Annotated in this window: 48 protein-coding genes (1 of these 48 running past the window's edge); 20 read left to right on the top strand and 28 right to left on the bottom strand. The window is 61.8% G+C overall.

What is annotated here, in order from left to right; all coding sequences use genetic code 11:
• A protein-coding gene (locus tag HX869_RS05255) for a LysR family transcriptional regulator (RefSeq protein WP_003213443.1) crosses the window boundary here: on the bottom strand, positions 1-77 show its 5' end (the start). It extends 898 nt beyond the left edge of the window; only the first 77 of its 975 coding nucleotides appear in the window; the start codon lies at positions 75-77; its stop codon lies off the left edge, out of view.
• A 194-nt stretch (positions 78-271) separates the two neighbouring features.
• Between HX869_RS05255 and HX869_RS05250 the strand changes: the two genes are divergently transcribed.
• Together HX869_RS05250 and oadA are read left to right on the top strand one after the other, a co-directional pair.
• Positions 272-1,687 carry an acetyl-CoA carboxylase biotin carboxylase subunit gene (locus HX869_RS05250; RefSeq protein WP_003213442.1) on the top strand — a complete coding sequence of 472 codons (1,416 nt, stop codon included), beginning with the start codon at positions 272-274 and terminating at the stop codon, positions 1,685-1,687.
• An 11-nt stretch (positions 1,688-1,698) separates the two neighbouring features.
• On the top strand, positions 1,699-3,507 hold the full coding sequence (gene oadA / locus HX869_RS05245; protein ID WP_102370189.1) for a sodium-extruding oxaloacetate decarboxylase subunit alpha: 1,809 nt from the start codon (positions 1,699-1,701) through the stop codon (positions 3,505-3,507).
• A 69-nt stretch (positions 3,508-3,576) separates the two neighbouring features.
• Here oadA and HX869_RS05240 read toward each other — a convergent pair whose 3' ends face one another.
• The 5 genes from HX869_RS05240 to HX869_RS05220 all read right to left on the bottom strand — a co-directional run bounded on the left by HX869_RS05240 (position 3,577) and on the right by HX869_RS05220 (position 10,137).
• Entirely contained in the window at positions 3,577-4,905 is a 1,329-nt protein-coding gene (locus HX869_RS05240; protein ID WP_178902831.1) for an autotransporter domain-containing protein, read from the bottom strand.
• 111 nt (positions 4,906-5,016) lie between these two features.
• The gene (locus HX869_RS05235) at positions 5,017-7,989 is read right to left on the bottom strand and encodes an autotransporter domain-containing protein (RefSeq protein WP_178902830.1); all 2,973 of its coding nucleotides are present in this window, start codon (positions 7,987-7,989) and stop codon (positions 5,017-5,019) included.
• Between the two features lie 384 nt (positions 7,990-8,373).
• Positions 8,374-9,045, bottom strand: coding sequence for a GNAT family N-acetyltransferase (locus HX869_RS05230; protein ID WP_102370186.1), 672 nt, complete (start codon positions 9,043-9,045; stop codon positions 8,374-8,376).
• Between the two features lie 13 nt (positions 9,046-9,058).
• Positions 9,059-9,505, bottom strand: coding sequence for a GNAT family N-acetyltransferase (locus HX869_RS05225; protein WP_003213433.1), 447 nt, complete (start codon positions 9,503-9,505; stop codon positions 9,059-9,061).
• On the bottom strand, positions 9,502-10,137 hold the full coding sequence (locus HX869_RS05220; protein WP_177020310.1) for an FMN-binding negative transcriptional regulator: 636 nt from the start codon (positions 10,135-10,137) through the stop codon (positions 9,502-9,504). Before HX869_RS05220 ends, HX869_RS05225 begins: the two co-directional genes overlap by 4 nt.
• Positions 10,138-10,227: 90 nt before the next feature.
• On the opposite strand from HX869_RS05220, the gene HX869_RS05215 reads away from it, so the two are divergent.
• On the top strand, positions 10,228-11,790 hold the full coding sequence (locus HX869_RS05215) for a PLP-dependent aminotransferase family protein (RefSeq protein WP_178902829.1): 1,563 nt from the start codon (positions 10,228-10,230) through the stop codon (positions 11,788-11,790).
• 21 nt (positions 11,791-11,811) lie between these two features.
• Here the strand turns inward: HX869_RS05215 and HX869_RS05210 are convergent, their stop codons facing one another.
• The 6 genes from HX869_RS05210 to aspA form a co-directional block, all read right to left on the bottom strand.
• Positions 11,812-12,903: a polyamine ABC transporter substrate-binding protein gene (locus tag HX869_RS05210; protein WP_102604044.1), complete on the bottom strand. Its 1,092-nt coding sequence runs from the start codon at positions 12,901-12,903 to the stop codon at positions 11,812-11,814.
• Complete coding sequence (locus HX869_RS05205; protein ID WP_008439485.1) at positions 12,900-13,934, bottom strand: histone deacetylase family protein; 1,035 nt, start codon at positions 13,932-13,934, stop codon at positions 12,900-12,902. The genes HX869_RS05210 and HX869_RS05205 overlap by 4 nt, the downstream gene beginning before the upstream one ends.
• Positions 13,935-14,088: 154 nt before the next feature.
• Positions 14,089-15,081: an AraC family transcriptional regulator gene (locus HX869_RS05200; RefSeq protein WP_177116570.1), complete on the bottom strand. Its 993-nt coding sequence runs from the start codon at positions 15,079-15,081 to the stop codon at positions 14,089-14,091.
• Positions 15,082-15,131: 50 nt separating this feature from the next.
• Complete coding sequence (locus tag HX869_RS05195; RefSeq protein WP_178902828.1) at positions 15,132-16,109, bottom strand: asparaginase; 978 nt, start codon at positions 16,107-16,109, stop codon at positions 15,132-15,134.
• 77 nt (positions 16,110-16,186) lie between these two features.
• On the bottom strand, positions 16,187-17,638 hold the full coding sequence (locus tag HX869_RS05190; protein ID WP_003213417.1) for a sodium:alanine symporter family protein: 1,452 nt from the start codon (positions 17,636-17,638) through the stop codon (positions 16,187-16,189).
• A gap of 392 nt (positions 17,639-18,030) precedes the next feature.
• Positions 18,031-19,455 carry an aspartate ammonia-lyase gene (gene aspA, locus HX869_RS05185; RefSeq protein WP_003213415.1) on the bottom strand — a complete coding sequence of 475 codons (1,425 nt, stop codon included), beginning with the start codon at positions 19,453-19,455 and terminating at the stop codon, positions 18,031-18,033.
• 181 nt (positions 19,456-19,636) lie between these two features.
• On the opposite strand from aspA, the gene HX869_RS05180 reads away from it, so the two are divergent.
• From HX869_RS05180 to HX869_RS05160, 5 genes are all read left to right on the top strand, one after another.
• Positions 19,637-20,545 (top strand): LysR substrate-binding domain-containing protein, encoded by a 909-nt coding sequence (locus HX869_RS05180; RefSeq protein WP_003213413.1) that lies wholly within the window; start codon positions 19,637-19,639, stop codon positions 20,543-20,545.
• A 332-nt stretch (positions 20,546-20,877) separates the two neighbouring features.
• Entirely contained in the window at positions 20,878-21,369 is a 492-nt protein-coding gene (purE, locus tag HX869_RS05175; protein WP_003213411.1) for a 5-(carboxyamino)imidazole ribonucleotide mutase, read from the top strand.
• Between the two features lie 12 nt (positions 21,370-21,381).
• Positions 21,382-22,467 (top strand): 5-(carboxyamino)imidazole ribonucleotide synthase, encoded by a 1,086-nt coding sequence (locus HX869_RS05170; protein ID WP_178902827.1) that lies wholly within the window; start codon positions 21,382-21,384, stop codon positions 22,465-22,467.
• A 103-nt stretch (positions 22,468-22,570) separates the two neighbouring features.
• Entirely contained in the window at positions 22,571-22,816 is a 246-nt protein-coding gene (locus HX869_RS05165; protein WP_003213408.1) for a GlsB/YeaQ/YmgE family stress response membrane protein, read from the top strand.
• Positions 22,817-22,894: 78 nt separating this feature from the next.
• A complete protein-coding gene (locus tag HX869_RS05160; protein ID WP_023659290.1) occupies positions 22,895-23,428 on the top strand; it encodes a DUF3299 domain-containing protein in 534 nt (177 codons plus the stop codon).
• A gap of 120 nt (positions 23,429-23,548) precedes the next feature.
• Here HX869_RS05160 and HX869_RS05155 read toward each other — a convergent pair whose 3' ends face one another.
• Entirely contained in the window at positions 23,549-24,448 is a 900-nt protein-coding gene (locus HX869_RS05155) for a D-hexose-6-phosphate mutarotase (RefSeq protein ID WP_178902826.1), read from the bottom strand.
• Between the two features lie 58 nt (positions 24,449-24,506).
• Positions 24,507-24,911, bottom strand: coding sequence for an acyl-CoA thioesterase (locus HX869_RS05150; RefSeq protein ID WP_003176975.1), 405 nt, complete (start codon positions 24,909-24,911; stop codon positions 24,507-24,509).
• Between the two features lie 457 nt (positions 24,912-25,368).
• On the opposite strand from HX869_RS05150, the gene HX869_RS05145 reads away from it, so the two are divergent.
• From HX869_RS05145 to HX869_RS05110, 8 genes are all read left to right on the top strand, one after another.
• The gene (locus HX869_RS05145) at positions 25,369-26,658 is read left to right on the top strand and encodes an MFS transporter (protein ID WP_003213403.1); all 1,290 of its coding nucleotides are present in this window, start codon (positions 25,369-25,371) and stop codon (positions 26,656-26,658) included.
• Positions 26,659-26,987: 329 nt separating this feature from the next.
• Complete coding sequence (locus tag HX869_RS05140; protein ID WP_003213401.1) at positions 26,988-27,977, top strand: phosphate ABC transporter substrate-binding protein PstS; 990 nt, start codon at positions 26,988-26,990, stop codon at positions 27,975-27,977.
• Between the two features lie 430 nt (positions 27,978-28,407).
• Positions 28,408-30,441: an ABC transporter permease subunit gene (locus HX869_RS05135; RefSeq protein ID WP_372865130.1), complete on the top strand. Its 2,034-nt coding sequence runs from the start codon at positions 28,408-28,410 to the stop codon at positions 30,439-30,441.
• 15 nt (positions 30,442-30,456) lie between these two features.
• Positions 30,457-32,127 (top strand): phosphate ABC transporter permease PstA, encoded by a 1,671-nt coding sequence (gene pstA, locus HX869_RS05130; RefSeq protein WP_008439475.1) that lies wholly within the window; start codon positions 30,457-30,459, stop codon positions 32,125-32,127.
• Positions 32,128-32,266: 139 nt separating this feature from the next.
• Positions 32,267-33,100, top strand: coding sequence for a phosphate ABC transporter ATP-binding protein PstB (gene pstB / locus HX869_RS05125; protein ID WP_003213395.1), 834 nt, complete (start codon positions 32,267-32,269; stop codon positions 33,098-33,100).
• Positions 33,101-33,172: 72 nt separating this feature from the next.
• Entirely contained in the window at positions 33,173-33,934 is a 762-nt protein-coding gene (gene phoU, locus HX869_RS05120) for a phosphate signaling complex protein PhoU (protein WP_003213392.1), read from the top strand.
• Positions 33,935-34,058: 124 nt separating this feature from the next.
• The gene (locus HX869_RS05115; protein ID WP_003213389.1) at positions 34,059-34,958 is read left to right on the top strand and encodes a response regulator; all 900 of its coding nucleotides are present in this window, start codon (positions 34,059-34,061) and stop codon (positions 34,956-34,958) included.
• 236 nt (positions 34,959-35,194) lie between these two features.
• Positions 35,195-35,845: a M23 family metallopeptidase gene (locus HX869_RS05110; RefSeq protein WP_008439474.1), complete on the top strand. Its 651-nt coding sequence runs from the start codon at positions 35,195-35,197 to the stop codon at positions 35,843-35,845.
• A gap of 117 nt (positions 35,846-35,962) precedes the next feature.
• On the opposite strand, the gene HX869_RS05105 is transcribed toward HX869_RS05110, so the two are convergent.
• From HX869_RS05105 to phoB, 3 genes are all read right to left on the bottom strand, one after another.
• Entirely contained in the window at positions 35,963-37,303 is a 1,341-nt protein-coding gene (locus HX869_RS05105; RefSeq protein WP_003213385.1) for a hemolysin family protein, read from the bottom strand.
• Between the two features lie 124 nt (positions 37,304-37,427).
• The gene (phoR, locus tag HX869_RS05100) at positions 37,428-38,750 is read right to left on the bottom strand and encodes a phosphate regulon sensor histidine kinase PhoR (protein WP_008439473.1); all 1,323 of its coding nucleotides are present in this window, start codon (positions 38,748-38,750) and stop codon (positions 37,428-37,430) included.
• 43 nt (positions 38,751-38,793) lie between these two features.
• Positions 38,794-39,483 carry a phosphate regulon transcriptional regulator PhoB gene (gene phoB / locus HX869_RS05095; RefSeq protein ID WP_003195617.1) on the bottom strand — a complete coding sequence of 230 codons (690 nt, stop codon included), beginning with the start codon at positions 39,481-39,483 and terminating at the stop codon, positions 38,794-38,796.
• A gap of 152 nt (positions 39,484-39,635) precedes the next feature.
• On the opposite strand from phoB, the gene HX869_RS05090 reads away from it, so the two are divergent.
• Positions 39,636-40,016 carry a hypothetical protein gene (locus HX869_RS05090; RefSeq protein ID WP_003213380.1) on the top strand — a complete coding sequence of 127 codons (381 nt, stop codon included), beginning with the start codon at positions 39,636-39,638 and terminating at the stop codon, positions 40,014-40,016.
• Positions 40,017-40,049: 33 nt separating this feature from the next.
• Here the strand turns inward: HX869_RS05090 and ubiA are convergent, their stop codons facing one another.
• Together ubiA and HX869_RS05080 are read right to left on the bottom strand one after the other, a co-directional pair.
• A complete protein-coding gene (ubiA, locus tag HX869_RS05085) occupies positions 40,050-40,940 on the bottom strand; it encodes a 4-hydroxybenzoate octaprenyltransferase (protein ID WP_003213378.1) in 891 nt (296 codons plus the stop codon).
• Entirely contained in the window at positions 40,940-41,503 is a 564-nt protein-coding gene (locus HX869_RS05080; protein WP_178902824.1) for a chorismate lyase, read from the bottom strand. Before HX869_RS05080 ends, ubiA begins: the two co-directional genes overlap by 1 nt.
• A 195-nt stretch (positions 41,504-41,698) precedes the next feature.
• Between HX869_RS05080 and HX869_RS05075 the strand changes: the two genes are divergently transcribed.
• The 3 genes from HX869_RS05075 to HX869_RS05065 all read left to right on the top strand — a co-directional run bounded on the left by HX869_RS05075 (position 41,699) and on the right by HX869_RS05065 (position 43,530).
• Complete coding sequence (locus tag HX869_RS05075) at positions 41,699-41,866, top strand: rubredoxin (protein ID WP_003213373.1); 168 nt, start codon at positions 41,699-41,701, stop codon at positions 41,864-41,866.
• 48 nt (positions 41,867-41,914) lie between these two features.
• Positions 41,915-43,063, top strand: a complete 1,149-nt coding sequence (locus HX869_RS05070; protein WP_178902823.1) for an NAD(P)/FAD-dependent oxidoreductase — start codon at positions 41,915-41,917, stop codon at positions 43,061-43,063.
• Positions 43,064-43,254: 191 nt separating this feature from the next.
• Positions 43,255-43,530 (top strand): HU family DNA-binding protein, encoded by a 276-nt coding sequence (locus tag HX869_RS05065; protein WP_003213368.1) that lies wholly within the window; start codon positions 43,255-43,257, stop codon positions 43,528-43,530.
• A gap of 117 nt (positions 43,531-43,647) precedes the next feature.
• On the opposite strand, the gene HX869_RS05060 is transcribed toward HX869_RS05065, so the two are convergent.
• The 9 genes from HX869_RS05060 to HX869_RS05020 all read right to left on the bottom strand — a co-directional run bounded on the left by HX869_RS05060 (position 43,648) and on the right by HX869_RS05020 (position 57,535).
• Positions 43,648-44,055 carry a hypothetical protein gene (locus tag HX869_RS05060; RefSeq protein ID WP_003213360.1) on the bottom strand — a complete coding sequence of 136 codons (408 nt, stop codon included), beginning with the start codon at positions 44,053-44,055 and terminating at the stop codon, positions 43,648-43,650.
• Between the two features lie 15 nt (positions 44,056-44,070).
• A complete protein-coding gene (locus HX869_RS05055; RefSeq protein WP_178902822.1) occupies positions 44,071-48,378 on the bottom strand; it encodes an RHS repeat-associated core domain-containing protein in 4,308 nt (1,435 codons plus the stop codon).
• Between the two features lie 12 nt (positions 48,379-48,390).
• Positions 48,391-48,825, bottom strand: coding sequence for a DcrB-related protein (locus HX869_RS05050; protein WP_003213356.1), 435 nt, complete (start codon positions 48,823-48,825; stop codon positions 48,391-48,393).
• A gap of 15 nt (positions 48,826-48,840) precedes the next feature.
• Positions 48,841-50,781 (bottom strand): type VI secretion system Vgr family protein, encoded by a 1,941-nt coding sequence (locus tag HX869_RS05045; protein ID WP_087693723.1) that lies wholly within the window; start codon positions 50,779-50,781, stop codon positions 48,841-48,843.
• A gap of 158 nt (positions 50,782-50,939) precedes the next feature.
• A complete protein-coding gene (gene tssH / locus HX869_RS05040) occupies positions 50,940-53,597 on the bottom strand; it encodes a type VI secretion system ATPase TssH (RefSeq protein ID WP_177041019.1) in 2,658 nt (885 codons plus the stop codon).
• Complete coding sequence (tssG, locus tag HX869_RS05035; protein ID WP_177020303.1) at positions 53,590-54,633, bottom strand: type VI secretion system baseplate subunit TssG; 1,044 nt, start codon at positions 54,631-54,633, stop codon at positions 53,590-53,592. Before tssG ends, tssH begins: the two co-directional genes overlap by 8 nt.
• Positions 54,597-56,456 (bottom strand): type VI secretion system baseplate subunit TssF, encoded by a 1,860-nt coding sequence (gene tssF, locus HX869_RS05030; protein ID WP_063033828.1) that lies wholly within the window; start codon positions 56,454-56,456, stop codon positions 54,597-54,599. The genes tssG and tssF overlap by 37 nt, the downstream gene beginning before the upstream one ends.
• A complete protein-coding gene (gene tssE, locus HX869_RS05025) occupies positions 56,453-56,968 on the bottom strand; it encodes a type VI secretion system baseplate subunit TssE (RefSeq protein ID WP_178902821.1) in 516 nt (171 codons plus the stop codon). Before tssE ends, tssF begins: the two co-directional genes overlap by 4 nt.
• Before the next feature lie 78 nt (positions 56,969-57,046).
• A complete protein-coding gene (locus HX869_RS05020; protein ID WP_003213345.1) occupies positions 57,047-57,535 on the bottom strand; it encodes a type VI secretion system tube protein Hcp in 489 nt (162 codons plus the stop codon).
• Between the last annotated feature and the right edge of the window lie 136 nt (positions 57,536-57,671).

The following is a 57,671-nucleotide window of genomic DNA, read 5'->3' as shown; positions in this document are numbered from 1 at the left end:
CTGTAGGAACGCAAATCACAGACTTCATTGAAAATCTGCAATTGACGCAATGTCATACGCATCAATGACTTACGCATTGTTCAAACACTCCTGCCGACCCTTGATGGGACGACTATAAGTCTTTGCTTATACACAACCCAATAATTATTGATTTTTGTTAATCCCTGCAGGGGCATAGTGTGTGTCACGCGACTGCCATGAAATATTTGGTCACGCGCCGACCCGCTTCCAGGGTCGAAGTAGGTAGCAATCGGCTCAAGGGAATTTCCAAGTGATAAAAAAGATCCTGATCGCCAACCGTGGTGAGATTGCCGTACGTATCGTGCGTGCCTGCGCCGAGATGGGCATTCGTTCGGTCGCGGTCTATTCCGATGCCGATCGCCATGCCCTGCATGTAAAGCGTGCAGATGAAGCCCACAGCATCGGTGCCGAGCCATTGGCCGGTTACCTGAACCCGCGCAAGCTGGTGAACCTGGCGGTGGAAACCGGTTGCGACGCGCTGCACCCCGGCTACGGCTTCCTCTCGGAAAACGCCGAGCTGGCAGACATTTGCGCCGAACGTGGGATCAAGTTCATCGGCCCATCGGCCGAAGTGATTCGCCGCATGGGCGACAAGACCGAAGCCCGCCGCAGCATGATCAAGGCCGGCGTACCGGTGACCCCGGGCACCGAAGGCAACGTTGCCGACATCGCTGAAGCCCTCACCGAAGGCGACCGCATTGGTTACCCGGTGATGCTCAAGGCCACCTCCGGTGGTGGCGGTCGCGGTATCCGTCGCTGCAACAGCCGTGAAGAACTCGAACAAGCCTTCCCCCGGGTAATTTCCGAAGCCACCAAGGCCTTCGGTTCGGCGGAAGTGTTCCTGGAAAAATGCATCGTCAATCCCAAGCACATCGAGGCGCAGATCCTCGGTGACAGCTTCGGCAATGTGGTGCACCTGTTCGAGCGCGATTGCTCGATCCAGCGCCGTAACCAGAAGCTGATTGAGATCGCCCCTAGCCCCCAGCTGACCCCTGAACAGCGTGCCTACATCGGCGACCTGTCGGTGCGCGCGGCCAAGGCCGTGGGCTACGAGAACGCCGGCACCGTGGAGTTCCTGCTCGCCGAGGGCGAGGTGTACTTCATGGAGATGAACACCCGGGTGCAGGTGGAACACACCATTACCGAAGAAATCACCGGCATCGACATTGTGCGTGAGCAGATCCGCATTGCGTCGGGCCTGCCGCTGTCGGTCAAGCAGGAAGACATTCAGCACCGGGGTTTTGCGTTGCAGTTCCGCATCAACGCCGAAGACCCGAAGAACAACTTCCTGCCCAGCTTCGGCAAGATCACCCGTTACTACGCACCCGGCGGTCCCGGCGTGCGTACCGACACGGCGATCTACACCGGCTACACCATCCCGCCGTTCTACGACTCGATGTGCCTGAAGCTGGTGGTGTGGGCGTTGACCTGGGAAGAAGCCATGGACCGCGGCCTGCGCGCCCTGGACGACATGCGCCTGCAAGGCGTGAAGACCACCGCCGCCTATTACCAGGAAATCCTGCGCAACCCGGAATTCCGCAGCGGCCAGTTCAACACCAGTTTTGTGGAAAGCCACCCTGAGCTGACCAACTACTCGATCAAGCGCAAACCCGAAGAGCTGGCCCTGGCCATCGCCGCCGCCATCGCCGCCCACGCAGGCCTGTGAGGAATATAAGAATGAGCAAGAAGATCTTCGTAACCGACACCATCCTGCGCGACGCCCACCAATCGTTGCTGGCAACCCGCATGCGCACCGACGACATGCTGCCGATCTGCGACAAGCTCGACAAAGTCGGCTACTGGTCCCTGGAAGTCTGGGGCGGCGCGACCTTCGACGCCTGCGTACGCTTCCTGAAAGAAGACCCGTGGGAGCGCCTGCGCAAACTGCGCGCGGCGTTGCCCAACACGCGCCTGCAAATGCTGCTGCGTGGCCAGAACCTGTTGGGCTACCGCCACTACAGCGACGACGTGGTCAAAGCCTTCGTCGCCAAGGCCGCCGTCAACGGCATCGACGTGTTCCGCATCTTCGACGCGATGAACGACGTACGTAACCTGCGAGTGGCCATCGAAGCGGTAAAAGCCGCCGGCAAACATGCCCAGGGCACCATCGCCTACACCACCAGCCCGGTGCACACCATCGAGGCGTTCGTGGCCCAGGCCAAGCAAATGGAAGCCATGGGTTGCGACTCGGTGGCGATCAAGGACATGGCCGGCCTGCTGACGCCATACGCCACCGGCGAGCTGGTCAAGGCGCTGAAGGCCGAGCAGAGCCTGCCGATCTTCATCCACTCCCACGACACTGCGGGCCTGGCTTCGATGTGCCAGCTCAAGGCCATCGAAAACGGTGCCGACCATATCGACACCGCCATTTCCAGCTTCGCCTGGGGCACCAGCCACCCGGGTACCGAGTCGATGGTCGCGGCCCTCAAAGGTAGCGAATTCGACACCGGCCTCAGCCTGGAACTGCTGCAGGAAATCGGTTTGTACTTCTACGCTGTGCGCAAGAAGTACCACCAGTTCGAAAGCGAATTCACCGCCGTCGACACCCGCGTGCAAGTCAACCAGGTACCGGGCGGGATGATTTCCAACCTGGCCAACCAGCTGAAAGAGCAGGGCGCGCTGAACCGCATGAGCGAAGTGCTGGCCGAAATCCCGCGGGTTCGTGAAGACCTTGGCTTCCCGCCGCTGGTCACCCCGACTTCGCAGATCGTCGGTACCCAGGCGTTCTTCAACGTGCTGGCCGGCGAGCGCTACAAGACCATCACCAACGAAGTGAAGCTGTACCTGCAAGGCGGCTACGGCAAGGCGCCGGGCACCGTGAATGAAAAACTGCGGCGCCAGGCCATCGGCAGCGAAGAGGTGATCGACCATCGCCCGGCAGACCTGCTGAAGCCGGAAATGACCAAGTTGCGCGGCGAAATCGGCGCGTTGGCCAAGTCCGAAGAAGACGTACTGACCTACGCGATGTTCCCGGACATCGGGCGCAAATTCCTTGAAGAGCGCGACGCTGGCACCTTGAGCCCTGAAGTGCTGTTGCCGATTCCTGAAGCCGGCGGCGTGGCCCGTGCCGGTGGTGAAGGTGTGCCGACCGAGTTCGTGATCGACGTGCACGGCGAAAGCTATCGCGTGGACATCACCGGGGTGGGCGTCAAGGCCGAAGGCAAGCGCCACTTCTACCTGTCCATCGACGGCATGCCGGAAGAAGTGGTGTTCGAGCCGCTCAACGAGTTTGTCAGCAGTGGCGGCAGCAAGCGCAAGCACGCCACCGCGCCAGGCCATGTCAGCACGGCGATGCCGGGCAACATCGTCGACGTGCTGGTCAAGGAAGGCGACGTGGTGAAGGCCGGCCAGGCTGTGTTGATCACTGAAGCGATGAAGATGGAGACCGAAGTACAGGCGTCGATCGCCGGCAAGGTCACCGCCGTACACGTGGCCAAGGGCGACCGGGTCAACCCGGGTGAAATCCTGATTGAAATCGAAGGCTGATCAACAGCCTTCGAAACTACCGCTTAAACCTCGGGGGGGCATGTGCCCCCTTTTTTTTGCCCGCAATAATCAGAACGCCAGGGTCCACTGGCCCAGCAAACCCTGGTTACGGCTGTGGGTGCCGACCTCGGCGGTATAGGCCAGGCCCACGGTGTGCCGGGTCGACAGCGCCAGGTCCACCCCGGTGTGCAGCGCCAGGCTGTCGCGGTCCAGGGAGGTGCCTTCGATGGTGAAGTCACTGTTGAAGCCCGGCTGTTTTACCCACGCGGAGGACTGGCGCACGGTGCTGCTCACGTCACCGTAGAGGTGCTTCCAGCCTGTGCTCAGGTGCGGCTTGAGGGCCATCTGGTTGTCCAGCGTAAAGGCACTGGCCAGGCGCAAGCCGAAGTTGCTGCTGAGGTTTTCCTGGGTCTGGGCGCCGACATTCAGCGCTGTAAAGCCGCCTTTTTCCTTGTAGCGGTCGCGGTGATAGCGCTGGTAGCCGATCCCCGCATAGGGTTCGACGCTGAAACTGCCCTTGTCCAGTTGATAGCCCAGCTCGGCGAAAGCGTTCTGGCTTTGGGCGTTGTATTTGCCTTTGGACTGCTCGCGGCGCTCAACGAAATCAAAGTCTACGGTGCGTTGGGTTTGGCCGGCATGGCTGCTGTAGATCGCCCCCAGGCGCAGTGCAAGGGGGCCGTCCTGACGCACGGCGTAACCGCCAAGGTGCCAGCTGTCCAGTTCGCCCTTGAAGCGTTTGGCGTTCAGGTCGCTGGCGGACTTGGCGCCCATCACACCCACCCGCCAGGCATCGTCCACTGCCCAGTCGCCGCCCAGCATCAGGCCTTGGGTGTGTTGCTGCAGGCCCACGCTACCGTGCTGTCCTTCAAGCTTCCCAGCGTTGCCCAGGGCCTGGAACCATACGTGGCCATTGCCTTCGGCATCCGTAAGGTTGCGTTCGTCGCCTGCCCTGCGCATGACTGAAAGCAGGCTGCTGTTGAGCTGTTTCATGCTGTCTTGAGTGGCGGCGCCAAGGTTGGCGTTCTGGCTGCCTGCCAGTTGCTCCAGAACTGCACCCACACGGCCCGGCGCCAGCCTGCCAAGCTCCCGGGCGATATTGTCCAGTTCGTACTCTTGCCACTCATTGAGTTCGCCCGACTTGATGAGGGTATCCACGGCAGAGTCCAGTACGCGGGCAACCTGCTGGCCGTTACGGGTGGTGGCGTGGTCGGTAAAGTTAAAGTCGGGAGTGGGCTTGGGTGGCTTGGGGCGCTGGTGGCCTTGCTGGCCGGCCTCTGGCGCCGGGATGAACCACTCGCTGTCTGGATTGATGTCCCCTCGCGCCTGGACGAATTGAGCGTTGGTGGCACCCAGCGCGAAGGTGATGGCGAGTGCGAGTTGTTTCTGAAGGAGTGGCATGCAGGTCCGACCTCTTGATGTATGAGGTCGGGAAATCTAGCGGGGTAAAGGGCGGATAAATGTCAGGCCATCCACCCTTTGCCTGCCAGAGATGTCTCTAGTGGGCCGCGATTAAAAACTCATCTGCCATTGCCCGATCAGCCCGTGATTGCGGCTGTTACTGCCTATTTCGCCGCTGTAGCCCACGCCGAGGGTATGGCGTGCCGACAGGCCTATATCCAGCCCGGCTTCCAGCAACAGGCTGTCGCGGTCCAGGGCGCTGCCTTCGACGTTGAACGCGGTGCCGCCCATCAGGAAGGCCTGGCGGGTGCTGCTGTCCACGTCGCCGTAGGTATGTTTCCAGCCGGCGCTGACCCGCGGTGTGAGACTGATGCCGTTGTCCAGCTGGCTCAAGTGCGCCAGGCGCAGGCCGAAGGTGCTGCTGAAATTGTCCTGGGTTTGCCCGTCGACATGCAGGGCGGCGGCGCCGCCTTTTTCGTTGTAGCTGTCGCGGTGGTAGCGCTGGTAGCCGAGGTTGGCGAACGGCTCGGCGCTCAGGCGCCCGCTGCCCATGGCATAACCCAGTTCGGCGAAGGCTTGTTGGCTGTTGGCGTCGTAGTCACCTTTGGGCCGATCGTTGAAACCGTCAAAGGCCACCGTACGTTTACTGTCTCCCTGGTGCCCGCTGTACGCAGCACCCAGGCGCAAGGCCAGCGGTCCGCTCTGGCGCATGGCGTAGACGCCGGCGTGCCAGCTGTCGACGCTGCCGTCGACGCCGGTGGTGTCCAGGTCGGTCTTCGAATAACCGCCCAGCACGCCCACGCGCCAGTCCGAATCGAGCGCCCAATCGGCCCCCAGCACGCTGCCTTTGGTGCGCTGGGTCAGGCCATTGCTGCCGTGGTCGCCGTCGAGCTTGCCGTAGCTGCCGATACCTTGCAGCCACAGGCGGCCCCGGGCATTGGGATCGTTGAGGTTGCGGGCTTCGGCGGGTACGCCGGTGGCGGCCAGTACGGGGGTGTCTTTTTGATCAAGGCCCACCAGCAGTCCGGCACCGCCGCCCAGTTGGTGCATGGCGTTCAACATGCTGTTGCCGACCTGGGCGCTGGCGCCGAGGGTGGCACTGGTCAGGTTGGCGGTGCTGCTGCCGGCCAATTGCTCGATGGCGGCACCGGCGCTGCTGTTGGTGGTGTTGAGCAAGGCGTTGTACAACGCGTTGTTCTTGCCCAGGCTCGCCAGGGCGTTGGCGGCGCGGGTGCCGTTGCCGGTGTTGGCGAACTGATTGAACGCCACGTCATTGCGGGAATAGGTCAGGCCGACCTGGGTAGGGCTGTAATCCAGGGTGGGGGTGAGGAAGGCATAGTCGCTGGTGACCTTGCCGAACGTGCCATTGATGCTGCCGGCCTGCAGTACCGTGTAGTGGCTCTGCCACGGGTAGGTGCCGGTGCCGGGATTGACCGCCAGGGTCGCGCCATTCAGGTACGCGGTGCCGCCGACCTGGACCGGTGCGCTGCTGCCGTCGGCATTCACGCCATAGGCCAGGGTCGAGCCGCTGGTCATCGTCAGGTCGCGGGTGATGCTGGCGGTGCCGAGGGCGGTGTTGGTCTGCAAGGTGCCTTTGACCAACAGGCTGCCGACACTGCCGCCACCGGCATAAATACCGCCTTCATCGACGGTCAGGTTGCCAGCGATCCCACCCTGGTTGATCAGCTTGGCGCCGCTGAAAATCTCGCCGCCGTCGCTGAAGTCGCCGCTGCCGGTGAGGGTCCAGGTGCCTTGCTTCACGTCCAGCCATTCGAAGTTGCGGCTGTCGCCAAAACTGCCGCCGGCGACGTCGTCCATGATCACGCGGTCATATCCGGTGCCGCCATCCACCACGCCGACAAAGCGGCTGCCGCCGAGCAGGGCCAGCGTGTCATCGCCGCCGCCCAAATCCAGGGCGAGGCCGTTGCTGCCGCTGATCACGCCAGCGTTGACCACCGCGTCGGCAAACTCGCCGACGAACTTCACGCCGAAGCCGTTCAGGCCCTGAATGGTGCCATGGTTGATCAGGGTGGTTGCAGCGAGTCCCGGGCCGTCGCTGCCGTCGTCCACCAGCACCGCGTTGTTGGCACCGCTTACCAATGCACCCGCGCCGTTGAACACGTAGCCACCGCCGAGGGCGATGCCTTCGCTGCCGTTGGCAAAGCCGTTCTTGTCGACACCGCCGGCGCCGACGCCCTGGATGATGCCGTAGTTTTCAATGTGGGCGATCTTGTCGATGTCCACGCCGTCACCATCGCCGTCCGGCTGCAGTCCGGAAAATGCGCCGGTAATAGTGCCATGGTTGATCACCGTGCCATCGCCGTCGGAACCAAAGCCCGAGCCGTTGCGGCCGATTACCGTGCCGTAGTTGGTCAGCGTGGCGCCCAGGTCGGTGGTGATGCCGTGGCGGCCGCCGGAGATGAGGCCGTAGTTGGTGACGGTCACGCCAGTAGCGGAGTCGATGTCGACGCCGTCGAATTTGTCATCGCGCGAGTGGGTGTCGCCGGTGGAAATCTCGCCGTAGTTGGTGATCGTAGCGTTGCCGCCGGTCTTCATGCCGTCGCTGGCGTCACCGCGAATCAGCCCGCCCTGGCGGTTGATGATAGTGGTGGTGACGTTGGAGCTGCGGATCGCATCCAGGTCCAGCCCTTGGCCGGTGGCGGAGCGAATGGTGCCGTTGTTGTCGATCAACAGGCTGCCGCTGGCGAAGTTGCTGTCGATGCGCAGCGCGTCGTTGGCGCCCTGGATCACGCCACCGGCGCGGTTGTAGATGCTGTAGTTGCGCGCGGCGGTGAGATCGCCGCTGCTGTCGATGGCCCGGCCACCCGTGGAGGTAATGCTGCCGGCGTTGTCGATCACCACGCCATTGTCGCGGGTGCCGTCCTTCAGGGTCACGGCCACTTTGCTGGTGGTGATGCTGCCGGGTGCCGAGATCGTCAGCGAGTCACTGCCGCCCAGGGTTTGCCCGGTGGTGGTCGGTGTGTCGATCTGCAATGTCTTGGGTGGGGTCGGGGCTGCGTCAGCAAAGCCGCTGCCCACCAGCAGGCCGAGGGTGAGTACGAGGCGCTGGGGTGACGGAGGCATGGCAGACGTCCTTATTTTTGGAAAAGAGTCGACCTGTATAGCGGAGGTTTTTTACAGAATGATGGCGGGGAGGTTACTGAGGTGGTGCGTCGTTTGGGGGGAGGTCACCATGCTGAACCAAATGTCGATGTGCACGTGCGTACTCTGGTGTATATCGAACACGGCGAGGGCAATCAGACGCTCAAGTCGTTGAATGCGGCGCTCAGGCCGTTTGGGTTGAAGATGGGCGGGGTTGGCTGAGCACAAGGCTCGGATACGCTGAAGATACAATGTGGGAGCCGGGCTTGCCCGCGATGACGGTGGGTCAGTTAATACATTTGTAACTGATACACCGCTTTCGTGAGCAAGCCCGCTCCCACATTTGTCAGGGGGGGGCAGGGTGGATTAGGTACGGCATTCCACCAGCGTTTTCAACTGTCCCGAACCGGTCTGGTTGGCATCTGACAGCCACCGCTCAAACCCCGCCCCAATCGCCGGCCATTCCCCATCCAGGATCGAATACCACGCCGTATCCCGGTTCCGGCCCTTGACCACGGTGTGCTGGCGAAACACCCCTTCAAAACTGAAACCCAAACGCTCGGCGGCGTTTTTGGAGCGGGCGTTGGCGTTGTTGCACTTCCACTCCAGGCGACGATTGCCCAACTCGAACGAGTGCCTGGCCAGCAGGTACACCGCCTCGGTGCTTTTCGGAGAGCGTTGCATCGGGGCGCCGAAGGTCACGTGGCCGATTTCAATGCGGCCTTGCTCGGGCACGATGGACATCAGGCTGAGGATGCCTTGCACCTCGCCGCTGGCCTTGTCGATCACACTGAAGAAGTACGGGTCGCTGTGGGACGCGTGGTTGTTCAGCCAGGCGTCGAAGGCGGCGCGCTCGGGGAATGGGCCGTAAGGCAAATAGTCCCACAGCTTCGGATCCGCGCCGGGGCCTTGCAGGGCGTTGAACAGGTCATCGCCGTGGCGGGCCGGGTCGAGTTTTTCCAGGCGCACGAAGCGCCCTTCGATAAGGGTGACGGTGGGCGCCGGGACACCTTTCCAGTCGGCCAATGATGTCGTCATGCTGTGCTTCTCCTTAAAGACCTTTGCGAAACTGGATAAAACCGGGGCGTTCGGCGATGCGTTCGTACAGCTGGATGGCGGTGGCGTTGGTCTCGTGGGTCAGCCAGTGGACCTTGCAGCAACCGTCGGCCTTGGCGGTGGCGTAGACGAATTCGATCAGCTTTCGGCCGACGCCGGTGCCGCGCTGGGCCGGATCTACCAGCAAATCCTGCAGGTAGCAGGAGTTCTCGATGCTCCAGTTGGAACGGTGGTAGATGAAATTGACCATGCCTACGGCCTTGCCGTCCTGCCAGGCCAGGGCCGAGTGGGTCGGCTCATTGGCGTCGATCAAGCGTTGCCAGGTGTTCTGGCTGACGGCGTCGGGCAGTTCGGTGTTGTAGAAGCGCAGGTAGGCTTGCCACAGGGGCAACCAAGCGGCGTGGTCGGCGGCGCTGACCTGGCGGATTTCGATCTGGCTCATGATGGCTCCTTGGGAATAAAGCGGGCGAGGGTCTGGTCGCGTACGTCGGTGCTGGCAGCCAGGCCGTCGCGAACACCGGCGATGTCCGCCGGGCTGCGGTTCTGGCTGAGTTTGCGTTTGCCTTCCAGGCGCTGGATCGGCAGGGCAAAGCCGACAATGGCCTTGAGCATGCCGTCGATGTAGTCGGCCGGGGCGTCGCTGACTTTCCAGGGTTGGGCGCGATTGCCTTCATGGCGGTCGGTGAGGGCGCTGACCAGTTCGAGCAGGCGCTCGGCGTCGGTGAACACTTCGCCGGTGCCGTAGGCGTGTACCGCGATGTAATTCCAGGTCGGCACCACTTTGCCGTGTTCGGCCTTGGCCGGGTAGAACGACGGACTGACGTAGGCCTCGGCGCCGGCAAAAATCACCAGGGCCTCGCCGCCATTTTGCAGGTCCTGCCATTGGCGATTGGCCTTGGCCATGTGCCCGTAAAGGGTGCCGTTGGGCCCTTCATCCGGGTTGAGCAGCAGCGGCAAATGGCTGGCTTGCAGGCCTTGTTCGCCCAAGGTCACCAGTTGCGCCAGGCGCGTGTGCTGGATCAGTTGCTGGATTTCGGGCAAGTCATCGAGGGCAAAGGCGCGTGGTGTGTACATGAAGATTTTCCTTGGCGAATGCCTGCATCCTAGGCAGGCTATTGGTTCGTTGTAAGAGCCATCTACAGTCAATTTTATAGGTCCAATTCCATGCCTGCGTTAGAACCACCGCTCTCGTTCAACCCGGCGGGTATCGAGTTGGACCGCCGCCAGGGACTCACCCGCCAGCTCTATCAGGCGCTGCGCCAGCGAGTACTGGATGGCCGGTTGGTCAGTGGCACCCGGCTCCCCGCCAGCCGTGACCTGGCGGCCGCGCTGTCGATCTCGCGCAACAGTGTGGTTCGCGCTTACGACCAACTGTATGCCGAAGGATTTATCGAAGGCCGCGTGGGTGATGGCACCTATGTGGCGCAATTGCCGCAGACGTCGACGCCCGCAAAAAAACTATCCACAAAAGTGTCCACAGGGTTATCAACAGGCTTATCCCCAGGTTTATCCACAAGTCGGCCGGATTTACCTGTGTTTTCGTCCAGTCAAGTTATCCACAGCGGTGCGCTGGCGCGGGTGGAAAACAATCATTTGGCGCTTCCGCCCAGTGGTCCGCCGAGGGCTTTCAGGGTGGGCGTACCGGCTTTCGATCTGTTCCCGTTTGACGTGTGGGCCAAGCTGAATGCGGCTTTCTGGCGCAAGCCGGACTTGCAGCAGTTGTGTTACGGCGACCCGGCGGGCGACGCGCGCCTGCGTGGATTGATTGCGGCCTATCTACGCAGTTCTCGCGGTATGCAGTGCACGGCTGAGCAAATAGTAATCACCAGTGGCGCGCAACAGGCAATCAGCCTTTGTGCACAGCTGCTGGTGGAGCCCGGCGATGAGGTTGCCATCGAGAATCCGGGGTATCGGGCAGCAGGCCATGCGTTCGCGGTGGCGGGTGGCCAATTGCATGGCGTGACGGTGGACAGCGAGGGCATCGACTGCGCTGCCTTGAACCGCCTCGGCGGTTGCCGCCTGGCCTACGTCACCCCGTCCCATCAATACCCCACCGGCGTGGTGATGAGCCTGGCCCGGCGCCTGGAACTGCTGGCCTGGGCCGAGCGTACGGGCGGCTGGATCGTCGAGGATGACTACGACGGTGAGTACCGCTACAGCGGCGCGCCCCTGGCGCCACTGGCGGCCCTCGATCGCACGGGGCGGGTGCTGTATGTCGGGACTTTCGGCAAGGTGGCCTTTCCGGCGCTGCGCCTGGGCTACCTGGTGTTGCCGGCCGGCCTGGTCCAGGCCTTTGCCCGGCGCCGCGCGGTGGATGTGCGCCACTCGGAAGTCAGCACCCAGGCGGTGATGGCGGAGTTCATGGCGACCGGGCATTTTCAGCGCCATGTACGCCGCATGCGCCGCGCCGCGCAGAGCCGGCTCAATGCGCTATTGGCCGAATGGCCTGCCGACATTGAAGGCGTTGGCCGTCTGCCGTCGGTGGCGGCCGGGCTGCACCTGACCGTGCGGGTCGACAGCCTGGCGCGGGAACAGGCGCTGATCCAACAGGCGGCGGCAGTGGGTGTGGAGGTCAATGGCTTGAGCAGCTATTGGCTGCCGGAGTCACTCACGCCGCAGGATCAGCGTGCCGGATTGGTGTTGGGGTTTGCTGCCGTGCCCGAGGCGCAGATCAGCCAGGCGTTGAAGCGCTTGGGCCAGGTTTGGCGCGCGCCGGTTGCGCACTGAGGCGCAACCGGCGGCAACCGATCAGGTGCCGGACTTGATCTTGGTCCAGGCGCGGGTCCTGGCTCGTTCGGCGTCACGTCCCAGGGGCTTGAGGGTATACAGCGTGGCCATGGCCGCCTCGGTCGGGTACAGGTTGGGGTTGTTGCGAATCGCCGGATCCACCAACCCGGTGGCGTCCTTGTTGGGGTTGGGGTAACCGACAAAATCGCTGATCGGCGCGATCACGCCCGGTTGCAGCAGGTAGTTGATAAAGGCGTAGGCGTCTTCCGGGTTCTTGGCTCCTTTGGGGATTGCGAGCATATCGAACCAGATTGGCGCACCTTCTTTCGGCAGGCGCATGTCCACGGTCACACCGTTCCTGGCTTCCTTGGCGCGGTTGGCGGCCTGGGAGAAGCTGCCGGAATAGCCGACCGCCACGCAGATGTCGCCGTTGGCAATGTCAGCCATGTACTTGGACGAGTGGAAATAGGTGATGTACGGGCGGATCTTCATCAGCAGTGCTTCGGCTTTGACATAGTCCGCCGGGTTGCTGCTGTTGGGGTCCAGGCCCAGGTGTTGCAATGCCAAGGGCAGGATTTCCGACGGCGAATCCAGCAGCGCCACGCCGCATTGCTTGAGCTTGCTGATGTTCTCGACGTTGAAGATCAGGTCCCAGCTGTCCACGGGGGCGTTCGCCCCCAGCGCGGCCTTGACCTTGTCCGGGTTGAAGCCGATCAGGATGGTGCCGTACATGTAGGGCACGGCGAATTTATTGCCGGGGTCGTTGGCCTCGATCAGCTTCATCAACTTGGGATCGAGGTGGTTCCAGTTGGGCAGTTTGCTGCGGTCCAGCGGCTGGAACACCGAGGCTTCGATCTGCTTGGCCAGGAACACGTTGGAGGGCACGACCACGTCATAGCCGGAGTTGCCGGTCAGCAGCTTGGCCTCCAGGGCTTCGTTGGTGTCGAAGATGTCGTAGACCAGCTTGACGCTGGGGTTCTGCGCCTTGAAATCCTCCAGGGCCTTGGGCGTGATGTAGTCGAACCAGTTGTAGACCCGCAGGGTTCTTTCTTCGGCGTGCGCGGCCCCGCTCAGCACGGCGGCGCAGAGGACGAGATGCTTGAGCATGTTCATTGGGCGAATCCCTCAAAACCTTCGAGAACGTTGACGGCATTGATGCCGATTTCTTCCACGGCGTAGCCGCCTTCCATCACAAACAGCGTCGGTTTGCCGAGGCGGGCGATTCGCGCACCCATCGCCAGGTAGTCGGGGCTGTCGAGCTTGAACTGGGAGATCGGGTCGTCCTTGAAGGTGTCGACGCCCAGCGAGACCACGATGATGTCGGCGCCGTAGCGCTCGATATCCCCGCAGGCCTGCTCCAGGGCGGCGCTCCAGCGGTCCCAGCCAGAACCTGCGGGCAACGGATAGTTGAAGTTGAAACCCTCACCGGCGCCTTCGCCCAACTCGTCGGCGTAGCCCAGGAAGAACGGAAATTCCGCCTCCGGATGGCCGTGGATCGAGGTGAACAGCACATCGTCGCGCTCGTAGAAAATCGACTGGGTACCGTTGCCGTGGTGGTAGTCCACGTCGAGGATGGCCACCTTTGTGTGGCCCTGGTCGAGAAACGCCTGGGCTGCGATCGCCGCGTTGTTGAGGTAGCAATATCCGCCCATCAAGTCGCTGGCGGCGTGGTGCCCGGGCGGACGGCACAGGGCGAAGGCACTGCGGGCGCCTTGCTGGATCGCCTGTTGCGCGGTGAGAGCGACTTGCGCCGCGCTGTAGGCCGCTTGCCAGGTGCCGGCGGTGATCGGCGCGCCGCCGTCGAAACTGTAATAGCCGAGCTGGCCGTGCAGGCTGGTGGGGATGACCCGGCGCAAGGTGCGTGCGGGCCAGGTGTAGGGCAGCAAGTCTCCGTCCTGGCCAAATGCCGTCCAGCGTTGCCAGGCGCCTTTGAAGAAGTCCAGGTACGCGGGGCTGTGAATACGTTGCAGCGGCGCCAGGCCAAAATCCTCAGGCGCTTGCACCGGGCCCAGTTCGCGGTCCTTGACCCGTTGCAACACATGGTCGGCGCGCGAGGGCATTTCGAAACAGGGCATCAGTTGCCCGTCCATCAACTCGCACCGGCCATGGTGCAGGTGGTGATCGTCCGAGTAGATCGTCAGCATATTGTTGTTCTCCGCAGGCTGAATCGGTGAGTCCAGTCTTGCGGCGGGTGGGATTAATGAGAATGGCAGGAGAGGCCAAAAGGGGATAAATATGGCCAAAGTGTGTGACCGCAATTCGCCCCGAAATGGCGCGGCCGTGCCCCAGCAAGTGGCTTCAGGGGCGGAACTGGCTGGGTGCGACGCCGCTCCAGCGAACAAAGGCGTGACGGAAACTCGCGGTTTCGCTGAAGCCCAGCGCCTCGGCAATTCGGTAAATGGGCAGCTCATCCTCGCCCAGCAATCGCTTGGCCCGCTCGAAGCGTAGCTCGTCCAGCAACTCCTGATAGCTGCAGCCCAAGTCATGCAGGTGCCGGCGTAGCGTGCGCGGGGAGCAGTTCATCTGCTCGGCCAGGCCGTCGACGCCCGGCGCGGCGCTAAGTTGGCTGGCGAGCAGGTGGCGAATCTTGCCCAGCCAGGCCTGGCGCCCGGTGAACTCGGTGTTTTGCTTGCGGCAGCGCTCGGCCATGGCCTGGTGGGTGACGGCGTCGGCTAATGGCAGGGGCTGGTCCAGCCAGCTTCGGTCGAAGGCAAACGCGTTGGCGATGGCGCCGAATTGCAGCGGGCAGGCAAAGATTTCGGCGTACCGTGCGCGGTAATCCGGGGCGTCGTGTTCAAAGCGCGCCCCCAGCAGCGGCAGGGCATGCCCCAGCAGGTCGTCGCAGATCACCTTCAACGAGGCCAGGCAGAGTTCGACGTTGAACGTTTCCAGCGCCGGATTTTCCCGGTAATCCGCGGCGCTGAACCAGATGCGCGTGCCGTCTTCCTCAAGGTCCAGCTCGAAAAGTGTTCCCAGCAGCGCCGGATACCGCAGCGCCAGGCGCAAAGCGTCACCGAAGGTGGCACTGGTGAGCAGTGCGTAACCGAGCATGCCATAGGAAGAAACGTGCATTTGCCGGCCCAGCTCCAGGCCGATATCCCGGCGCAGGGCCACGGCGTTGGCGCACACGCGCATCTCCTGGTTGGTGGTGATGCGGGTGTCGGCGCGGCTCAAGTCCGCCGCGCAGATACCGCTGCCGGCCAGCAAGGCCTCGGCGGGTTGGCCTTCGGCCTTGAAGGTATTGAGCACCAACGAGACGGCATTGAGGGTGGTGAGGTGAGAGTGCAGCATGGGGGCTTCCAGCCAGGGGATGGCTGGAAGAGGAGCAAGTTATATGCCGGTCAGCTCAGTTCGCCGCACAGGTCGAGTTCGACCAGGCGGCGGATTTCGGCGATGTCCAGCCCGGCGCCGATCAAGGCATTGAGCTTGCCGAACGCGGCTTCACGGGTCATCCCGCCACCCGACAACACCCCGACGCCCCGCAAGCGGCTGCCGGCCTCGTACACGTCCAGCTCCACACCGCCTTCATGGCATTGGGTGATTGCCACCACGACCACGCCGTTATCCTGCGCGCGCTGCAGGCTGGCGAGGAACTGCGGGTTGTCGCTCGGTCCGGTGCCGCTGCCGAAGCATTCCAGCACCAGCGCCTGGATGCCGCTGTCGATCAACGCGTCCAATTGCGCGGCGGCGATGCCCGGCACCAGTGGCAGCACACCCACATTGGCCAGCGCCTTGGCCTGGCGGTAATGCAGCGCCGCCGGAACCAACTCGGCTTGGGCGACGCCGCCGTTACGCTGCAACGCGGCAAACGGGTGGCGACCAAAACTGCGGATTTTCGCGCAACGGGTCGGGGCCATCAGTGCACCGTGGAAGTACAGTTGCACGCCAGGCGCCAGGCCAGCGCCCAGGGCTGCCAGCGCACCGCTGACGTTTTCCCAGGCATCGCTGTCGGGTACACCGGCCGGCAGCATCGAGCCGGTAAACAGCACCGGCGCGGGCAGGCCCAGCAGTTGGAAACTCATGGCCGCAGCGCTGTAGGCCAGGGTGTCGGTGCCGTGCAGCACCAGTACGGCGTCGCAACCCTCGTCCACCGCCTCAACCACGGCGGCGCGCAGGCGCTGCCAGTAGGCGGGGGTCATGTTCGCACTGTCGATCAGCGGGGACATTTCCCGAAAGCGCCAGGCTGGCATATTCAGTTGGGCGAGGGCTTCGCTCATGCGCGCTTCAAACCCCGAAGCGGGGGCCAGGCCGTTGGCGCTGGCCTGCATGCCGATGGTGCCGCCGGTGTAGAGCACCATGACGTTGTTGGCTGGTTGCATTGAAGAATCTCCTGAACGAAAAACGCCGCCGGGCCCAGAGCATGCCCAAGGCCGGGCGGCGTGTCATCTATCTAGGTTTAGCGTTGCGCTTGAGCGTTCAGTTCTGCGGTCGCTTGAGCGGCTGGCTCAGGCTTCACCGGATTTGCCGGCCAGGCCTTGCGGTCCAGGTCCAGGTCCGGGAACTTGCTGGAATCAAACACCGGGGTCTTGATGCCCGCAGCACGCTGGCCGTCGTAGTCATTCAGGATGCGCATGGCGATCTTGAACAGGAACGCCAGGGCGAACAGGTTGACGAACGCCAGCATGGTCATGGTGATGTCGGCGAAGGCAAACACGGTGCTCAGGTTCTCGATGGAACCCCAGAAAATCAGCACCAGCACCAGCGCACGGTAGCCCATCAGCACCTTGCGGTTGTCGCCCACGATGAAGCGCAGGTTGCTCTCGCCGAGGTAGTAGTTGTACATGATCGAGGTGAACACGAACAACGCCAGGGCCACCGAGATGAACATCCGGCCCCAGTCACCCACCACCGCCGCCAGGGAGTTCTGGGTCAGGGCAATGCCGTCGCCTTCAAAGCCCGGGGTGTAGAAGCCCGAGAGCAGGATCAGCAGCGCGGTGCAGGTGCAGATGACGAAGGTGTCGAGGAACACGCTGAACGCCTGAACCACGCCCTGGGCGATCGGGTGTTCAACCGAGGCGACTGCCGCCACGTTAGGCGCACTGCCCAGGCCGGCTTCGTTGGCGAACACGCCGCGTTTCACACCCATGATGATCGCGCTGCCCACCAGGCCACCGAAGGCCTGGTCGAGGCCGAAAGCGCTCTTGACGATGGTCGCGAGCATGGCCGGCACGTGGTCGAATTGCAGCACGATCACGTACAGGGTCACCGCGATGTAGACCAGGGTCTTGACCGGCACCAGCAGGTCGGCGATCGAGGCGATACGCTTGATCCCGCCGATGAACACCAGGCCCAGCAACACCGCCAGGGCCAGGCCGGTGTAGGTGGTGTCGAGGCCAAACGCGTTGTTCAGCGAGTGGGTGACGGCGTGGGCTTGCAGGCCATTGAAGGCGAAGCCGAAAGTCACCAGCAGCAGGAACGCCATCACCATGCCCAACCAGCGTTTGTGCAGGCCGTGCTGGATGTAATACGCCGGGCCACCACGGTAGGTGCCTTCAGCGTCGGTGCGTTTGTACAGTTGGCCGAGGGAGCACTCGATAAAGCTCGAAGACATGCCCACCAGTGCGGTGACCCACATCCAGAATACGGCGCCCGGGCCACCCAGGGTCACGGCAATGCCGACGCCTGCGATGTTGCCGGCACCCACGCGCCCGGCGAGGCTGAGCATCAGCGCCTGGAACGAACTGAGCTGGCCGGCGCTGCTTTTCAGGCTGTCGCGAAACACCGAAAACATGTGGAAAAAGTGACGCAACTGAACGAAACGCGAGCGGATCGTGAAGTAACCACCGAGCCCGACAATGAGCACGATCAATACTTTCCCTGAGAGGAAGTCGTTGATGACTTCTAGCATGGAGTGTTCCTCGCTGATTTTTCTAATGGCAAACGCAGGACGGTCCGACGCATCGCTCGGCACCAGGCAGTGCACGACGCTTCGACCCCAATCCTTTTGCGGGTGTTGTTATTCATGCGGTTTCGCGCTTCCCAGGGTCTCGTTACCGACGACCGCTGACGCGAAGAGGGGCGGCACTATACCTAGGAGTGGGTGATCCGTCTGCACGAGGCGATTAAAGGTTTCAGCCAAGGCGTTACGGGCAAGGCGGGTTTGTTGGGCGATCTTGGAGTTTTTATTGGCGTCATTTCACAACCTTGAGGCAAAAAAAAGGGCCTGAAGAACGAGCCTTCAGGCCCTCAAAAGGTGAGAGGTGTCTAGTCCCTCAACCTGGTGAGCGGTGCAACAAACGCTTAGGCCTTCAGAGGCACCAAGCGTGGGGCAATCATGTTTTCGGGGCGCAGGATGTCGTCGAGCATGGCGTCGTCGAGCAAGCCTTCTTCGCGCACCAGTTCCAGCACGCCGCGGCCGCTTTCAAGGGCGATACGGGCGATGCGGGTGGCGTTTTCATAGCCGATGTACGGGTTCAGCGCGGTGACCAGGCCGATGGAGTGTTCCACCAGTTCGCGGCAGCGGGCTTCGTTGGCAGTGATGCCGACGATGCAGTGCTCGCGCAGCATGTCCATGGCGCGTTGCAGCAGGCGGATCGAGTCGAAGATCTTGTAGGCGATCAGCGGCTCCATCACGTTCAGTTGCAGCTGGCCGCCTTCGGCCGCGATGGTCAGCGCCAAATCGTTACCGATGATTTGGAACGCCACCTGGTTCACGGCTTCCGGGATCACCGGGTTGACCTTGCCGGGCATGATCGAGCTGCCTGGCTGACGCGCCGGCAGGTTGATTTCGTTGATGCCGGTGCGTGGGCCGCTGGACAGCAGGCGCAGGTCGTTGCAGATCTTCGACAGCTTCACCGCGGTACGCTTGAGCATGCCGGAGAACAGCACGAAAGCGCCCATGTCGGAGGTGGCTTCGATCAGGTCGGCAGCCGGTACCAGCGGCTGGCCGCTGATGGTCGCCAGGCGCTGGACGGCCAGGGCCTGGTAACGCGGGTCGGCGTTGATGCCGGTACCGATGGCGGTGCCGCCCAGGTTCACTTCGGTCAGCAGCTCAGGCGCCAGGGTCTTCAGGCGGGCCAGGTCTTCACCGAGGGTGGTGGCGAAGGCACGGAATTCCTGGCCGAGGGTCATCGGCACGGCGTCTTGCAGCTGGGTACGGCCCATTTTCAGGACGTGGCTGAATTCTTCACCCTTGGCAGCGAACGCCTGGATCAGGCTGTCGAGGCTGGCCAACAGCGCGTCGTGGCCCAGCAGCAGACCCAGGCGGATCGCGGTCGGGTAGGCGTCGTTGGTCGACTGCGCCATGTTCACGTCGTTGTTGGGGTGCAGGTATTGGTATTCGCCCTTGCTGTGACCCATGGCCTCCAGCGCGATGTTGGCGATGACTTCGTTGGCATTCATGTTGGTTGAAGTGCCAGCGCCGCCTTGAATCATGTCCACCACGAACTCTTCGTGGAAATCGCCGCGGATCAGACGGGCACAGGCTTCGCTGATGGCAGCGTGCTTGGCTTCGCTGAGTTGGCCCAGCTCGCGGTTGGCGTCAGCAGCTGCCTGCTTGACCATTGCCAGGCCGACCACCAATTTCGGGTAATGCGAAATCGGAACGCCCGAGAGACGGAAGTTGTTCACCGCTCGCAGGGTCTGGATGCCGTAATACGCTTGAGCGGGTACTTCGAGTACGCCAAGCAGGTCTTTTTCTGTGCGGAAAGATGCAGCGGAGGACATGACGGAAATCATCTCGATATGGACCCGGGCTAGGCCGGAACGCTGTGAATGCTAGGCTTGCAGGAGATTTTGGGCCAATGCTGTTAAACACTGGCCTATGCATAAACGGCATAATGTCGGTGTGACCCCGTTACCATGACGGACGTGTGTGCCAAAATGGTGCGTGCCCCGGGAGGATGTGATGAACCTTGAAAGCAAATGGCTGGAAGACTTTAGCGCCCTGGCTGCCACCCGCAGCTTCTCCCAGGCGGCTGAGCGGCGCTTCGTCACCCAGCCGGCGTTCAGTCGGCGCATCCGCAGCCTGGAGGCGGCGCTGGGGCTGACCCTGGTCAATCGCTCGCGCACGCCGGTCGAACTGACGGCGGCGGGGCAGTTGTTCCTGGTCACCGCGCGGACCGTGGTCGAGCAGCTCGGCGAGGTGCTGCGCCACCTGCATCACCTGGAAGGCGGGCAGGGCGAAGTCATGCAAGTGGCGGCGGCGCACTCCCTGGCCCTGGGTTTCTTCCCGCGCTGGATCGCGCAGTTGCGCAACGAAGGGCTGAACATCGCCACGCGGTTGGTCGCCACCAACGTGGGCGACGCCGTGCATGCGCTGCGCGAAGGCGGCTGCGATTTGATGCTGGCGTTCTACGACCCGGATGCGGCGATGCAGATGGACCCGGAGATCTTCCCGTCGCTGCACCTGGGCAACACCGAGATGCTGCCGGTGTGCGCCGCCGATGCCGACGGCAAGCCGCTGTTCGACCTGGAAGGCGAGGGCAGCGTGCCGCTGCTGGCCTACAGCGCCGGAGCTTTCCTGGGGCGCTCGGTAAACCTGCTGCTGCGCCAGCGGGCGCTGCGCTTTACCACGATTTACGAAACGGCCATGGCCGACAGCCTGAAAAGCATGGCCCTTGAGGGCTTGGGCATTGCCTGGGTGCCGCAGTTGAGCGTGCGCGCCGAGCTGGCCCGGGGTGAGCTGGTGGTGTGCGGCGGCCCGCAATGGCATGTGCCGCTGGAGATCCGGTTGTATCGCTGTGCGTTGGTGCGCAAGGCGAACGTGCGGTTGTTGTGGCGCAAGCTGGAAGGCGGCGCGGCGCAGAATACCTGAGCCCACACAGATCAAATGTGGGAGCGGGCTTGCTCGCGAAAGCGTAGTGTCAGTCACCCCATCTGTGGCTGATCCACCGCATTCGCGAGCAAGCCCGCTCCCACATTAGTTTTCTGGTGTGTTCGCTGACCTGGAAGTCAATAAAACCGCCTGTTTGCGGTGTAAGACAGATGGTCATTCCAGGGGCTGTTTATCTGCGTTATTACGGTATACTGCGCGGCCTTCGGCCGGTCCAACCGGCCTTAATTCGTACAACAAGCCACGCTGGATTTCCCGCGTGGCTTGTTGTTTTTTGACGCGCCTGCGGGCGCCCAGAGAGAAGAGGCACGACGATGAGTGCATTGGTTGGCGTGATCATGGGCTCCAAGTCCGATTGGTCCACCCTTAGCCACACCGCCGATATGCTGGAAAAACTCGGCATTCCCTACGAAGTGAAGGTGGTTTCCGCCCACCGCACTCCGGATTTGCTGTTCCAGTATGCCGATGAAGCAGAATCCCGTGGCATCGAGGTAATCATCGCCGGTGCCGGCGGCGCAGCTCACCTGCCAGGCATGTGTGCAGCCAAGACTCACCTGCCAGTGCTTGGCGTACCGGTGCAGTCGTCGATGCTCTCGGGCGTGGATTCGCTGTTGTCCATCGTGCAGATGCCCGCCGGTATCCCGGTGGCCACCCTGGCGATCGGCAAGGCCGGCGCGATCAACGCTGCCTTGTTGTCCGCCAGCATCCTCGGCGCCAAGCACCCGCAGTTCCACGCGGCGCTGAAAAAATTCCGTGCTGAGCAGACAGACAGCGTCCTGGACAATCCAGACCCACGCATTGCCTGAGGTGGTTGATTGATGAAAATCGGTGTAATCGGTGGCGGCCAACTGGGCCGCATGCTGGCCCTGGCGGGTACGCCGCTGGGGATGAACTTCGCTTTCCTGGATCCGGCACCAGATGCCTGCGCAGCTGCGCTGGGTGAACACCTGCGTGCGGACTACAGCGACCCGGATCACCTGCGCCAACTGGCCGATGAAGTCGACCTGGTGACCTTCGAGTTCGAAAGCGTCCCGGCTGAAACCGTGGCCTTCCTGTCGCAGTTCGTGCCGGTATACCCGAGCGCCGAAGCCTTGCGCATCGCGCGTGACCGCTGGTTCGAGAAGAGCATGTTCAAGGACCTGGGCATCCCGATACCGGCTTTCGCCGACATCCAGTCCCAGGCTGACCTGGACGCCGCAGTCGCCTCCATCGGCCTGCCGGCCGTGTTGAAGACCCGCACCCTGGGTTACGACGGCAAGGGCCAGAAAGTCCTGCGCACCGCCGCCGACGTGGTCGGTACCTTCGCCGAACTGGGCAGCGTTGCCTGCCTGCTGGAAGGCTTCGTGCCGTTCACCGGTGAAGTCTCGCTGATTGCCGTGCGTGCCCGCGATGGCGAAACGCGTTTCTACCCGCTGGTGCACAACACCCACGACAGCGGCATCCTCAAGCTGTCCGTGGCCAGCACCGATCACCCGCTGCAAGCCCTGGCCGAAGATTATTCGAGCCGTGTGCTGAAGCAACTGGATTACGTCGGCGTGATGGCGTTCGAGTTCTTTGAAGTCGACGGTGGCCTCAAGGCCAACGAAATCGCCCCGCGCGTGCACAACTCCGGGCACTGGACCACCGAAGGCGCCGAGTGCAGCCAGTTCGAAAACCACCTGCGGGCGGTAGCGGGCTTGCCATTGGGCTCCACGGCAAAAGTCGGCGAGAGCGCCATGCTCAACTTCATCGGCGTGGTGCCGCCGGTTGATCGCGTGATCGCGATTGATGACTGCCATCTGCATCACTACGGCAAGGCGTTCAAGGCCGGGCGCAAGGTCGGCCACGCCAACCTGCGCTGCAAGGATCGCGCGACGCTGCAAGCGCAGATCCTCAAGGTCGAAGCGCTGATCGCCGAGCAATAACCCAAGGCCGGGCGGAACCATTGGTACCCGCCACCCTCTGATTGCAGGAAGCCAAAGTCTGACTAGGCTTTGACTGAATTCACTTCAATCAGAGGGAAATGCCATGGGTATCATTGGGACCATCTTTATCGGTTTGATCGTCGGCCTGCTGGCGCGTTTCCTGAAGCCAGGCGACGACAGCATGGGCTGGATCATGACCATCCTGCTGGGTATCGCCGGTTCGCTGGTTGCGACCTATGGTGGCCAGGCACTGGGTATCTATCAGGCGGGCCAGGGCGCAGGCTTCATTGGTGCGCTGGTGGGTGCCGTGGTGCTGCTGGTGATCTACGGTCTGCTGAAAAAGAAGTAATTTAGCGACCAGGCCCTCTGCGCTGTGCAGGCGCAGAGGGCTAGAATGCCGGCACTGTAATCCTTGCCGAGCCTCTCCATGCGCCGTCTTCTGTTATCCCTTCTTCTATGCACCGGGTTGGCCCACGCTGGCGAACTGCCGGAAACCGACTGGCTGGAACTGATGCCCAAGTCGGACCAGAAAGCCCTCGAAGAAATGCCGGAAATCGACCACAACTCCCCGGAAGCCCAAGGCACGTTCACCGCAAAGGGTGGCCTGAAGCAGAGCAAGGGTTTGCCGGCGGTTATGTATTCCACCAAGACGGTGGCTGCCATGAACGGCAAGAATATTCGCATTGGCGGCTACCCCGTGCCGCTGGAAACCGACGCCAAGGGCCGCAGCACGCTGTTCTTCCTGGTGCCTTATCCGGGCGCCTGCATCCACGTGCCGCCACCGCCGCCCAACCAGTTGGTGCTGGTGCGTTATCCCAAGGGCTTGAAGCTGGATGACATCTACACGCCGCTGTGGGTGACGGGCACGCTGAAGGTGGAGAAGGTCAACAATGACCTGGCCGATGCGGCGTATGCGTTGGATGCGGGGAAGGTGCGGGCGGTCAAGGAATCGGATCTCTGATCTGATGCAGAACCTAATGTGGGAGCGGGCTTGCTCGCGAATGCGGTGTGTCAGTCAGCACATGCACTAACTGGAACACCGCATTCGCGAGCAAGCCCGCTCCCACATTTTTGATTGGGGTTACAGGGCGATACCGCTGATGCTCACGCCCAGGGTATGGCTTTCACCTGGCGCCAGCGTCACCACATCGTCCAGCACATTCGCGGTCTCGATGCACAACATGCCCTGCCAGCCGTCGTCGGCCATGTCGCTGAAAGCCTTGGCACGTTCGGTCCACGGGTTCCAGATCACCGTCGAGCGCGAGCCTGTGCTGGTGAGCTGAACGCGGCGCTGCCAGTCTTTATCGACGATGTTCACTTGAGTCGGGGTGTCGAGGTAGATGCGGTCGGTCTCGGCGGTGAAGTGCAGCAGCCCGGATTGCTGCTTTTGGGTCCAGCCGTCGGCAGTATCGATATAGTCCCGCCCGTCCAGTCCGTCGACCTGCACGTTGCGTACATCGCTGACCGCAAAATAGCTGTGCAGCGCCTGGCTGAGGCTGACGGTCTCGGCGCCGTGGTTGTGGCTGGTCAGGCGGATGTGCAGTTGATCATCCAGCAGGATGCTCATCTTCAGGTCGACCTGATGCGGCCAACCCGGGAAGCCACCTTCAGGCACCGGCAGTTCCAGCTCAACCCTCAGCGCTGTACCTTCAGCCTCAACGCCAGCCAACGTCCAGTCAGCGGTCCGCACGAAACCATGGGCACCGGCCGGCTCGGCGCCCTGGTACATGGCCTTGACGCTCTGCGGGTTGCGGTCGAACACACCAAACCACGGCCAGCACACCGGCACGCCGGTACGAATGCCTTTGCCTTTCTTGAACACCACCTGATCGTTGGGCCAGATGATTGGCTTCTCGCCAGCGCGCTGGTAGCTGACGATATGCGCACCTTGCTGGGCCACCACCAATTCGGCGCCGTTGTGGCGGATGCGCCAAGCGTTCAGCTCATCCAGTTTTACGGTTTCAACGTTGGGCGTAGACATAGGCGCGCGCTCTCAATGGCAGACAATGGGGCAATGGACCGTCAAAACGTCGCGATGTTTAACGCGCCCGCGACGGAACCGAGCGGGTGCGGCCGCTGCCATCGATGGCAACGAACACAAACACCGCCTCGGTGACTTTGCGCCATTCGCTGGACAGCGGGTCGTCGCTCCACACTTCGACCATCATCTGGATCGAGCTGCGGCCGATTTCCAGGGCCTGGGTATAGAAGGACAACTGCGCGCCGACGGCCACGGGCACCAGGAATGCCATGCGATCAATCGCCACGGTGGCTACGCGGCCACCGGCAACCTTGCTCGCCATGGCGGTGCCGGCCAGGTCCATCTGCGCGACCAGCCAGCCGCCGAAGATGTCGCCGAAACCGTTGGTTTCACGCGGGAGTGCGGTGATTTGCAGGGCGAGATCGCCTTGCGGGATAGGATCTTCTTGTTCGAGTTCGATCATGCCGGTGCCTCTGACCCGTGACGCTTCATGGGTATTTCAAGTGGATAGCCGTCTTCTGGAAAAACGTTTCAGCACCAACATACACCGCTCGATGCGTTTCTCGTAAGGCGTACTAAAGGGAAACTCTGCCAAATCGGCTGGTGTATAACCAACGGCGTTTTGGCACAGCAGCCCCTCAAGGATGCGGGTCTGGCGCTTGCAAGGGCCGAGTATATCGAGCCGTCGGCGCCACGACGACCTCCCGACGCTCATTTGGTCGGTAAATAGACGCTGTATCGCGGCTTTTTCCGGCAACTGTGCTCCTGCTCATATTAATTGCACGTCTGCTGCGGAAATATTTCGCGGATCTGAACTGTTAACGGCTCAACGCTGTGCTTTTTCAAGCGATTTGCTATCTTGCCAAGCCTGCCGCAAGTCCCGGGCTTGCCGTCCTGACTACTATAAGAGAAGCCTTGCCATGTCCTCCGTGCCCGCAAGCAGTGCGCAACCGTCGCGCCCGCTGACCCGCAACGACTACAAAACCCTGTCGCTGTCTGCCTTGGGCGGGGCGCTGGAGTTCTACGACTTCATCATCTTCGTATTTTTTGCGACGGTAGTCGGGAAGCTGTTCTTCCCGGCGGACATGCCCGAATGGCTGCGCATGATGCAGACCTTCGGCATCTTCGCCGCCGGCTACCTGGCGCGGCCGCTGGGCGGGATCATCATGGCGCACTTCGGCGACCTGCTGGGGCGCAAGAAGATGTTCACCCTGAGCATCTTCATGATGGCCGTGCCGACCCTGATCATGGGCCTGCTGCCGACCTACGCGCAGATCGGCCTGTGGGCGCCGATCCTGTTGCTGCTGATGCGCGTGATCCAGGGCGCGGCGATTGGCGGTGAAGTGCCGGGCGCGTGGGTGTTCGTATCCGAGCACGTGCCGCCCCGTCACATCGGTTATGCCTGCGGCACCCTGACCAGCGGCCTGACGGCCGGCATCCTGTTGGGTTCGCTGGTGGCCACCGCCATCAACACGCTCTACAGCCCGGAACAGGTGTCGGATTACGCCTGGCGCATTCCGTTCCTGCTGGGGGGTGTGTTCGGCCTGTTGTCGGTGTACCTGCGTCGCTGGCTGCACGAAACCCCGATCTTCGCCGAGATGCAGCAGCGCAAGACCCTGGCGGCCGAGCTGCCGTTGCGCGCGGTGTTGCGTGACCATCGTGGCGCCATCGTACTGTCGATGCTGTTGACCTGGCTGCTGTCGGCCGGTGTGGTCGTGGTTATCCTGATGACGCCGACCGTGCTGCAAACGATCTACCACTTCAGCCCAACGGTGGCGCTGCAGGCCAATAGCCTGGCCATCGTCACCCTGAGCCTGGGGTGTATCGCTTCCGGCGCCCTGGCCGACCGTTTTGGTGCCGGGCGCGTGCTGATCATCGGTTGTGCCTTGTTGCTGGCAACGTCCTGGACGCTCTATCACAGCCTGATGGCTCACCCGGACTGGCTGTTCCCGCTGTACGCCTTGACCGGCCTGTTTGTAGGCACCATCGGCGTGGTGCCCTATGTCATGGTGAAAGCGTTCCCGCCGGTGGTGCGTTTCAGCGGTTTGTCGTTCTCCTACAACGTCGCCTACGCCGTATTCGGTGGCCTGACGCCGTTAGCGGTGTCGCTGCTGATGAAGGAAAGCCCGATGGGCCCTGCTTACTACGTGGCGGCCCTGTGCGTGATGGGGATGGCGGTGGGTGGGTACCTGTGGAAGCGCGGGCGCTGACACGTTTTTGAAAACTGCCGGACAACCTTGTGGCGAGGGAGCTTGCTCCCGTTGAACTGCGCAGCCGTTCCATTCTGGGGGCCGCTACGCGACCCAACGGGAGCAAGCTCCCTCGCCACAGATTTTGCCTTACAACGATTACAGATTGTTTCCACGAAATCGCTCCAACCTCCTCGCAAGCCCCGGATTTATTGGCGTTTCTCCTTCCTGTCAGCTTTTTCATAAATGCTGGCCTTTCATCTAATTGTCATATTCCAGACATAGAGTGTTCACACGGCCTACCGATACTTGGCCCCGATCCAACTATCCCTATCTGCTAGGAGCAAGGCATGAAACTGAAACGTTTGATGGCGGCAATGACTTTTGTCGCTGCTGGCGTTGCGACCGCTAACGCGGTAGCCGCTGGTGTTGACCCGGCGATTCCGGCTTACGTGAAGACCACTGGTGTGTCGGGCAACCTGTCCAGCGTTGGTTCCGATACCCTGGCAAACCTGATGACCCTGTGGGCTGAGGGTTACAAAAAGGAATACCCGAACGTCAACATCCAGATTCAGGCCGCCGGCTCCGCCACTGCACCTCCTGCGCTGACTGAAGGCACCTCCAACCTGGGCCCGATGAGCCGCAAGATGAAGGACACCGAACTGGCTGCCTTCGAGCAGAAGTACGGCTACAAGCCAACCGCGATCCCGGTTGCCGTGGATGCCCTGGCCGTGTTCGTGCACAAGGACAACCCGATCCAGCACCTGACCATGGAACAAGTCGACGCGATCTTCTCCTCGACTCGTCTGTGCGGCGCCAAGGCTGACGTCAAGACCTGGGGCGACCTGGGCGTGACCGGCGACCTGGCCAACAAGCCAGTGCAACTGTTCGGTCGTAACTCGGTATCCGGCACCTACGGCTACTTCAAGGAAGAAGCCCTGTGCAAAGGCGACTACAAGCCTAACGTGAACGAACAACCTGGTTCGGCGTCGGTTGTGCAGTCCATCAGCTCCTCGCTGAACGGCATCGGTTACTCGGGCATCGGTTACAAAACCGCCAGCGTGAAAACCGTGGCCCTGGCCAAGAAAGGCAGCACTGACTTCATCGAAGACAGCGAAGAAAACGCCCTGAACGGCAAATACCCGCTGTCGCGCTTCCTCTACGTCTACGTCAACAAAGCCCCGAACAAGCCTCTGGCCCCGCTGGAAGCCGAGTTCGTGAAGCTGGTTCTGTCCAAACAGGGCCAGGAAGTGGTAGTGAAAGACGGCTACATCCCGCTGCCAGCCAAAGTTGCCGCCAAGGCACTGGCTGACCTGGGCCTGAAAGAAGGTGGCAAATAAGCCGCCGGTAAACCTGCCTTGAACCGCGGTTTACCCACGGTTCAAGGCCCGGGCGGGGTCTGTAAGACCTGGACCTCGCCTCCCATTTTTTAATCCGCTGCCAGCCCTGCTACGCGGCGGATTTCTTGCGTCACTGCATTGTCATCTTTCTGTCATACAGGATCGCTAGGGTGTGCGCATGAATGATCTGGCCAATTCCACCATGACGACGACTTCTCCCCCCAAGCGCATTGATTTCAATACGCCTGAGCTGCAACGCAAGCGCCGCATCCGCGCGCTCAAGGATCGCCTGACCCGTTGGTACGTGCTGGTGGGCGGCCTTGCCGTCCTGGGCGCGATCACCTTGATCTTCTTCTTCCTCGCCTACGTGGTCGCGCCGCTGTTCCACGGCGCCAACCTGACCAAGGAAGAGGCCCTCGCGCCTGCCTGGCTGCAGGACGCCGGCAAGCCGCTGATGATCTCCATGGAAGAACAAAACCAGGTCGCCATGCGGGTTTCCGACAAGGGCCAGGCGCTGTTCTTCAACGTTGACACGGGTGCCGAACTCAAGCGCGTTGACCTGCCGTTGCCGGCGGGCGTGACAGTCGCCTCCATTGGTGAAGACCAGCCCGGCAGCCCGCTGGTGATCCTCGGCCTGTCCAACGGCCAGTCCCTGGTTTTCCGTCACACCTATAAAGTGTCGTACCCGGACGGCAAGAAGACCATCTCGCCCGCCGTCGAATACCCTTACGGCGAAACACCAATCGTCCTCGACGAACAGGGCCGCTCCCTTGAGCATGTCGCCTTGAATGCGACCGACTCGACGCTGGTGGTGGCTGGTTCCAGTGGTGCCCATCTGAACGTGCTGTCCATCAGCCGTGAAGAAAACATGATGACCGAGGAAGTCACCACCGAGCAGAAACGCATCGAGCTGCCGCAAATGACCGAGCCGGTCAACGCCATCTTCGTTGATCCGCGCCAGCAGTGGCTGTACGTGATCAACGGTCGCGCCCAGGCCGACGTTTTCAGCCTGCGGGACAAGAGCCTCAACGGTCGCTACAAATTATTGGAAGACGGCGTGGCGCAAGTCACGGCCAGCACCCAGCTGGTGGGCGGCATCTCGCTGATCATCGGTAACTCCAGCGGTGGCCTGGCGCAGTGGTTCATGGCCCGCGACCCGGACGGCGAACAACGCCTGAAGCAGATCCGTACCTTCCAGATGGGCACCGCGCCTATCGTTGAAATCACTGCTGAAGAACGTCGCAAAGGCTTCACCGCCCTCGACGCTTCCGGCAAGTTCGGTGTGTTCCACAGCACTGCCCACCGTACGTTGCTGGTGGACCAGGTGGTCGACGGCAACGGTATCTTCGGCATGTCGCCACGGGCCAACCGGGTGATCGTCGAGGCCGGCGGCAAGCTGCAACCGCTGCTGCTGGACAACCCGCACCCTGAAGTTTCCTGGAGCGCGCTGTGGAGCAAGGTCTGGTACGAAAACTACGACGAACCTAAATACGTCTGGCAATCGACCGCCGCCAACACCGATTTCGAACCCAAGATGAGCCTGGCGCCCCTGACCTTCGGTACCCTGAAGGCCGCGTTCTACGCCATGCTGCTGGCCGCACCACTGGCCGTTGCCGCTGCGATCTACACCGCTTACTTCATGGCCCCGAGCCTGCGCCGCAAGGTCAAGCCGGTGATCGAGTTGATGGAAGCGATGCCGACGGTGATCCTCGGTTTCTTCGCCGGCCTGTTCCTGGCGCCGTATGTCGAAGGGCATTTGCCGGGGATCTTCAGCCTGCTGATGCTGCTGCCGATTGGCATCCTGGTGGCCGGCTTCGTCTTCAGCCGCCTGCCTGAGTCGATCCGCCTGCGGGTCCCGGATGGCTGGGAAAGCGCGATCCTGATCCCGGTCATCCTGTTTGTGGGCTGGCTCTCGTTGTACATGAGCCCGTACCTGGAAACCTGGTTCTTCGGCGGCGACATGCGCATGTGGATCTCCCACGACCTGGGCATCACCTACGACCAGCGCAACGCCCTGGTAGTCGGCCTGGCCATGGGTTTCGCGGTGATCCCGAACATCTACTCCATCGCCGAAGACGCCGTGTTCAGCGTGCCGCGCGGCCTGACCCTGGGCTCCCTGGCCCTGGGCGCCACGCCATGGCAGACCATGACCCGCGTCGTGATCCTGACCGCCAGCCCGGGCATCTTCTCGGCGCTGATGATCGGCATGGGCCGCGCGGTCGGTGAAACCATGATCGTGCTGATGGCCACCGGCAACACGCCGGTGATGGAGATGAACCTGTTTGAAGGCCTGCGCACCCTGGCAGCCAACGTCGCGGTGGAAATGCCCGAATCGGAAGTCGGCGGCAGCCACTACCGCGTGCTGTTCCTCTCGGCGCTGGTGCTGCTGCTGTTCACCTTCATCATGAACACCCTCGCCGAGCTGATTCGTCAGCGTCTGCGCAAGAAATACTCGTCGCTTTAAGAAAGGTAGAAGTCTGTGAAACAGAACTCCCTGAATGGATGGTTCAAGAGCGGCGCCCCAGGCGTCTGGATCAGCGGTGGCGCGGTGTCCATTGCGGTCATCATGACCATTGGTTTGCTGGCCGTGATTGCCGTGCGTGGCCTGGGCCACTTCTGGCCGGCCGACCTGATCCAGGCCAACTACAACGTGCCGGGCCAGGAAAATCACATCGTCGTCGGCGAAGTGGTGCAGAAAGAAGAAGTGCCCCGCGAGCGCCTGAAAAGCGCTGGCTTGCCGGTGCCGGACCAAGGCCCGGAGTTCATGACCCGCGAGCTGATCAAGGTCGGCAACCGTGACTTGAACGGCAATGACTTCACCTGGATCGTCGGCGAGTGGCTGACCAACCAGACCAAGCCGGTCGAGTTGATGGCCATCGAGCGTCGTGAGTGGGGCAACTTCTACGGCACCCTGGTCAACGTCAAGCAGGACGGCAAGGTGATCGCCGAAGGCGAGGCGGCCTGGCCGGAACTGCAAGCCCGCGTAGACCGCGTCAACAAGCTCGCGGCCCAGCTCAAGACCCTCGAGAAGTCCGACATCGGCGCCATCAACGCCGGCCTCGAACGCATCCGCCTGCACGGTCGCAAACTGGAGCTGGAAGGCAAGCTGGACGCCACCGCCCAGGCCGACATGGACAGCGGCCGCGCCGAACTGAACAACCGCTACAAGGATATCGAAGCCCGCCTGGCCGACCTGCACACCCAGTTCAACCGCGACAGCCTGACCGCCCGCGATGCCAACGGCAAAGAAATCGAAATCGGCATTGGCAAGGTGGTGCACGCTTACCAGCCGAACGCCATGGGCTACATGACCAAGGTTGGTTTCTACTTCAGCAAGGTCTGGGAATTCCTCAGCGACGATCCACGGGAAGCCAACACCGAAGGCGGGATTTTCCCGGCGATCTTCGGCACCGTGATGATGACCCTGATCATGGCGATGATCGTGACCCCGTTCGGCGTGCTGGCGGCGGTGTACCTGCGTGAATACGCCAAGCAGAACACCCTGACGCGGATCATCCGCATCGCGGTGAACAACCTGGCCGGTGTACCCGCCATCGTTTACGGCGTGTTCGGCCTTGGCTTCTTTGTGTACGTACTGGGCGGCTCGGTTGACCGGCTGTTCTTCGCCGAAGCCTTGCCGGCACCGACCTTCGGTACGCCTGGCCTGCTCTGGGCGTCCCTGACCCTGGCGCTGCTGGCGGTACCGGTGGTGATCGTGGCCACTGAAGAAGGCCTGGCGCGGATTCCTCGCACCGTACGTGAAGGTTCTTTGGCACTGGGCGCGACCAAGGCGGAAACGCTGTGGAAGATCGTGCTGCCGATGGCCAGCCCGGCGATGATGACCGGCATGATCCTCGCCGTGGCCCGCGCCGCGGGTGAAGTGGCGCCGCTGATGCTGGTGGGTGTGGTGAAACTGGCGCCGTCGCTGCCGGTGGACGGCAACTACCCGTACCTGCACCTGGACCAGAAGATCATGCACCTGGGCTTCCATATCTATGACGTCGGCTTCCAGAGCCCCAACGTCGAAGCCGCGCGGCCGCTGGTGTACGCCACCGCCTTGCTGCTGGTGCTGGTGATCGCCACGCTCAACTTGTCGGCGGTGTGGATTCGTAACCACCTGCGCGAAAAATACAAAGCGCTGGACAGTTAATTGAAGTGAACGCGGACTAAATGTGGGAGCGGGCTTGCTCGCGAATGCGGTGTATCAGTCATACATGGGTCAACTGACCTGACGCCTTCGCGAGCAAGCCCGCTCCCACAAAACGAATTGGTAGCACAGGGAGCATCCCATGCAACATGAAACCCATTCCCACGGCATCAACATGTCAGCCCTGGGTCGCGACAAGCAGAGCCTGAGCCTGGCCCAGGAAACCGTGGCCATCGAAGTCCCGGGCCTGAGCCTGTACTACGGCGACAAGCAGGCGCTGTACGACGTCAGCATGAACATTCCGAAGCAGCGCGTGACCGCCTTCATCGGCCCGTCCGGTTGCGGCAAGTCGACCCTGCTGCGCACCTTCAACCGGATGAACGATCTGGTGGACGGCTGCCGCGTCGAGGGCGCGATCAACCTGTACGGCACCAACATCTACCGCAAGGGCGAAGACGTGGCCGAGCTGCGTCGCCGGGTGGGCATGGTGTTCCAGAAGCCCAACCCGTTTCCCAAGACCATCTACGAAAACGTGGTCTACGGCCTGCGCATCCAGGGCATCAACAAAAAGCGCGTCCTCGACGAAGCCGTTGAGTGGGCACTGAAAGGCGCGGCGCTGTGGGACGAGGTCAAGGATCGCCTGCACGAGTCGGCCCTCGGTTTGTCCGGCGGCCAGCAGCAACGCCTGGTGATCGCCCGCACCATCGCCGTGGAGCCGGAAGTGCTGCTGCTCGACGAACCGTGCTCGGCACTCGACCCCATCTCCACGTTGAAAGTCGAAGAGCTGATCTACGAACTCAAATCCAAGTTCACCATCGTCATCGTGACCCACAACATGCAACAGGCGGCGCGGGTTTCCGACTACACCGCGTTCATGTACATGGGCAAGCTGGTGGAATTTGGCGACACCGATACCCTGTTCACCAACCCGGCGAAGAAGCAGACCGAAGACTACATCACCGGTCGCTACGGCTAGCAGGTGGCTGGTTGCTCACTGAACTGATGCTGCGGTCGACCGCACCTTACTGGACGTTCCAAGGACGCCAACATGATTAGCAAAGAAGGCCTTACCCATCACATCTCCGCGCAGTTCAACGCCGAGCTTGAGGAGGTGCGCAGCCACCTCCTGGCCATGGGCGGGCTGGTGGAGAAGCAAGTCAACGACGCCGTCACCGCGCTGATCGAGGCCGACTCGGGCCTGGCCCAGCAAGTGCGCGAGATCGATGACCAGATCAACCAGATGGAACGCAACATCGACGAAGAATGCCTGCGCATCCTGGCCCGTCGTCAGCCGGCGGCGTCCGACCTGCGTTTGATCATCAGCATCTCCAAGTCGGTGATCGACCTGGAGCGCATCGGTGACGAAGCCACCAAGATCGCCCGCCGCGCCATCCAGTTGTGTGAGGAAGGCGAAGCGCCGCGTGGTTATGTCGAAGTGCGCCACATCGGTGACCAGGTGCGCAACATGGTTCGCGACGCCCTCGACGCGTTTGCCCGTTTCGACGCCGAGCTGGCGTTGTCGGTGGCCCAATACGACAAGACCATCGACCGCGAATACAAGACGGCGCTGCGCGAACTGGCGACCTACATGATGGAAGACCCGCGCTCTATCTCGCGGGTACTGAGCATCATCTGGGTACTGCGTTCGCTGGAACGCATCGGCGACCACGCACGCAACATCTCGGAACTGGTGATTTACCTGGTGCGGGGTACTGACGTGCGGCACATGGGCCTCAAGCGGATGAAAGCAGAAGTTGAAGGTACGACCGATCAAATCCCTAATGTTCCGGGCGTTCCTGACGATAAGTAAGATTGCCCGAGAAATAAACGCCCGGCCTTTGGTCGGGCGTTTTCGTTTGTGGTGTTGGAATTTTTGGCAAAACGCCATCAGCGAAGCGTTATGCTTGCCGGGGTTTTTATAGGATGAAGGGTCGATGAGCAAAGTCAGTGTATTGGTGGTGGATGACGCCTCGTTTATTCGCGACCTGGTGAAGAAGTGCCTGCGTAACTACTTCCCAGGGATCAAGATCGAAGATGCGGTGAACGGCAAAAAGGCCCAGGCCATCCTGATGCGCGAAACCTTCGACATGGTGCTGTGCGACTGGGAAATGCCGGAAATGTCCGGCCTGGAACTGTTGACCTGGTGCCGTGAACAGCCTCATCTCAAAGCCATGCCTTTCGTCATGGTGACCAGCCGTGGCGACAAGGAAAACGTGGTGCAGGCGATCCAGGCCGGGGTTTCCGGCTACGTCAGCAAGCCATTCACCAACGAGCAGTTGCTGAACAAGGTCAAGCAGGCACTGAACAAGATTGGCCGCCTCGACGCGCTGATCGCCAGCGCACCGACCAAGATGAACTCGGCGTTCGGTAACGATTCCCTCAGCGCCCTCACTGGTGGCAAGCCTGACGCAGTCAAGCCGGCCCCGGTGGCCGCGCCCAGCAAAGGCCTGCTCAACAGCCCGCCGGTGCAGGTGGCTGCGGCAGCGTCGCCTGCCAGCGGTCGTGGCCAGGGCCAGTTGCGCCTGTCCAGTGGCACCCAGCAGTGTGTGATCAAGGCCCTGAGTATCAAGGAGGCGCTGCTGGTGGTGCGTCGTGGTGAAATCCTGCCTCAGGTACTGGAAAGCGCCGTGCTCGACCTGGAGCAGGGTGAGAACGCTGAAGTGGCGCGTCTCAATGGCTACCTGCATGCCGTGGTGGCCTACGAGCCCAAGCCCGACAGTGACTGGCTGCAACTGACCTTCCGGTTTATCGACCAGGATGCGCAGAAGCTTGACTACATTTCGCGGCTGATCGCCCGCGGGACCGCACAGAAGCATTTTGTGCCGGGTGCGTGACTTGATGGGGTCTCCAAAAAACCTGTGGCGAGGGGGCTTGTCCCCCGTTGGGCTGCGTAGCGGCCCCAAACCCTGTAATTGAGTTCTGCCTGACCCTGCGCGATAACTCTACTGGGGCCGCTGCGCAGCCCAACGGGGGACAAGCCCCCTCGCCACAGGGTTAGTGTTTGGTTCACATAGCACTGTCATGATCCCTTGTTAGCCTGCCATTCAGTCGTCCCTGGCAGGCCAACCCGATGCTCGTGCGCTCACTGCTGTTGTGTGGACTGTTCGCCGTTGTCATGCCGGCGATGTCCATGACCCTCTACAAATCCATCGACGCCGACGGCGCTGTGGTCTTCAGCGACCGGTACACGCCCGGGGCGCAGGCGTTTGTGTATCAGGAGCGGGTGATTCCCAAGCCTGTATATCCGTCGCAACCCGCTTCCTATCGTTATCCCTTGCCCTGGCGTGGCGGGCCGTTCCGTCTCACCCAAGGCCCCAACGGTACCTTCAGCCACTCCGAGCTCAAAAGCCGTTATGCGATGGACATTGCCATGCCTGAAGGCACGCCAATCATCGCGGCACGTGGCGGTGTCGTACTGAAAACCGAGAACGAGCAGAGCGGGCGCGGCAGCGATCCATCGGGCAATTTCGTGCGGGTGCAGCACGATGACGGCACGCAAGGCGTGTACCTGCACCTCAAGCAAGGGTCGGTCAGCGTCAGGGAAGGGCAGCGCGTGGCGGTGGGCAGCCCGCTGGCGCTGTCGGGCAATACCGGCAACAGCAGCGGGCCGCATCTGCATTTTGTGGTGCAGCGCACGACGGCGTCGGGGCTGGTGTCGATTCCCTATGAATTCAACCAGCCGGTGCAGGCGTTGCCCAACTTTGCGCTGGGCACGCGGTAAGGCTTTTGTAGGAGCGAGCTTGCTCGCGAAAAACCTGAGGGCGCTGCCGGGTGTCAGGATCCCAGCGTTATCGTTAACGTCCTTCGCGAGCAAGCTCGCTCCTACAGGGGGTGTGCCCTAGTCGAGCAACAGCACCTTGGCCAACACGATCTTCGGCCCTTTCATCTTCTTGATGATGATGCGCAGGCCTTCGACTTCCAGCACTTCTTCCTCTTCCGGCACCCGTTTCAGGGTGTCGTAGATCAGCCCGGCCAGGGTTTCGGCCTCGATGTGGTCCAGGTCGACGCCCAGCAGGCGCTCCACCTTGAACAGCGGCGTGTCGCCACGCACCAGCAATTTGCCCGGCTGGTAAGCGAGGATGCCGCGCTCGGCCTTGCGGTGTTCGTCCTGGATGTCGCCAACCAGTACTTCCAGAACGTCTTCCATGGTCAGGTAGCCGATGACCTTGCCGTCGGCCTCTTCCACCAGGGCGAAGTGCGCGCCGCCTTTACGGAACTGCTCGAGCAGTTGCGACAGCGGCATATGGCGCGATACGCGTTCCAGCGGGCGGGTCAGCTCGGCCAGGTTGAACGACTCGGGAATGTGGTCCAGGGCCGCCAGTTCCAGCAGCAGGTCCTTGATGTGCAGCAGGCCGACGAACTCGTTGCGCACGGCGTCGTACACCGGGTAGCGGCTGAACTTGTGGCGACGGAACAGCGCCAGGATTTCCTTGAGCGGTGCGTTGAAGTCCAGGGTCACCAGGTCTTCCCGGGAGTTGGCCCAGTCCACCACTTCCAGCTCGCCCATTTCCACGGCGGAGGCCAACACGCGCATGCCTTGGTCGCTCGGGTCCTGGCCACGGCTGGAGTGCAGGATCAGTTTCAGTTCTTCACGGCTGTAATGGTGCTCGTGGTGCGGGCCAGGCTCGCCTTGGCCGGCGATGCGCAGGATGGCGTTGGCACTGGCGTTGAGCAGGTAGATCGCCGGGTACATGGCCCAGTAGAACAGGTACAGCGGCACGGCGGTCCACAGCGACAGCAACTCGGGCTTGCGAATGGCCCAGGACTTGGGCGCCAGTTCACCGACCACGATGTGCAGGTAAGAGATCACGAAGAAGGCGGCAAAGAACGACACGCCCTTGATCACTTCCGGCGACTGCACACCGATCGCCCCCAGCAACGGCTCGAGGATGTGCGCGAAGGCCGGCTCACCGACCCAGCCCAGGCCCAGGGAGGCGAGGGTGATACCCAACTGGCAGGCCGACAGATAGGCGTCGAGCTGGCTGTGTACGGTGCGCAGGATCTGCCCGCGCCAGCCGTTCTTGTGGGCGATGGCCTCGACCCGGGTCGAGCGCAGTTTGACCATGGCAAATTCCGCCGCAACGAAAAAGCCGTTGAGCAGTACCAGGATCAGTGCAAAAAGAATCATGCCGAAGTCGGCGAAGAGTGTCGCGAGGGTGATGCCAGGGGAAGGGTCCATGATGGGGTTTTGCGGGTTCCGTCTAATCGAAAAGGGTGAGCAGGTGGGCCTGAAAGGCAGGCGCAAGTCCGCCAATGTAGCGGCTGACGGGGCGCTTGCCTAGTGGCGGCTGCCGGGCGGAGGGTCACTCGTCCTGATGAAGGACCCGGGAACGTGTCACCTGGGCCGGCGGGAAATGGCAGGTAAAGGTACTGCCGTGGCCGAGCACGCTACTGATTTCCAGCCGCGCGCGATGGCGCAGCAGCACATGTTTGACGATGGCCAGGCCGAGCCCGGTGCCGCCGGTGTTGGAGTTGCGGCTGGAGTCGACGCGGTAGAAACGCTCGGTGAGGCGCGGCAAATGCTTGGCGTCGATGCCCATCCCGGAGTCCTGCACGCTGAGGTGTGCGCCCTGGTCGTCGGCCCACCAGCGGATGCGGATGTTGCCTTTGTCCTGGGTGTATTTGACGGCGTTGAACACCAGGTTGGAAAACGCGCTGCGCAGCTCGCCCTCGCTGCCCTTGAGCAGGATCGACGGGTCGGCTTCGAGGGTAATCTGCTGCTCACGCTGCCCGGACAATGCCTGGGCGTCGCTCTTGATCGTCTGCAACAGGCTTTGCACCGGCACCGGATGGTTGTCCGAGGGGTAATCGGTAGCTTCCAGCTTGGCCAGCAACAGCAGGTCGTTGAGCAGGGTTTGCATGCGCGAGCCTTGCTGCTGCATCTGTTGCAGGGCACGGGTCCAGCGCGGGTTCACGTCTTCGACGTTATCGAGCAGCGTCTCCAGATAACCGCAGATTACTGTCAGCGGTGTGCGCAGTTCGTGGGAGACGTTGGCGACGAAGTCCTTGCGCATCTGTTCCAGCTGATGGATGCGTGTGACATCGCGCACCAGCATCAAGTGTTCGTTATTGCCGTAGCGCGTCAGGTACAGCTGGATACGCACGCGGTCGTTGGTCGGTGACGGAATTTCCAGGGCTTCTTCGTAGTTGTCCTGCTCGAAATACTCCTTGAAACGCGGGTGGCGCACCAGGTTGGTCACCGGCTGGCCGCTGTCCTGGGGCGTCTTGAGGCCCAGCAAGGTCTCTGCGGCGCGGTTCCACCATTCCAGGTTGCCGTCGCTGTCGAGCATGATCACCGCGTCTTTCAGCGCGGCGGTGGACTCCTGCACCCGGTCGATCACCGCTTGCAGGCGCCCGCGTACACGCTGGTCGCGGCGTTGCAGGTGGTAGATGCTGTCGAACACCTCGCCCCACAGGCCGTAGCCGTCGGGTGGTGCTTCGTCGGGTTTGTGCTGGCGCAGCCATTCGTGCAGGCGCAGCAGTTGCTTGAGGGTCCAGCCCAGGTAAAGGCCCAGGCCGACGGCCAGGCTCCAGCCGTAATAGCCGCTGACCAGGCCCACCAGCAGGCAGCCGGTGATCAACAGGAGCATGTGGCGGATCAGGGTGCCATGCCAGTTTTGGTTCACTTAAACACGCGTCCTTTCAGCTGTCTGGGCAGTTCGGGCTGGCTCAGCCTTTGGTGGAAAACCGGTAGCCGGTGCCGCGCACGGTTTGTACCAGATTCTCGTAAGCGTCGCCCAAGGCTTTGCGCAGGCGGCGGATATGCACGTCGACGGTGCGCTCCTCCACATACACGTTGCCGCCCCAGACCTGGTCCAGCAGTTGGCCGCGGGTGTAGGCGCGCTCCTGGTGGGTCATGAAGAATTGCAGCAGGCGGTATTCGGTGGGGCCCATCTCGGCGGGTTTGCCGTCGATGGTTACGCGGTGGCTGATCGGGTCAAGGATCAGGCCGTCGACTTCGATAGGCGCTTCACCATCGGTGGGGCCGGCACGGCGCAGAACGGCTTTCAGACGGGCGACCAGTTCCCGTGGGGAAAAGGGCTTGGTGATGTAGTCATCGGCGCCGACTTCCAGGCCCTGGATCTTGTTGTCCTCTTCGCCCTTGGCGGTGAGCATGATGATCGGGATATCCCCGGTCAGCTCGTCACGCTTGAGGCGGCGGGCCAGTTCGATGCCGGAGGTGCCGGGCAGCATCCAGTCCAGCAGGATCAGGTCCGGCTTGCGGTCGACGATAATGGCATGGGCCTGCTGGGAGTTCTCCGCCTCCAGGCAGTCATAGCCGGCCATTTCCAACGCAACGGCGATCATCTCGCGAATGGGCGCTTCGTCGTCAACGATCAGAATGCTCCTGCCAACCATGCTAAATCCTCTTGTCATTTAACTGTCTTGCGCCGCATTAGATAACGGAATTATTGCAGTCGTGTGACAGTAATTTAGTCGCTTGGGCAATCCTTGCCTCTCTGGACTACGCTTTGGGTCCGAATCCTGACAACCACAAAAGGAAGGTTCCCATGACTCACAGTACTTTTTCCTGGAAAGCCCTGCTGGTAACGGCCGCGTTAACGCTGCCGACACTGGCGTTTGCGGCAGACCCGGCGATGACCAAGGACGGGATGCTGGTGGACCACAACGGCATGACCCTCTACACCTTTGCCAAGGACGCTGATGGCAAATCCATGTGCAACGACAAGTGCGCCACCAACTGGCCGCCGTTGATGGCCGAATCCACCGACAAGCCCATGGGCAAGTGGACCGTGATCACCCGTGACGACCAGAAAAGCCAGTGGGCCTACAGCGGCAAGCCGCTCTACACCTTCATCATGGACAAGAAGGCCGGTGACATGACCGGCGAAGGCAAAATGGACGGGGCGTGGAAGGTCGCCAAGCCTTGATGTGAGCCGGATAAGGGTGAGGGGCCTGGCCTCTCACCGAAATCCGTAGTCCGCGACAATCCCGACAAAAATCGCCAACCCGGCCCAGTGGTTGTGCAAAAACGCCTTGAAGCATTTGAGCCGGTCCTTGTCCCGGGTGTACCAGAACTCCCAGGCAAAACACCCGGCCGCCGCCAGCAAGCCCAGGTGGAACCAGCCGCCCAGCTCAAAACGCATCCCCGCCAGCCACAGGCACACCAGTGCCAGGCCCTGCAGGGTCAGGATGATCACCCGGTCGGCATCGCCGAACAGAATCGCGGTGGATTTGACCCCGATTTTCAGGTCATCGTCGCGATCGGTCATGGCGTAGTACGTGTCGTATCCCACCGTCCACAACAGGTTGGCGATGTACAACAGCCATGCCGCGGCGGGCAGGCTGCCCGTCTCGGCGGTGAACGCCATCGGCATGCCCCACGAGAACGCCGCGCCCAATACCACCTGCGGGTAATAGGTGTAGCGCTTCATGAACGGGTAGCTGGCCGCCAGCGCGAGGCCGCCCAGAGACAGCCAGATCGTCATGGAGTTGGTCAGCAGCACCAGCAGGAAACTGATGACCATCAGCACCGCGAAGAACACCAGGGCCTCTTTCGAGCTGATCCTGCCGCTGACCAGCGGGCGCTGTTCGGTGCGCTTCACATGGCCGTCGACCTTGCGGTCGGCCCAGTCATTGATGACGCAACCGCCGGCCCGGGTGAGTACCACGCCGAGCACGAAGATCAGGATATTGAGCAGCGATGGCGAACCCTTGCCGGCTATCCACAGCGCCCACAGCGTGGGCCATAGCAGCAGGTAAATGCCGATGGGCTTGTCCATGCGCGTCAACTGGATGAAGTCCCAGGCCCTTGGGTTCAGGTGATTCAGGGATTTGAGCAGGCGCTGGTACATCAGAAACGCTCCGGATGGTCGTGCACGGCTTGCCACAGGGTGGGCAGGAAGATCTCGGCCACCAGCACGCTCAGCGGCCCGCGGTCGAAGCGCGAGCGGCGTGCCCACAGGTGATCGGCCTGGTCCGCCGGGGGCAGCCATTCCCGTGGGTAGCGGCGTACCTCGATGGCCTGGCGCGTGAAGGCGTGGTCACAAAACAGCAATTCCCCGAGAGACCGGCTGCCCAACTCATCCATGTGCAAGCCGTCGCCCTGCAAGGCGCTGCGGGCCGCCACGCTGCGGGCAAACACCCACGGCTGGCCATGGCCACGCAAATACACCTCGCGCACCCAGCCGATGCTGGCGGCGGGCAAGTCCAGGGTGGCGCATTCGTCGTCTCGCAGTGGCTGCCAGCCTTCGAACAACGGCGTCACGCTGAAGCCATCGTCGGATAGGCGCGTCAGGCGCCGGGTCAGCGAGCCTTCATCGAACAGCCAGTTGAGTGTCAGCGGCGTGGGCAGTGGGCTCAGAAGGCTCTGGGTCAGCCATCGGCAAGCATCGGGAAGGGCGTTTGAATGCGGCACGGAGGGTCATTATTGGCAGTTAATGAGGCGGCGAGCTTACCATGGTGCCCTGGACTTTTGCCGGAGTGCGCCAGGCCCATGCGTCGATCATGCTTGCATCTGCGCCTGCTGATCAGTACAAAACGCCCTGAGCCGCACGGCAAGGTTGCATCTATCGACCGTCGGCCAACGCGCCTGGACCTGAGGAAACAAGTAATGAAGAAGTGGCAATGTGTCGTCTGTGGCCTGATCTACGACGAGAAAGACGGATGGCCGGATGACGGCATCGCGCCGGGCACCCTGTGGCAGGACGTCCCCGAAGACTGGCTGTGCCCGGACTGCGGCGTGGGCAAAATGGATTTCGAAATGATCGAAATCGGCTGATTGCTGATTTAAATCGCAATTCAAGAAACGTACTACAAGGAGAAAGGAATGAACGCACCTGTCGTGATCGTCGGCACGGGGTTGGCCGGTTACAACCTGGCTCGGGAGTTTCGCAAGCTCGATAGCGAAACCCCGCTGTTGCTGATCACCGCAGATGACGGGCGCTCCTACTCCAAGCCCATGCTCTCCACAGGCTTTGGCAAGAACAAGGAAGCCGATGGCCTGAGCATGGCTGAACCGGGCGCCATGGCCGAGCAACTGAAGGCCGAAGTGCGTACCCACACCCGCATCAGCGGCATCGACCCGGGCCACAAGCGCTTGTGGATCGGTGAGGAAGCGGTGGCCTATCGCGACCTGATCCTGGCCTGGGGCGCAGAAACCGTGCGGGTGCCGGTACAGGGCGACGCCGCCGAGCTGATTTTCCCGATCAACGACCTCGAAGACTACGCACGCTTTCGTGCCGCTGCGGCCGGAAAACGCCGGGTGCTGTTGCTGGGGGCCGGGCTGATCGGCTGCGAGTTCGCCAACGACCTGATCCTCGGCGGCTACGAGATCGACCTGGTGGCGCCGTGCGAGCAAGTTATGCCGACCCTGCTGCACCCGGCAGCCGCCGCAGCGGTGCAGGCCGGTTTGGAAGGCCTGGGGGCGCGTTTCCACCTGGGCCCGGTGCTCAATCGCCTGCAGCGCACCGCTGACGGCCTGGAAGCCCACTTGTCTGATGGCGAAGTGATCCAGTGTGACCTGGTGGTGTCTGCCATCGGCCTGCGCCCGCGTGTCGACCTGGCCGCCGCCGCCGGGTTGCAGATCAACCGCGGGATCATGGTCGACCGCCACCTCAAGACCTCCCACGCCAACATCTACGCCCTGGGCGACTGCGCCGAGGTCGATGGCCTGAACCTGCTGTACGTGATGCCCCTGATGAGCTGCGCCCGCGCCCTGGCCCAGACCCTGGCGGGTAACGCGACGGCCGTCAGCTACGGCCCTATGCCCGTCACGGTAAAAACCCCGGTCTGCCCGCTGGTCGTCTCGCCACCGCCACGGGGCACCGAAGGCGTGTGGAACGTCGAAGGGCAGGGCGGCGACATCAAGGCCCTGTGCCGCGACGCCAGCGGGCGCCTGCTGGGGTACGCCCTGACCGGCACGGCCGTGATGGAAAAACTGGCCCTCAACAAAGAACTTCCGCCGCTGCTGGCGTAAATGCTGGTCGTTCTGTCGGAATAAGCATCATTTTGACCGTAGAAAGGTCGCCGTGAGACTGGCGCAGGCCCCGATGGCATGCCATCCTCACTCCCGTCTGCCGCAGAGTAGAGCCTGCGGCGCCTTGGGCGCTGCTCCGATAGAGAGCAGCACGGACATAACAACAAAAAACCGTCAAAGAGGCTTCACTTATGCGTAAACCAGAACTCGCAGCCGCTATTGCAGAAAAAGCAGACCTGACCAAAGAACAGGCCAACCGCGTACTCAACGCCGTACTTGAAGAAATCACCGGCGCGCTGCATCGCAAGGACAGCGTCACCCTGGTAGGCTTCGGCACCTTCCTGCAGCGCCACCGCGGCGCCCGCACCGGCAAAAACCCGCAAACCGGCGAGCCGGTGAAAATCAAGGCGAGCAACACCGTTGCGTTCAAGCCAGGCAAGTCGCTTAAAGACAGCGTCAATCCGTAAGTCATGTAGAACGCGCTACGCACATGCGAGTGTGAGCGCGGGATGAAAAATGGGCACGCCGACTGGGTCGGGTGCCCATTTTTTGTGGGTGGGCAATCCTTGCTCAATCGTTGAGCTTCAAGCTGTCCACTCGTTCTCAATACACCATTGCTGTACATCCGCAATTAGTTGCGCCGATACCGGTTGCAGATTGGGGAGTTTTTTCTCGTATTTCTTAATACTTTCAACAAAAAATGTAATGAATGCCGCACCTATTAATTTGCGCTGAGCAGCTATGTCTTTTTTCAGTGGAACAAAATCTTCCTCGTCCATGGCGATATCCAGACCGAACATTTTGTCTTTTGCGTAATAACGGCAAAATGTTTTTCGTTCCAGGTTCTTCGGCAGGCATCGCATGCAGACCGCCAGTTCCCAGTCGAGGGTGGGATACTTTTTTTCAAGAATCTCACTCAGGCCATTTAGCTCGTCGGTGATTTCAAAGACCTTTGTCCAACTCGGTGAGTCCGATGTCGTATCGACTCGCATAAAGTATTCCTTATGTCAGTGCCTGCATTTGTTGCCCGGGGGTAGTTTTCCTCGGCGTTTAAAATATTTTCCGATTTTTAATCTTTCCCATACCTGCATATTGCCCTTCGTCGGTGCTGCCATAACCCTTTTGTAGGCAAGATTTTTGGATTTCAGCCACTTTTGGGTATATCGCCGATTCGGATTGACGGTTTCACCGACTTTCCAAACTTCACCTTTTTTCAAATAGACTTGGCCTATTGGCTTTTTATGGCCCCATGCCATCTCGTCATAAAAGCCGTCCTTTTTCGCAATCAGGTAATAAAGCTCGGGGGCCAGTCCCCATGGATCAATCCAGGATATTGGATTGGGGGCGTACTGATAAAAATTGAGCCCGCCGTCAAACTCAATCGGATCCGGTGTCGTAAACCGTCCCACGTCCGGATCATAAAACCTGAAAGTATTGAAATGCAGCCCCGTCTCCCGGTCCAGATACTGCCCCTGAAAGCGCAGGTTCTGTTCTTCGATGTAGTACGGCTCGCGCACTTCCTCAACCGTATTGCCCCACACACGATATGTCGCGCGCCAGACATTATGCCCGTCAGCTTCAGTCAGTTGCTCCGGCAGTCCGTTGAGGTCGTTGTGGTAGTAGCGGATTTTCTGCAGCGGCCCGGTGCCGTCAACGCGAGCCAAGGGTTCGCTGCCTTCATCTTCATAGATGTAAAGACTGGTCTGGCTGTGTTTATGCTCCTGCAATAACCGCAGCCCATCCCAGGTAAACCGGGTTTCCCCCAGGGGATAGCCGTCGTTGCCATGTTCGGTTTTCTCAATGCGTCGGCCCAACGGGTCGTAGATCATCCTGACTACGCTGCCGTTTTCATTGCGCACTTCAATCAGCCGGCTTTCTGCATCGTAGGCGAAGCGTTGCAAGCCACGCGCTGCGCTGCGTTTTTCGATCATCCGACCGAACGCGTCATAGCGATAACGCTTGTCCTGATAGGTCAGCAGTTTGTTATGCACGACCAGCCCAGCGCCTGACTGCGGGCCATCCAGCAGGTTGGCGGCGGCATCGTAGGCAAACGTTTCGCGCTGGCCGTGCAGGCTGTCCTGGCTGGCGATGATGCGGCCAGTGGCATCGTAGTGCAGCAGTTGGCGATGTTGTATGGCAGATTGCTGGTCGAACTTGCCGACCAAGTTGTCGGCAGGGTCATACTCGAACTGCTTTTGCGCTGTCGCTGGCATCAACGATGGCAGGCCTGTAAGGCGGTGTTGGCGTGAGCGTAGACGGCCGCTGCGGTCATACTCACTGCGGGTGCTGAGTCGGCCTTGGGTGCGCAGTACTTCGCGGTGCAGGCGGTCGCGTTCAAAGTCGCTGATGACCTGGCCGTCGAGATTGACCTGATGCAAGTGACCGCTGCCGTAGTACAGGCGATTGAGCCAGCGTCCGTCGGGTATCTGGGTCTGGATAAGATTACCGAGTTCGTCGTAGTGGTGCTGCAGGGTGCCCATAGAACTCTGTTCGGCAAGCATTTGGCCGAGGGCGTCGTAAGCGAAACCAAGGGCTTGGGTATTGCCCAGCAGGTCGGTGAAGGTGACGGCGGTGAGCTGGTCCAGCGGGTCGTAGGCGTAGTCGGTGCGCCCATCGTCGGTGGTTTTGGCGATCAGCCGACCTACTGCGTCACGTTCCATTTGATGGACAATGGGCGCTGGCGGCGTCTCGGGAACCAGGCCTAGCCCGTTGCCGTAGGGGGCCGGAGTGGCGGTCACCGTGGTGATATGGTCCAGTGGATTGTAGGTGTAGCTTTTGGCACTGCCATCGAGGTCTTGCTGCTCAGTCAGCCGATCCCCGGCGTCCCAGGCAAAGAGATAACGTTCGCCGTTCTCGTTGGTCAGTGCTTGCAGGCGCCCATAGCTGTCATAGCCGAACTTCACCTGCCGGCCATGAGCGTCGGTGCGCAGGCTTATCTGGCCACGTCGATTGTGCTGGTAGAGCGTGGTATGTCCGGCAGGGTCGGTATACCCCACGAGTTGGCCGCTGACATCGCGTTGAAACAGCTCGATGCGACCGTCCGGCAGTTGGTTGCTGAGTAAGCGCCCCTGGAGGTCGTAGCTGAATTGAGTGCGCTCGCCAAGCGCGTCGGTGATCACCTGCAGATAGCCGCGCTCGTCGTAGCTGAAACGCGTGGGATAACCCGAGCAATCAATGTGTTCGACCAATTGCCCGAACGGATTCCAACGCAGTTTTTTGCTTTTACCGGAGGCGTCGATGATTTCCACGACCTGGCCGTGGGCGTCATAGCGATAGCGGGTGATGTGGCCCAGCGGGTCGGTTTCGGCAACGCAATTGCCGCGAGGATCATAGCGATACTGCCAACTGTTGCCGGCGGCGTCGGTCTCCACCAGGGGTAACGCCCAGTGTTCAAGCCACAACGTTGAATCGCTGCGGCCCAACGGGTCCGTTTCGCCGATCAGGTTGCCGGCGTCATCATGCTTGTATTCATAGCGTCCACCTTGCGGGTCGGTGGCGCTGAGAAGTTGGCGTTCGTCATTCCACTCGAACAGCCAGGTTTGCCCCAGCTTATCGCTGTATTGAATGATCTGGTGCTGAGTATTCCAATGTCGGGTGCTGACGCGCTGTAAGCCGTCGATGATACGGGTGAGGCCCGCCTTCAAGTCATAGTCGAACTGGTAGCAGTCACCTTCATCGGTCCAGTGTCGGACGACTCGCCACTCTGAGTTTTCAATCAGTGCCCATTCATAGAAGCACCGCAACCCGGTGGGTAACTGATGCTCCACCATTCGGTGCCCGGCATCGTACGTGAAGCGCCGCTGCACCTGGCCAGAGGCATCGCGCACCTCTGCCAGATTGGCCCTGGCGTCATAGCCGTAGCTGACGAGCACTTCGCGACGTTGATCTGGGAATAGGCGTTCGACGCGAGTGACGTGCTCATGTTCGCGTATCAACTCGACCTGCACCAAGTCGAAGGTATCGCGCAGGCGTACCAGGCGTCCGGCCTGGTCGTAGTCGAGATGAATGCGGTTGTCGTTGCGGTCGCCAAGTTGAATCAGGCGCAGCAGCGACGGGTTGGCTGTGGGCTCAAACAAACGATATAGGCCGTCGTCACTTTCAATCAGCAACTGCCCGTTGAGGTGCCGACGCACAGAGAGCCCTTCGCCGGGGCTGAACACCGCCCCCCCCAACGGGATCGAGCCCATGTCGATAGGGCGCCCCTGCTCGTCGGTGTAGACCAGCGCTTCACCGCCTTCTGGATGAGGTTGGATTTCGACGCATACTTCATAAGCCACACTCCAGCCTGTACCGAACAGTGTGCCTGGGCGTTCGTCGCGGCTGTTGTAGAAGCGTTGCCAGTCAATCGGCAGGATGGCGGGCAGTACAAAATCCAGTTCATCGGTGCCGCCCAGCACCTTCGCTCCCGTTGCAGCATGCACCGGATTCGACGAGCCCATGGCAGCGTTGGTCATCGCGTCCATCGCGCTGCTGACGGCCATCGAAGTAGCCCCGCCAATCAGCATGCACGGCAACTTGCTGAAGAACTTGCCCTTGCCGCCCTTGAGCATCAGTAACGCGGTGACCGCCAACCCCACACCCGGCGTCTTGCCACTGCGTATTTCCCGCACCACCACTGACCCGCCGCCAATGGTCACGTTCGATGAAATCAACCCGGACGACACCACTGTTGCATCGCAGGTACTACGATCACCACTGCGCACCGCAGGCTGGCCATTGATCGTGACCTTATCCGAACCCTCGGCCAGGAACTGCGGAGGCATCGGTGGATGCTTCATGCAGGTGACCAAGTCCAGAGGCTTGGGCACGGCTCCTGGTGTGGGAGTAGCCACCGTGGGGCGCCACATTTGGGAGAAGAAGCTCTCGGCCATATCCAGATAACTGGCTTCTGGTTCGGGTGCGGGTTCTTCCAGTTCGGTTCCGGCTGGCGCGACATGCGAGCTGATCGCCCCCGCGGCACGTGCGGCGGGAAGGTTGTTGGTCAGGGTATCGGTGGCACCGGTGAGAATATTCGCCTGTACCGTGGGCGGAAACAGGGCGTTGCTGAAGCTGTCGCATAAATTGGTGAGGCCTTTGTCCGCCCCGCTCTTGCTCATGAGAAGGCCGACAACTGTGCCCACCACTGCGCCGAGCAGGACGCATCCGAGTCCGCCGGTAGCGACGGTGATACCGGTAGCAGCCACCACGGCAGCAGTCGCTACTGCAGTGATCGCGATATTGGCCGCCACCTCCAACACACCGCCGAGGATGTCGGCCATCATTGAGGTGTGGGAGAGCGCGTCGCCCATGCGAGCGGCCCATAGAGCATCAGACATGCATGGTGCCCATCAGGAAATCGCGTCGAACGACAATGAGTTTTTGATCGTCGCCCAGTGCGCCGCCTCGGCATCGCCCAGCTTGTCTGCCTTCACATAACTCAAGGCGAGCATCTTGCGTGTGCCCGGGATTACCAGAGCCAGTTGGTACTGGAACACCTTGTCACTGCCCTTGCTGAACTGGCTGCGGAGCTCTATGCCTTCTACTTCCTTTGTTGCACCTAGACGGACACCGACGCCCGGTTGATAGCGCAAATCCTGCACCTGTTTTTCCAGGCGTTTGAGCTGTTCGTCGAAGTTGCTGTGCAGGGTTTCGCCATCGGTGAGGAAGCTGCGGCTGATGATCAAGGAAGTGCCCAGCTCGGGGAACTTGAGGATATTGATCGTAGCGTCCTGCAGCTCGCCGGCCGGCAGTTGGAACTGAAATTCGTTAATTCGGTACGTCATGGAAAACAGGTCTCGTCAGGAGCTTTTAGGCGCGGGGAACGCGGCTTTGATATTGGCGTCGATGCTGGCTTTCATGCCCTGACCATCGGGTGTTGCGCCGGGGCCGCCGCCGTTGTTCAGGTGCAGGACGCCGCCGGTATTGAATTCGGCATCGCCGCTGGCGTGGAAGCTGATATTTACGCCACTCAGGTTGATCTGCCCGCTGGCGTTCAACTCCAGGATGCTTTTACCGCAGACCAATCGCAGGTTTTCGCCCACTTCAATTACGTAGCTCTGGCTGATGCTGTCGGTCTTTCTCTGGCCCACCGAGAGGATGTCTTGATGCTTGACGATGCGCACTCGATTGTTCCCAATCGTCACCGTCTCGTCATGCCCGATGCTTTTGTTCCGGTCATGCCCCACCGAGTGGCTCTCATCCACCTCCACCACGATGTCCTGATTACGCTCGGCATGGATGTACAACTGCTCCAACCCCTTCTTGTCCTCCATGCGGATTTCATTGAAGTTGGCCGGCGTGCCGCCTTTGCTGGAGCGGCTTTTCATCCCGCTCTGGGTGGCGTTTTCCGGCAAGTCGTAAGGCACGGTCTGCTCGGCGTTGTACACCCGGCCGGTGATGATCGGCCGGTCGGGATCGCCTTCCAGGAAGCTCACAATCACTTCCTGGCCGATCCGTGGGATCTGCATCGAGCCCCAGTTTTTTCCGGCCCAGGACTGCGATACGCGAATCCAGCATGAGCTGTTTTCGTTGGACTGGTCGTGGCGGTCCCAATAGAAATGCACCTTGACCCGGCCATATTGGTCGGTCCAGATTTCTTCGCCCTTGGGGCCCACCACCAGCGCGGTCTGCGGGCCTTTGACGATGGGCCGGTAGGTGTTGGCCAGCGGGCGGAAACTCTGTTGCGCGTCGATGCAGGTGAGGGTGCTTTCGAACTGGGCCGAAGGCGCGCCACCGCCGCTTTCGAGGCTTTCCTGGGAGATGTAGTAGCGGGCGCCGACGATCAGGTATTCGCGGTTCTGGTCGCGGCGACTGAAGCCGGTGAGGCTGAACAGGTGGCCGGAACCCAGGCCCCGGGCGTTGCCGCTGAACTCCACTTGTTCGTGCAGGGTTTGCAGGGCTTCGATGCGGGTGCGGGCGTAGTGTTCGCCGTCTTCGCTTTTGACGTAGGTGCCGGGGTAGTCGTACAGCGGGTAGTCGCCGGCGGTGTGCGGGCGCGGCATGGCCGAGCGTACGTCGATGCTCGCGCTGGGACGCTGGAAGTCGTAGTCGTTGAGCTCAAGGGAGCCGGGCTGTACTTCCTGTGCCAGGTGCCAGTTGTGCATATGGTCGCGTTCGCGCTGCTGCTCGTCCTTGGGGTAGTAAGGCACCGAGGCGTAGCCGGGCACGTTGGCGTGGGCACCGTAGGCATCGGCCAGCACCAGCACGTGGCGGTCCTGCTCGTGGCGGAAGAAGTAGTAGATGCCTTCCTGTTCCATCAGGCGGCTGACGAAATCGAAGCTGGTCTCGCGGTACTGCACGCAGTATTCCCACTCGCGGTACGGGCGGCTCAAGGCGTCTTCGAAGTCGGAAAAACCCAGGTCGCGAAATACCTGCTTGATGATCTGCGGGATGCTCAGGTTCTGGAAAATCCGGCAGTCGGAGGTGCGGCTCAGCAGCCACAACCACGGGCGCAAAGTCACCTGATAGCTGGCGAACTGGCCCTGGTCGATGTTCTGGCTGCAGCGGGCGACGATACCGTGGAAGTGCCGCTCGCCACCGTCCGCCAGTTGCAGGTTCAGGCTCATGGGCTTGCCCAGCAACTGGTTGAGGTCGATGTTGGCGTCCAGCGAGGTCAGCTGCAGTTCGAAATTGAACAGCCGACCCAGCTCTTCGCCGCCACCCATTTCATTGAGCAGCAGCACATCCGGCCCCAGGGGGCTGGTGATCTTGGCCAGGCGTGAGGCTTGGTTGAATAACATCGGTTAACCCGTAAATAGCGTAATAACTGTAGGAACCGGCTCCAACTATGGGAGCGGGCGTGCTCGCGAATGCGGTGAATCAGCCACTGGATGCATCAACTGATGCACCGCCTTCGCGAGCAAGCCCGCTCCCACAGTTTTGATCGCATTCCGTCAGGTCAATCGTTGAAGTCGTAGTGCAATTCGTTATCCCGCGTGCTGATCCGCACCCCCGCCAGCGCCTTGCCTTCGAGCATGCGGGTGAGGAATTCGCGGCTCATGTCCGGCAGCAGGCTGTTGGTGAGGATGGTGTCGATCATCCGCCCGCCGCTTTCGGTTTCGGTGCAGCGGGACACGATCAGGTCGACCACGTCGTCGTCGTAATCGAAGGCGACTTTGTGAGTGTTCTCCACGCGCTTCTTGATGCGGTTGAGTTGCAGGCGGGTGATCGCTTTCAGCATCTCGTCGCTCAGCGGGTAGTACGGAATGGTCACCAAGCGGCCGAGCAGCGCCGGCGGGAAAATCTCCAGCAGCGGCTGGCGCAGGGCCTTGGCGATTTCCTCGGGCTCGGGGATGTTCGCCGGGTCTTTGCAGACCTGGGAAATCAGCTCGGTACCGGCGTTGGTGGTCAGCAGGATCAAGGTGTTCTTGAAGTCGATCACCCGGCCTTCGCCGTCTTCCATTACGCCCTTGTCGAACACCTGGAAGAAGATTTCATGCACGTCCGGGTGGGCTTTTTCCACCTCGTCCAGCAGCACCACGCTGTAGGGTTTGCGCCGCACGGCTTCGGTCAGCACGCCACCTTCGCCATAGCCGATGTAGCCCGGTGGCGCACCCTTGAGGGTGGACACGGTATGGGCTTCCTGGAACTCGCTCATGTTGATGGTGATCACGTTCTGCTCACCGCCGTACATGGCTTCGGCCAGGGCCAGGGCGGTTTCGGTCTTGCCCACGCCGGAGGTGCCGGCGAGCATGAACACGCCAATCGGCTTGCTCGGGTTGTCGAGGCCGGCGCGGGAGGTCTGGATGCGCTTGGCGATCATCTGCAAGGCGTGGTCCTGGCCGATGATGCGTTTCTTCAGGTGCTGGTCGAGGTTGAGCACCGTCTCCAGTTCGTTGCGGGCCATGCGGCCCACCGGGATGCCGGTCCAGTCGGCGACCACCGAGGCCACCGCTTGGTAGTCCACGGTCGGCAGGATCAGCGGAGTTTCACCTTGCAGGGTGCTAAGGCGTTGTTGCAGGTCTACCAATTGGGCACGCAATTGATCATCGCCGCTGTCCACGACACCGGATTTTTCACGCAACGTCGCACGGGTGGCGAGCAACTCATCCACCAGGGTTTTCTCTTCGGCCCAACGGCTTTCCAGGGTGGCCAGGCGCTCGCGTTCGGCGCTCAGCAGCGCTTCGCTGTTGGTCTGGCGCGCACCGATGGCGATGCCGATCGCATGCTCGCGGGCGATGATTTGCAGCTCGGTTTCCAGCGCCTCGATTCGACGGCGGCTGTCGTCGACTTCCGCCGGCACCGCGTGCAGGCTGATGGCGACGCGGGCGCAGGCGGTGTCCAGCAGGCTCACGGACTTGTCCGGCAACTGGCGCGCCGGAATGTAGCGGTGGGACAGCTTCACCGAAGCTTCCAAGGCTTCATCGAGAATCTGCACCTGATGGTGTTTTTCCATGGTCGAGGCCACGCCGCGCATCATCAGCAACGCCTTGTCTTCCGACGGCTCGGCCACTTGCACCACCTGGAAACGGCGGGTCAGGGCCGGGTCTTTTTCGATGTGCTTCTTGTACTCGGCCCAGGTGGTGGCGGCCACGGTACGCAAGGTGCCACGGGCCAGGGCAGGCTTGAGCAGGTTGGCCGCGTCACCGGTCCCGGCGGCGCCACCGGCACCTACCAGGGTGTGGGCTTCGTCGATAAACAGGATGATCGGTTTCGGCGAAGCCTGGACGTCTTCGATGACCTGTCGCAGGCGTTGTTCGAACTCGCCTTTCATGCTCGCGCCGGCTTGCAGCAGGCCGACATCGAGGCTGCGCAGTTCCACATCTTTCAGCGCGGGTGGTACGTCGCCGGCGACGATGCGCAGGGCGAAGCCTTCGACCACGGCGGTCTTGCCGACGCCGGCTTCACCGGTAAGGATCGGGTTGTTCTGGCGGCGACGCATGAGGATGTCCACCAGTTGGCGGATCTCTTCGTCACGCCCGACGATCGGGTCGAGCTTGCCGCTGCGGGCCTGTTCGGTCAGGTCGACGGTGAAGCGCTTGAGGGCTTCCTGCTTGCCCATCGCGCTCGGGGCCATGGCGCCGCTGGCCTCGCCCGGTACAGCACCGGCATTGAAGCCGTCGCTGGCACTCAGTGCATTCTCCGGCGAGTCGCCGACGTATTCGTCAAAGCGTTCGCTCAGGGCTTCGGCCTTGATCTTGTCGAACTCACCGGACAAGCCCAACAGCGCATGGCGCAGGCTCGGCGTCTTGAGAATTCCCAGCACCAGGTAACCGGTGCGCACCTGGCTTTCGCCAAACATCAGGCTGCCGTAGACCCAGCCACGCTCGACCGCTTCTTCCACATGGGACGACAAGTCAGTGATCGACGTCGAGCCACGGGGCAGGCGGTCCAGGGCTTCGGTCAGGTCGCGGGCCAGACGCGCCGGCTCGACATTGAACTGTCGAATGATGCGGTGCAGGTCAGAGTCCTGCAGTTGCAGCAACTGGTGAAACCAGTGGGCCAGTTCCACGTACGGGTTGCCCCGCAGCTTGCAGAACACGGTGGCGGCTTCGATGGCCTTGTAGGCCACGCTGTTGAGTTTGCCGAACAGTGCGGCGCGACTGATTTCACCCATGCTCTGGATTCCTTGAGGTGTTGGCGTGTTCGGCGTAATGCCGGGCCAGGATTAGGTCGTTGGCGTCATGCTCGGGTTGGCCGAGCCAGGTGTTGAAGCCCAGGCGGAACTGGCCGTTGAGTTGCAGGGCCGGCACTTCCGGTTGTTGCAGAACCAGGTTCAGGTCCCAGTCCAGTTCGTGGCCCAGGTACTCGGCGACCCACGCCACCAGCTCGTTGAACGGCTGGCTGCCGGGCAGCATGCCCATGTAGTCATCGAGCTTCAGCGGGCCCAGGCGAATGCGGAATTTATGCTGGCGGTCCCATACGTGGCTGCCGAGGCAAAAGTCCACGCCCAGCTGGTTGGCGCTGACACTCACGCGGCTGCGTTCGGGCAGCTCCAGCCATTGGCCGACGTACTCTTCGATCTCCACCGGCAGGCCGAAGTACTCGCCGAGAATCGCCTTCAGGCCGTCCGGATAGCGGGTTTGTGCCGACAGGTGGCCGCTGTAATGCAGCTTCGCCGTGTCGGGGATCAGGCCCTGGTTGAGCAGGCTCGGGGTGCCGCGACCGCTCAATGCGGCGAGGCGCGCCGACCAGTAGTCATCGTCCGGGCGGTCATGGCTGACGGTAGGCCGTGCCTCGGCCCAGGCACGATAAAACAGGGTCAGCAGGCGGTGGTGGAACACATCCAGGAAGCGCTTGCTGGTGCTGTCGGCGTTGTTGCGCTGGCGCTCACGCACGTACTCGGTGATGTGCAGCGGCAGCGGGCCGTTGGGGCCGCCGAGGCCGAAGAAGAACTGCTCCAGCCGTGCCGGCTGGCCTTCAGCCCCAGGTTCGACCGAGGCCAATGTGGCCGGCGCAAAGGTGCAATCGGCCTGCTGCCCGAGACGCAGCGGGTCATCCGCCAGGCGCAGGGAATGCCCCAGGCGTGGCAAGTCCGGCGATTCGCACTCGATACGCCGCAGCGCCTGGAAGAAGTCATATTCCCAGGGCTCCTGATGCATTGCATCCAGGGTACTCACAGGGTCGGACGGCGTCCGGGCTTGGCTTTCCATCGCATGATCTCGCCGCGTTCGGTGGTACGGATCACCGTCTCGGTAAAACTGTTGATCGACACGTAGCGTGCCAGGAACCGTTCAAACACCGCACCGAGCAGGAACACGCCGGTGCCGCGGAACGCGTTTTCATCAAATTCCAGAGTGATCTCAAGGCCGCGGCCAAACACGATCGGGCCGGGCATCGGCAGGCGCCGGGTCACCGCCTTGCTGCTGACTTCCCGCAGGCCTTCGATCTGCAATTGCAGGGCGGCGTCGTTGCTGTCGCCATACAGGCGCAGCAGTTCACGCAGCGCGGCGGCGCCCTGGCCTTGCTCGCTCAGCGACAGGTAGTTCAACGACAACTGGCTGATCAGGCGCCAGGCCTTGGCGTCATGGGCATGGCTGGCGCGCGGGCGGCTTGGCCCGGCGACGCAGCGCACGGCCAAGACCGGCGCACTGTCGGCCAGGGTGAAGTCAGTCTTGCCGTTGCCCACGCTCATGAACAGCGGCAAGTCGCGGTTAGTGCACAGTGCGGTCACGCCCAGTTGGCGCAGGTCATGGCGGTACGGGGCTTGCTGGGTGTCCACCAGGCTGACGAAGGTTTCGCTGCCCACATAGGTGGAGCGCGGCCCGTTGCGGCGCTGGTCGCTGGACAACACGCGGGGTTCGCGACGCACTGTGTAGTAAGCCTGGTCACGGCCATAGCGCGATGGATCGCGTACTGCGTAGAACGGCAAAAACGGTTGCTCCGGTCCGGTGCCGTGGCCCGTGATGCCGCTCAAGGAGTGAATCTCGAAATCCATCGGTCGCGTGCGGTCGGCGATCACATGGTGTTCGTTGACCCGCTCGGACAAGTGAATCCGGTCCACACGCTTGGGAAACAGGTTGATTGCCGGGGTGCAGAACGGCACGAATTGCGCCTTGCCGACGCTGCCTTCCAGGCTCGGATCGTGGCGGTCGAACAGCACGATCAGTTCCAGTTCCTGGCCGTCACAGCGTTTGACTGCACGGCTCAGTTCAGCGAATTCGACGAATAGAAAACGGTGGGGCAGGGCGAAGTATTCCTGGAGCAAGCGATAGCCCTGGAATGCCCGAGGCACCACCGGCATTGCCGCATCGGCGTCGTCGAAACCCCGGGAGCGCAAGGCATCCGGCGGCAGGCGCTCAACCCAGTCACCGCCGGGCTTGCGCGCGAACACCGCGCAGGCATTGCCCAGCAGTTGTTCGTAAAGGCGGAACGGTTGTTCGTCGGCACCGCTGAGGTACAGCGGCAAATTATCCAGCGCCAGGCTGTTGAACGGCAGCTCGGCGCCGGTACGCAAGGTCAGGCGCAGGCCGGCCTTGGCCTTGGGTTCGCTGGCAGCCAAACGCCCGAGCACGGCGGACGGGTTGCCGAAGTACTCGGCCTGGGCGACCTGCAACGGCCACAGCGTCACCGGGTGCGCGGTGCGGTACTCGCAGCAGGTCTGGGTTTCGCGGCCCAAGGCGGCGCGCAGGACGGTGTCGCGGGGCAGTGGAAAACCACTGGCCAGGGAGCCTTCATCGGGATCGGCCTGCAACTGCACCACGGTCATCGACGGGGTCGGCGCCAGGTAGTGCGGGTAGGCGATCTCCAGCAGGTTGTTGGTGAAGGTCGGGTACTCGGCGTCGAGCTTGAGCTGGACCCGGGCCGTGAGATACGCAAAGCCTTCGAGCAAGCGTTCGACGTACGGGTCGGCGCAGTCCATGCCGGACAGGGTCAGCCGACTGGCGATCTTCGGGTATTCCTTGGCGAACTCGGCGGCGCTTTCGCGCACGTGGTGCAGTTCCTGGTTGTACAGCTCCAGCAGGCGCGGGTTCATGGGCGTCTCCGCTGGTCGGCATTGACCACACGCACATGGCCGGACTCCAGGTCCAGGTCGGTTTGCAGCAACAGGCGCAACGGCACCGGCTGCGCCCACAGGTCGCCTTCGATCTCGAAACTCAGGGCGTTGTGGTTCATCTCACCGTGGCCGACGCGTGCCTTGACCCGCAAGGTGTGGCGCAGGATGCGCGGCTCGAAGGTGGCGATGGCTTGTCGAATCAAGGCTTCCAGGGCGCTGATGTCGACACTGGAGACACTGTTGCCCGCCAGCGCCGGCAGCCCGTAATTGACCACCGATGTACCGGCCGGCGTGTGCAGCGTGGCATCGGCGTTGAGCAGTGAAGTGGTGTTGAGCAGCCACGTCAGGTCACGCAGCACCGAGGCTTTCAATTGGCTCAGGGACAGCACGCGTTTGTCGGCGCTTTCCTTGGGACTGGTCGGGTCATCGTCGGTCAACCGGTCCAGCAGGGACGGTTGCAGGCGATCGCGGGAAGCAATTTCAGTTACCACCAAAGCAGCTCCACGGACGGGTTGCGAGAGGAACAGGGGGCTTGCAGCCGCCACTTGGGGTGGCGGCTACAGGGGCAATCAGCGTTTGGTGTTGGAGCGAATGTTCCAGCCAAACTTGATCGCGCCGCCGTCTTTGGTGCCGTCGGCTTTCTGTGGCTGGTAGTCCACCATCACCTGGGCAAAGTTCAGGGTCACGTTTTCGGTCAAGCGATCATCGCTGCCCGAACCACCGGTGCTCAGGGAGGTGACCAGCACTTCTTCCAGGTTGATGATCATGTACTCGACCTGGCTTTCACCGCCGGCCTTGCGCACGGTCAGCGTGACCTTGTCGATGTGCTTGCCGCTCGCGCAGTGCATCATCAGGTTGGGCGAGGCCTTGTCGACGTACTTGGTCAGCGACAGGTCCTGGATGTTCACCTTGCCCGCACCGCCGCCGCCGCCCACGTGCATGTTGCCGGACTGGGCCATGCCCCAGCTCCAGTTCAACACGTCGATTTCGTCCTTGTGGGCCTTGTCCATGGACTCGCCCTTGATGTCGCCGATCTTGATGAAAATATCAACAGCCATGTTTTCTCCCTGTGTGGTCTGAGCCACAGAATTTGTTAACGCTGATCGTTCCCACGCTCTGCGTGGTAACGCATCTTGTGAAGCTCTGCGTCACTGGGACGCGGAGCGTCCCGGGCGGCATTCCCACGCGGAGCGT

This window comes from Pseudomonas sp. P7779 (genome assembly GCF_013386315.1).
GTDB lineage: Bacteria > Pseudomonadota > Gammaproteobacteria > Pseudomonadales > Pseudomonadaceae > Aquipseudomonas.
This window is presented reverse-complemented; position numbering and strand designations above follow the sequence as displayed.

Coding starts and splice junctions, on each gene's coding strand:
- HX869_RS05140 (WP_003213401.1), top strand. CDS start 26,988: ATGAAACTGAAACGTTTGATGGCGGCAATGACTTTTGTCGCTGCTGGC.
- HX869_RS05160 (WP_023659290.1), top strand. CDS start 22,895: ATGCGCCGTCTTCTGTTATCCCTTCTTCTATGCACCGGGTTGGCCCAC.
- oadA (WP_102370189.1), top strand. CDS start 1,699: ATGAGCAAGAAGATCTTCGTAACCGACACCATCCTGCGCGACGCCCAC.
- phoB (WP_003195617.1), bottom strand. CDS start 39,483: ATGGTTGGCAGGAGCATTCTGATCGTTGACGACGAAGCGCCCATTCGC.
- ubiA (WP_003213378.1), bottom strand. CDS start 40,940: ATGTACCAGCGCCTGCTCAAATCCCTGAATCACCTGAACCCAAGGGCC.
- HX869_RS05215 (WP_178902829.1), top strand. CDS start 10,228: ATGCCTGCGTTAGAACCACCGCTCTCGTTCAACCCGGCGGGTATCGAG.
- HX869_RS05110 (WP_008439474.1), top strand. CDS start 35,195: ATGCTCGTGCGCTCACTGCTGTTGTGTGGACTGTTCGCCGTTGTCATG.
- HX869_RS05105 (WP_003213385.1), bottom strand. CDS start 37,303: ATGGACCCTTCCCCTGGCATCACCCTCGCGACACTCTTCGCCGACTTC.
- phoU (WP_003213392.1), top strand. CDS start 33,173: ATGATTAGCAAAGAAGGCCTTACCCATCACATCTCCGCGCAGTTCAAC.
- HX869_RS05070 (WP_178902823.1), top strand. CDS start 41,915: ATGAACGCACCTGTCGTGATCGTCGGCACGGGGTTGGCCGGTTACAAC.
- HX869_RS05210 (WP_102604044.1), bottom strand. CDS start 12,903: ATGAACATGCTCAAGCATCTCGTCCTCTGCGCCGCCGTGCTGAGCGGG.
- HX869_RS05180 (WP_003213413.1), top strand. CDS start 19,637: ATGAACCTTGAAAGCAAATGGCTGGAAGACTTTAGCGCCCTGGCTGCC.
- HX869_RS05075 (WP_003213373.1), top strand. CDS start 41,699: ATGAAGAAGTGGCAATGTGTCGTCTGTGGCCTGATCTACGACGAGAAA.
- HX869_RS05235 (WP_178902830.1), bottom strand. CDS start 7,989: ATGCCTCCGTCACCCCAGCGCCTCGTACTCACCCTCGGCCTGCTGGTG.
- HX869_RS05190 (WP_003213417.1), bottom strand. CDS start 17,638: ATGCTAGAAGTCATCAACGACTTCCTCTCAGGGAAAGTATTGATCGTG.
- tssG (WP_177020303.1), bottom strand. CDS start 54,633: ATGGAAAGCCAAGCCCGGACGCCGTCCGACCCTGTGAGTACCCTGGAT.
- HX869_RS05020 (WP_003213345.1), bottom strand. CDS start 57,535: ATGGCTGTTGATATTTTCATCAAGATCGGCGACATCAAGGGCGAGTCC.
- HX869_RS05155 (WP_178902826.1), bottom strand. CDS start 24,448: ATGTCTACGCCCAACGTTGAAACCGTAAAACTGGATGAGCTGAACGCT.
- HX869_RS05170 (WP_178902827.1), top strand. CDS start 21,382: ATGAAAATCGGTGTAATCGGTGGCGGCCAACTGGGCCGCATGCTGGCC.
- HX869_RS05150 (WP_003176975.1), bottom strand. CDS start 24,911: ATGATCGAACTCGAACAAGAAGATCCTATCCCGCAAGGCGATCTCGCC.
- HX869_RS05165 (WP_003213408.1), top strand. CDS start 22,571: ATGGGTATCATTGGGACCATCTTTATCGGTTTGATCGTCGGCCTGCTG.
- HX869_RS05240 (WP_178902831.1), bottom strand. CDS start 4,905: ATGCCACTCCTTCAGAAACAACTCGCACTCGCCATCACCTTCGCGCTG.
- HX869_RS05145 (WP_003213403.1), top strand. CDS start 25,369: ATGTCCTCCGTGCCCGCAAGCAGTGCGCAACCGTCGCGCCCGCTGACC.
- HX869_RS05115 (WP_003213389.1), top strand. CDS start 34,059: ATGAGCAAAGTCAGTGTATTGGTGGTGGATGACGCCTCGTTTATTCGC.
- HX869_RS05225 (WP_003213433.1), bottom strand. CDS start 9,505: ATGAGCCAGATCGAAATCCGCCAGGTCAGCGCCGCCGACCACGCCGCT.
- tssH (WP_177041019.1), bottom strand. CDS start 53,597: ATGGGTGAAATCAGTCGCGCCGCACTGTTCGGCAAACTCAACAGCGTG.
- tssF (WP_063033828.1), bottom strand. CDS start 56,456: ATGAACCCGCGCCTGCTGGAGCTGTACAACCAGGAACTGCACCACGTG.
- HX869_RS05205 (WP_008439485.1), bottom strand. CDS start 13,934: ATGCTGACGATCTACTCGGACGATCACCACCTGCACCATGGCCGGTGC.
- HX869_RS05220 (WP_177020310.1), bottom strand. CDS start 10,137: ATGTACACACCACGCGCCTTTGCCCTCGATGACTTGCCCGAAATCCAG.
- aspA (WP_003213415.1), bottom strand. CDS start 19,455: ATGTCCTCCGCTGCATCTTTCCGCACAGAAAAAGACCTGCTTGGCGTA.
- purE (WP_003213411.1), top strand. CDS start 20,878: ATGAGTGCATTGGTTGGCGTGATCATGGGCTCCAAGTCCGATTGGTCC.
- HX869_RS05060 (WP_003213360.1), bottom strand. CDS start 44,055: ATGCGAGTCGATACGACATCGGACTCACCGAGTTGGACAAAGGTCTTT.
- pstB (WP_003213395.1), top strand. CDS start 32,267: ATGCAACATGAAACCCATTCCCACGGCATCAACATGTCAGCCCTGGGT.
- HX869_RS05045 (WP_087693723.1), bottom strand. CDS start 50,781: ATGTTATTCAACCAAGCCTCACGCCTGGCCAAGATCACCAGCCCCCTG.
- HX869_RS05055 (WP_178902822.1), bottom strand. CDS start 48,378: ATGTCTGATGCTCTATGGGCCGCTCGCATGGGCGACGCGCTCTCCCAC.
- HX869_RS05065 (WP_003213368.1), top strand. CDS start 43,255: ATGCGTAAACCAGAACTCGCAGCCGCTATTGCAGAAAAAGCAGACCTG.
- HX869_RS05200 (WP_177116570.1), bottom strand. CDS start 15,081: ATGCTGCACTCTCACCTCACCACCCTCAATGCCGTCTCGTTGGTGCTC.
- HX869_RS05050 (WP_003213356.1), bottom strand. CDS start 48,825: ATGACGTACCGAATTAACGAATTTCAGTTCCAACTGCCGGCCGGCGAG.
- HX869_RS05090 (WP_003213380.1), top strand. CDS start 39,636: ATGACTCACAGTACTTTTTCCTGGAAAGCCCTGCTGGTAACGGCCGCG.
- HX869_RS05195 (WP_178902828.1), bottom strand. CDS start 16,109: ATGCAACCAGCCAACAACGTCATGGTGCTCTACACCGGCGGCACCATC.
- HX869_RS05230 (WP_102370186.1), bottom strand. CDS start 9,045: ATGACGACATCATTGGCCGACTGGAAAGGTGTCCCGGCGCCCACCGTC.